Raw genomic sequence first — 51429 nt, 5'->3', positions numbered from 1 at the left:
ACCCGCAGGCCGCCAACGCAGTGCTGATGCGCGCCATCGGCCTGGTGGGCACGCCCTACCGTTACGGCGGCAACACCCCGGAATCCGGCTTCGACTGCAGCGGCCTGGTCGCCTATGTCTACCGCGAGATGCTTGATCTGCGCCTGCCGCGCACCTCGCGCGATCTGGCCGCCGTGCAGGGGCCGAAGATCGATCCCAAGCGCCTGGCGCCGGGCGATCTGGTGTTTTTCGGCACCAAGGGCAACGTGTTCCATGTCGGCATCTATGTCGGTGAAGGCCGCTTCGTGCACGCCCCCAGCACCGGCGGCACCGTCCGGCTGGACTCGCTCGGCGGTCCCTACTGGAAGGACCACTACACGGGGGCGAAACGCGTCCTTAACTAACCTGAACAGGGGTAAGGTCAAATTTTGTGACCAACATCACATAGTTGTAAACGAAAAATTAACGGAATTTGTACCTAATCACTGCGCTTACACGGCATCATCACCCATCGTTTTTATTCAGTGACCGCCGCGTGACGACAGACGACCTGACGTGCAAAGGCCAGCCCGCCGCCATCCGGCGACGCGCCCGCCCCGCTTTCCTCGCTGCAGCACTCTGCCTGGCCAGCCTTCCGGCCTGGGCGCAGTCCGCACCGACGACCGCTCCCGAGGTTGCTGCTTCCCCCGTCACTGTCACCCCCGATTCTTCCGCGCCGGCCAAGCCCAAGGCTGATGCGCCGGCCCGCAGCAAGGCCGATGCCGCTGCCAGCGCCACCCTCGCCGCCCTGCTTCCGCATCTGGCCGCCAACGACACCATCCCGCTCATGGACCGCTCGGCGATGTTCGCCGGTGATCTGAGCCGCCTGCTCGCCAACTACGACGCCAGCACCGGCGCCATTACCGTGGCCGGCGACGCCGCCGAAGACGGCAAGGTCCAGTCCCTGCTGCGCCGTGCGATGACCCTGCTCGGCACCCCGTACCGCTGGGGTGGCACCTCGCCGGACAGTGGTTTCGACTGCAGCGGCCTGGTCGGCTATGTATTCCGCACCGCGCTGGGCGTGGAACTGCCGCGCGTGTCGCGCGAAATGGCCCATGACGGCGCGGCCGAACTGATCAACGACCGCAACGCCCTGGCGGCGGGCGACCTGGTGTTCTTCGGCCGCAAGGGCCGGGTCGACCACGTCGGCATCTATGTCGGCGAAGGTCGCTTCCTGCATGCCCCGAGCACCGGCAAGGACGTCCGCGTCGACAGCCTGGTCAGCGGCTACTGGGGCGGCAAGTTCATGCAGGCCCGCCGCGTCGATCTCTGACGCGCCCTGCTGAACCGATGGATCGAAGGCCGCTGCCCCGCAGCGGCCTTTTTCGTTGGGCCCGGCGATGGCCGCTGACCGGCCCAACCCGCGTTCCTTTCTCTGTCACCGCCTGTTTTCCAGCGGGCGACACGCCCGGCGCACGCGCGCCGCGGCGGGGGACGGACCCGGACGTGGGGCGGCACGTCCTGGGCAACCGATCAGGCAGCAGACACCGCCCGTGATCCTCGTCGACAAGGTGACGCATGGCGGCTGTCCCCGATTTTCCTGCCCGGTGTGTGATCTGGTTTGGGCAACCCCTCGCGCTTGAACGGGCGACGCTGGCTGCGGCCGGCTGGCAGGTGCGCGGCGTCGCCCCCGAGCAGTGCGCCGGCATCGGCATGCGTGGCAGCGATCAGGTCGTCGGCCTGCTGGACCTGCGTACCGTGGTCCCGGCCAACCTGGCCCACCTGCAACAGCTGCTGGTCGACCACCGCCACATGAGCCTGCTGGCGTTGTTGCCGGCCGCTCCGCTGCGCGCCTCGCCGGTGCTGGATGCGCTGCTCGCCGCCTGTGTGGATACCTACACCGCCCCGATCGATCTGCCGCGCGTCGTGCAGCGGCTGCAGCAGCTGGCGGGCGCCGAACCCCTGCCCGCGCCCCATGGCCCGCAGTCCCTGATCGGCGACAGCGCGGTCCTGCAGGTCACCCGCGCGGCCATCCGCAAGTACGCACCGGTAGACCTGCCGGTACTGATCACCGGCGAAACCGGCACCGGCAAGGAACTCGCGGCACAGGCACTGCACGCGCTGTCCGCGCGCCACGCGCGTCCCTTCCTGGCGGTGAACTGCGGCGCCATCCCGGCCGCGCTGGTCCAGTCCGAGCTGTTCGGCCACGAGCGGGGCGCCTTCACCGGTGCGGCAACGCGGCGCCTGGGCCTGTTTGAATCGGCCAGTGGCGGCACCGTATTCCTGGACGAGATCGGCGACCTGCCGCTGGATGCGCAGACCAATCTGCTGCGTGTACTGCAGGAAGGCACCGTCGAACGCGTCGGCAGCAACCGGCCGCTGGCGGTGGATGTGCGTGTGTTGGCCGCCACCCACGTCGATCTTGAAGCCGCGGTCGAACAGGGCCACTTCCGGCGCGATCTGTTCTATCGGCTCAACGTGCTGCGCCTGCCCCTGCCACCGCTGCGCGAGCGCGGCAGCGATATCGCGATGCTGGCCCAGCATTTTCTCGCCAGCTTCCGGCATCGCCACGTCACCCGGGCGCGTGGCTTCACCGCCGATGCCGTCCAGGCGCTGGAGCGCTTTGCATGGCCGGGCAATGTGCGCGAGCTGCTCAACCGGGTGCAGCGTGCAGCGATCGTCAGCGATGCCGAACTGATCACCGCCGCGGATCTGGAGTTGAGCCAGCCGCTGCTGCCCATTACCGCGCACGGCCTGCACGGCGCAAAGCAGGTCGCCGAACGCGAGACCCTGCTGCATGCCCTGCGCCAGAACGACTTCAACATCGCCGCCTGCGCCCGCCACATGCAGGTCTCGCGGGTGACTGTCTACCGGCTGTGCCGCAAGCACCAGCTGGCGCTCCCCGAACTGCGCTGACCCCTGGACGGTGGCGTAGCACCCTGCGCAGCGCGCCTACAAGCTGTACGGCACCTTGAAGGCCAGGGTGAAGTCCGGTGCATCCGGGGTCAGGCCGATGCCCAGCAGGCTCACCAGCGTGGTTTTCTGGTTGAGGGCGTAGGTGATGCCCAGGTTGAGCGTGCCCGCGTTGGCGTCACTGCCGATCACCTTCAGCCACTGGCCGTTCTTGTAGCGCGTGGAGGCGCGCGCGCTCAGCTTGTCGCTGAAGGAGATGCTCAGGCTGGTGCGCTCGTTGAACGCGAACGCTACGCCGGCACCGAAGTAATACGAACCGCCCAGCTTCACATCCCCCGGGTTGGTGGTGTCCGGGTTCGCATCGATGTCATCGAAGCTGCGCGGGAAGGAATGGATGTAACCGATGTTGGCGAACAGGATCGCCGGATCGGCGGTCTTCACTGCGGACAGCCCGACGTTGGCCTGCCACACCCCGTTGCCGGTGGGCTGCTGCTCGGGCACGGCGAAGCGGATGAAGTCATCGTCGTCGCGCTCGAGCACCTTCCAGTCCAGCCCATACGGTGCACGCCCGGTCGGCGCGGTCGCGCCCACGGTCAGCACGGTTTCCGGCAGCCGCCCACGTTCGGCGAACAACCGATAGTTGGCGCTCACGCCAACATCGCCGATGCCGTTGCCGGTCGTCTCTTCCTGCGCGATGGCCGCCGCGGAACCGCCGGCGCCGCCCTTCTGGAACACGGTCTTGCGAGCCAGGTAGGGCACATCCAGGTTCAAGGTAAGGCGCGGACTGACACCCCAGCGCGCGGCCAGGTTGTAGGTCAGCGTGTCCGACTCGACGTTCTCGATGGCGATGTTGCCCAGGAAGATCGCATCCAACGCCAGGAAGCCGTTGAGGCTGAGCTGCTTGCGGTCATAGCGCGCGTAGGACAGGCTGTTTTCGATCGTGAAGCGGCGACTGAACAGCGCGGCCTGCTGCTGTTTGACGTCATCCACGCTGCGCCGCGATTCCTGTTTGGCCTGCTGCGCTTCGGCCGCCGAGCTGGCGTAACCATCGGCGCTGGCCGGTGCGGCGGGCGTGCCAGCCGGCAGGGCCTGTTGAGGTGGAGGTGCGGCACCGGCGACCGGCGCGGTCTTGCCGGTCAACCGCGCCTGCATGGCCTGCACCTGCATGTCCAGCTCGCGCAGGCGGCGTACTTCCTGCGCGTAGTTGGCCTTGAGGCTTTCCAGCTGCGCCATCAACGCCTTGACGTCGGCTGCGTCATCGGGCGCCGGCTGTTGTGCCTGTGCCTGGGCGGACGCAGCCGCCATGAGTGCCAGCGCCGCCAGCGCCAGCGGTGTTGCGCGGATCATCGTGTGCATTGCCTTGGCCCACTGTTGTGTTGTCGCTCCCCCTGCCGTGCCGCAAGATCACTGGCCCGGCCCCATGCCTACCCCGCGTACCAGCGTCATCGCCTGCGCCACGTTCTGATTGAGCGGAACGTTGTTGGCCAGCGACTGCCGGACAAGGTCGATCTGCAGCCGGTTGGTCACCGACTGTCCATCACTGCCCAACACGATGCTCTGCCCGACGCTGCCGTTGCGGATCCACTGCTGGACCGCACCCACGCCCTCGATCTGCAGCTGCACCTTGGCCGTGTTGCCCTCCAGCTGGGCCAGCGCGCTGACGCCGCCCTGCTGCACGCTGGCCAGGTTCACCCCTTCGCCGGTGGGCGCAGGTGCGGTGCCATCACGTACGGTGAGCTGGGTGGCGTTGCTGGCCAGGTTGCCGTCACCGGCCACCTGGATGCTCTGACTCAGGCCAGCCACGTTCTGCAGGCCGCTGGAATCCACGCTGCGCCCGGGTGTCACCGGCAGCGGTGCATCGGCAGCGGTCACACTCACGCTCGGTGCGAAGCTGATCTTCGGTGTGCTGCCGCCGTGGCTGAAGTCCATGCCCAGCTTCAGCGCGCTCTGTGCGGACTGCCCGCCGGCGGTCTGCCATTGCGAGACCATGGTGACGCCGAACCACGCCACGGTGTTGCCACCGACCGTGTAGCGGCCCCGCATGAGGTTCAATTCCGGATCGGGGATCTCGCTCAATCCCTTGCCGGGCCGGCTCTCGTCGGCATGCGCCGGCGCGATGCCCAGCAGGGCAAGCAGCACGATGCCGGGCGTCCAGGTTGCGATGTTCATGGTGCCTCCTTAAAACAGATCGGCATGGGTGAATCCGAAATCGACCAGTTCCGCATCGGTGATCGGCCCCTGCCTGGCGTACAGCGAACGGGCACTCGGCCGTTCACCGGGCTGCAGCAGCACCGTGTTGCGATCGAAGTCACTGCCGATCACGACAAACACGGCGCGCGACGGCCACGCCTGGAGAAATTCGCTGACGGGAATGCTGCGGTTGCCCAGGATCGGGTCGGCGACATCCACCAGATCGCCGCGGACCTGTTTGAGGACCACGAAGTGGCGGAAGCCCCGCACATCCATCAACACCAGCCCGGGCACGCGCAGTGAGCGCAGGCGCTCTTCATTGACGCGGTAGCCGCGCCCACGCATGCCCATCGATTCGACGTAACGCTTGATGTCCAGCAGCGAGAAACCGCGCTGGTGGACCAGTTGTGGATCCGAGACCCCCATCATCCCTTCGATCACCGTGCTCTCATCGGCCTCCAGGTGGTAGGCGTAGCGCAGGATCGTGGCCAGGGCAGCTGCGCCACAGCTGTAATCGGTGTGTTGCCGTACGACATTGCGGAAGCGCCGTTCCTGCATGCTCTCCACGCGCTGGGTGAGGACCGCCCCGTTGGGCAGCACACCACTGAAGCCGACGTCGCCGGCACGCACGATGCCCATCGGCATCATCAGCACCGACAAGGCCCACACCAGCACCCACGTGCGCATACGACTGGACATGTAGTACTCCGGCTCAGGAAGGAGCCCCTGCCCCAAGGGGGAGAAGGGACAGGGGCTCCCGGGGAGCCCGGTCATTGGCGGATGACCGGGTTTGTTGCGCTCAACGCGTACTGCTTGCGAAAACGGACAGACTTACTGTTCCGGACCGCCGCCACCACCGCCGCCGGTGGAGGGCTGTGCAACCGCCAGGGCCAGACTGTTGGCCTGCAGGTTGCCGGTACCGGAGGCCACGTTCACCCCGATGTTGCCGGAGGCGCCGGAGAACGCACTGCCGGACAGGGCCGCGGTGTTGGTCGCATCCACGTTCACCCAACGGGTGGTGGAGACGGTGCCGCTCAGGCTCGCGTAGAGATCGGCCACGCCCAGTTCAACGAACTGGCTGGTGCCGCGCTCATCGGTATCGAACGCAATGCCGCCCACGCCCGGACGATTCGGGTTGGCGGTGGCATTCTGGATATCGCTATCCATGTCGATATGACCGGTTTCGCTGCCGCTCGGGTGATCCAGCGCGCCGCTCCAGGTATCCAGGTAGTAGTTGTCTTTCTGGTAGGCACTACCCGTGCCGCTGTAACGGCCCGCACCGACGGCCAACGTGGCACCGGCAACGCGACCACTCAGGTTCACGTCCACGGTGTCGGTCATCGACTGCAGGTAGCCGGCGTTGCTGACGGTGTTGCCGGAGGACACCTGGTTGGAACTGATGCTCGAGGTCGCATAGGCGCTGGTGGCGACCGAGGCGGCGAGCGCGTTCTTCTGCTCGTTGTTGTTGCCCGAGGCGACGTTGGCACCAATGTTGCCGGACGCGCCGCTGAAGGCATTGCCACCCAGGCCCGCGGCGTTGGTCACGCCGGAATTGAGGGTGGTGTTGCCACCGCCGAACTGGTTGACGAAGACTTCCGCATCGGCCATGCCGAAGCTGAAGGACGCATCGGCCGCGGACAGCGAGGCCGCATTGTCCTGGGCATTGTTGTCGCCGGCGGCGACGTTGAAGCCCAGGTTGCCAGAGGCATCGGCACCGACGTCGTCGGCGATCGAGGCGCTGTTGGTCACCAGGCTGTTGCCGGCCAGGTTGTTGGTGACCGACTGGCGGTTGTCGATGACGGCGATGGCGGCCGAGTCGATATCGATCGAGCCGGTGATTTCCGGATCACCCGAGAAGCTGATGTCCGAGCTCAGGCGCAGGTCTTTTTCGATGTTGACATCAACGCCGTGGTTGTTCTTTTCCTGGCGTTCGTCGGCCTGGATGTTGCTGGTCTTGTTGACGTTCTCGGTGACGTTGCGGTTGCTGGTCACGTCGCGGTTGCTGGTGACATTGGTATTGCTCGTCACGTTGTCGTTGATGGTGGTGTTGGTGGTGCTGTTGTTGTTGCGGGTGTTGTTCCAGGTCCGGTTCCAGGTGCGCGAATCGGTATCGGTGTTGGTGGTGGTATTGGTTTCGGTGTTCGTATCGGTGTTGGTGTTGGTGCGCGTTTCAGCCACGTTGTGCAGGTGGTTGATGTTCGCGCTCTGGTTCTGGTTGTCGCGGTCATTGCCCCAGCCATTGGCGCCGGCGGAGGCGGATGCAGCGGCGACGGCGATGGCCAGTACGGTCCGTTTCATGTTGGTGTTCATGGTGCCCTCTCTCTCATCACAGACAATCGGGTGGATGTGACTACTCACGGGGTGGACTGCACCGAAATGCTCAGTTGGTTTGCGGTGGCGTTGCCGGATCCCGCGATCTGATTGAGTTGCAGGACGCCGTCGAATCCCTGCAGCGCGGAGGCTTCGACCGCCACCCTGCGAGTTCCGGCCGACCGACCGCTGTTGACGGCCCCCTGCCCCCCTGCTGACGCGAGTGCGCCCGACCCGGCCAAAGCCGCGTCGTTCGTTTCGCGTATGCCCTGTTGCGCCAGCGTGGCGGTGACGACGTTGAGCGTCGCGTTGCCATTGCCGCTGGCCTGGTTGATCGATGCGACGCCGCTGGCGCCGTTCAGTGCCTGGCCGCCGAGCGTGGCGCTGGCGTCCATGGCGGTGTCGCTGAGGCTGAGATTGTTGGACTGCTGTTGGCGTGCATCCACCTGGATGTGGGCGTTGCGGCCATTGGCGATGCCCATCAGGTTGGCCTGCTGGTTGAGGTCACCGGCCGCCATGTTGACGGTGATGGCGCCGTCGGCACCGGCCAGCGCGCGGCCATCGATGCGGCTCTGGTTGAGGTAGGAAAGCATCGCGGCGTAGTCGTTGCCCTGCTGGGCGTGTGCAGCCCAGGGAGCCAGCAACAGGCTGCTCAGCAGTGCTGTGCGCAGGACGGCGTTCATTTGCCGGGCCCGCCCGCAGGCTGGCCGAGCGGGAACTGGGCGAGTGCGCCACGCACCTGGTCGCCAATGCCGCGGGTCGCGTTGCCGACGGCGCCCATGGGGCCGCCGATGGTGTTGCTGAACTGGCCGCTGGAGAGCATGCCGCTGTCGGTGACTTTGCCGAGCGTGCCGTTGACCGTATGGCCGGTGACGCGTTCGATGGTGGTGGCGTTGCGGGGAATGCCGGCGCCGGTGTTGGAACCGAGCGAGGCGTAATCGTCGTCGCTGAGTTCATCCATGCCCGTGGAGGTGCCGAGGGCGTGGCCGATTTCGCGGCGCGGTGAGGGGTCTGCGATGAGGGCCATGCCGGGGGGCGCAGGGCGGTACGCAGGCCGTGCGGAGACGTCACGCAGCAGGACGATTTCGCCGGATTGTGCTTTGACGCCCTGGCGTGCGCCGGAGGCGTTGGCGGCGGCCGGCACGATGAGTGCGGCGGCAAGCAGCCAGAGTGTGGTGTGTCGTGTGCGGTGTGCGGCAACGCTGTCCATGGCGACCTCCGATGACATGCGAGGGGTTGGAGCAGCATTCGTGCCAAGTTGCGGACGCCTGTATTTCCGGGGTTTTTGTGGGAGTCCGGTTAATGGCGCGCAACATTGCTGTTACAGCGGCGTTAGCGTTTGTGCGTATGAATAGGTTTGGCGAAGGACGGCGTTGCGCTGAGAGGCAAGCGTGGTGCGGGTGTATCACGGGTGTTACACCGGGTGATACAGGGGGTTACGGTGCGGATTCAGGGTGGATTCCTGGCGAGCGTAGCGCGTCACTATTCACTGGCGGAGGCGGCCGGCGCGTCGAGCGCTGGGCCACGCTACGCTTGCCGGCGAATGTCCCCCGGCGCCGGCCTGCGGCCGTCCCCTCCTCCTTGATTTCGCCCACAAGCGCCGCGCGGCCCATCGTGTCCAGCCACTGGCGCCTCACGGCAAGCACCGGTTTGCAGTACGCCTACCACCGCGGACCAGCCCCGAAGCGGCCGGTAGGCGCCTGGGCAAAATAAAGGAGGAGGCCGTCGCCGCCAGGCGGCGGCCGGGGGACATTTGCCGAGGGGCCTGCCGGTCGCTTCGGGGCGTAACGCTCGCGGCGACCCCAAGCGGAAAAAAAAGACCGGCTCTCGCCGGTCTGTGGGTGGTGCGTTGGTGCCTGCATCAGGACGTTCGTTCTTCGCCTTCATCCACGCCGAGGTTGGTGGATGGGTTGTCGTAGATCTCACGGTCGAGCAGACCGGTTTCCTTGGCGACGATCACCGGGACCAGCATCTGGCCGGTGACGTTGGTCATGGTGCGCATCATGTCCAGGATGCGGTCGATGGCGTAAAGGTAGCCGATGGTTTCCAGCGGAAGGTTGGCGGCGCTGAGGACGACGGTGGCCATGACCACGGCGGTGCCGGGGACGCCCGCGGTGCCGAAGCTGCCCAGGACCGAGGCGATCAGGACGACGATGTACTGCTCGGGGGTGAGCGGCACGCCGGTGTACTGGGCGATGAAGACGGCGCACAGGGCCGGATAGATCGCGCCGCAGCCGTCCATCTTGATGCTGGCGCCGAGGGGGACGGCGAAGGAAGCGTAGTCCTTGTTGACGCCGAGGTTGTGGGTGATCGAGCGCATCGCGGCGGGCATGGCGGCGAAGCTGGAGGAGCTGACGAAGGCGACCTGCATGCCGGGGGCGGCGCCGCGGAAGAACTTGAGCGGGTTCAGGCCGTGCATGAGCAGCAGGCTGCCGTAGACCACCACGATGTGCAGGGCGCAGGCGATGTACAGGGCGAGCACGAAGTTGCCGAGCGGCAGCAGTTTTTCGAAGCCGTAGCTGCCGACCAGGCCGGCGATCAGGCCGAAGGTGCCCAGCGGGGTGATCTCCAGCACGAAGCGGGTCACCTGGATCATGATCTCGCTCATCTGCCCGGTCAGCTTGCGTGCCTCGCTGACCTTGTCGCCGAGCTTGACCATGGCAAAACCGAGCAGGCCGGCGAAGAAGATCACCGGCAGGATCGAGCCGCGCCCGGCGGCCAGGACGGTTTCACCGGCGCTGTTGATGCGGGTGCCGATGCCGGTCAGCGCGTAGAACACGTTGGAGGGCACGACATCCATCAGCACCTTGATCACGCTGGGTACTTCGCGCGGGGTGTAGCCGTGGTCCATGCTCAGGCTGAGCGCGCCGCTGCCGGGCTGCATGACGGTGCCGACGCCAAGGCCCACGCACACCGCCAGGGCGGCGGTGATGATGAACCACAGGAAAGTGCGCCCGCCCAGCGCCGCCACGGACTTCTGACCGTGCAGCGAGGAGATGGCGTTGATCACGGCGAAGAACACCAGCGGCACCGCGATCATCTTGATCAGGGTGACGTAGAGATCGCCCAGCGGGCCGAACCAGGTTTCGGCCGCCGGCCCGAGCAGCCAGCCGGCCAGTGCGCCGAGGACGAAGCCGCCGAGGACCCGTTGCCAGAAGGGGATCCGCAACCAGGCAGAGACCAGCTTCATGCGCGTTCCAGAGGTAATTTGACAGCTAGGCACCTTAGCCCAAGCGGGGCCGTGGAACGAGGCGTACACGGAAAATCAGCGTGTCATCGGCGTGCCTTGCGGCGTTCTGCATAATGAACGCCCGTTTCACATGTGAGATGCATTCATCCATGTCCCGTTTCACGCCTCTGGTGGCCGCCGTCACCACCCTGCTGCTCGGCGCCTGCGCCACTACCGCTCCCTCCTCCAGCGCTACTGCCGGCGCGGTCCAGGTCGATGTGCCGGCCATTGCCCACCCCGCCGGGGAGACCCCGCAGTGGTGGTACCGCAGCGGTGCGGCGCGCGCGGCCAGCACCGGTGCGATGGACGGCAAGGCCAAAAACGTCATCCTGTTCCTGGGTGACGGCATGAGCCTGACCACGGTGGCCGCGGCGCGCATCTTCGAGGGGCAGCGCAACGGGCATCCGGGCGAGGAGAACCTGCTGTCCTGGGAGCGCTTCCCGGCCACGGCGTTCAGCAAGACCTACAACACCGATTCGCAGACGCCGGATTCGGCCGGCACGATGACGGCAATCACCACCGGCGTGAAGACCCACATGGGCGCAATCGGGGTCAGCGCGGGCACCCGCAATGACTGCGCCGACAGCCTGAACAAGGGGCTGCTGACGTGGTTGCAGCTGGCTGACAGCGCCGGCATGGCGACCGGCGTGGTCTCCACCGCGCGCCTGACCCATGCCACCCCGGCGGCGACCTACGCGCACTCGCCGGAGCGCAACTGGGAAAACGACACCGACGTGCCGGACGAGGCCAAGGCCGCCGGCTGCCGCGATATCGCCCAGCAGCTGTTGTCGACCGCGCGCTTCGGGCGCGGCCCGCTGGTCGCCCTCGGCGGTGGCCGCGGTGAGTTCACCACGGTGGAAGAGCGCGATCCGGAATACGACGACAAGGTCGGCCAGCGCCTGGACGGGCGCAGCCTGGTGACCGAGTGGCAGCAGGCGCACCCGCAGGGTGCCTATGTGTGGAACGCCAAGCAGCTGCAGGCCGCCGCGAACGCACCGGCGATCCTGGGCCTGTTCGAGCCGGACCACATGCGCTACGAAGCCGAGCGCAAGGAGGATCCGGCCGGTGAGCCGAGCCTTGCCGAACTGACCCAGGCGGCGATCGCCAACCTGTCGCGCCACCAGGAAGGCTATGTGCTGATGGTGGAAGGCGCGCGCATCGATCACGCCAACCACAGCGGCAATGCCTACCGGGCACTGACCGATACCGTGGCACTGTCCGATGCGGTGCGCGCCGCCGTCGAGGCGACCTCGGATCAGGACACCCTGATCATCGTCACCGCCGACCATTCGCATACGCTGAACTTCGTCGGCTACCCGGCACGTGGCAACCCGATCCTGGGCAAGGTCAAGGACAAGGGTGGCGAAGACGGCGCCGGCAAGCTGGACCTGGCCCGCGATGGCCTGGGCCTGCCCTACACCACGCTGACCTACGCCAACGGCCCGGGCTACACCGGTGCCACCAACCAGCAGCCGGTCGGCCCGAAGCGCTACCCGCACAACCCGAGCAGCTTCGATCCGAGCACCGGCCGGCCGGACCTGACCGCGGTGGATACCGAGCATCCCGATTACATGCAGGAAGCGCTGGTGCCCGCCAAGAGCGAATCGCATGGCGGTGAAGACGTCGGCATCTGGGCACGTGGCCCGGGCAGCAAGGCGGTGCGCGGCACGATGGAGCAGAACGCGATCTACCACATGATCGTGCAGGCCACGCCGCGCCTGCGCCTGCGCCTGTGCGAGGCCGGCACCTGCGACGCCAAGGGCGTGCCGGTCGAGCTGCCCAAGCCGACCGCGTTCGAGCGCCAGGCCGGCGATAGCAAGTAATGCGTGGGCTTCGTCACAGCGCAACGAACAGGGGCCGCCTCGCGCGGCCCCTGCTGCTGGCAGCCAGCCTGCTCGCCTCCGGCATGGCCTGGGGCGCCGGCACCGGGTGCACCGCCTTCACCGAGGAAGACGGCCTGCAGCCCTTGGCCGGGTGCCAGTGGCTCAACGGCCGACTTGCGTTTGAGACCAACGCGTTGGCGTCGTTGTCCTACGATCAGGACGGGCTGGCCGCGGTCCACGCCGGCGGCGGATTCCACTATGTCCGTGCCGATGGCCGGCAGTTGCCGGTGATCACCTTCGACAACGGCCCGGACTACGTCGTGGAAGGGTTGGTGCGCGGCCGCGTCGGCGCGCGCATCGGCTACTTCGATACCCAGCTGCGCCAGGCGTTCCCGGCCACCTTCGATTTCGGCTGGGCGTTCGATGACGGGGTGGCCCGCGTCTGCCAAGGCTGCCGACCAGGCACGCCGGACGATCATGGCCACATCGCGATGGTCGGTGGCACCTGGTATCGCATCGATCGGCAGGGGCGTCCTGCGATGGATGCCGGCACGCCATGACGGCCCTGCGTGGCAACGTTGCTGCGCAGCGCCGATACTGCCGGTCTGCCTGAGATCGCGCCCCCATGACAGCCCCGCTTCCCCATCCCCCGTCCGTCGCCCATCCCGTGCTGGTGGGCTTCAGCGGTGGGCTGGATTCCACCGTCCTGCTGCACTGGCTGGCCACCTCGCCGGCGCAGCGCACCGCGGGCCTGCGCGCCGTACATATCCATCATGGCCTGCAGGAGCAGGCCGATGCCTGGACCGTGCACTGCACGCAGGTGTGCGCGCGGTGGAATATTCCGCTGCGGGTGCTCCGTGTCCAGGTGCAACGCAACCAGGGGCAAGGGCCGGAAGCCGCCGCGCGGCATGCACGCCGTGAGGCATTCGCCTCGCAGCTGCTGCCCGGCGAACAGTTGGCGCTGGCCCACCATCGCGACGACCAGGCCGAAACCTTCCTGCTGCGGGCGCTGCGTGGCTCCGGGGTGGATGGATTGGCGTCCATGCAGGTCACCAGCGCATTTGGCGCCGGCACCGTGTGGCGACCGTTGCTGGAGGTTCCGCGCAGCACCCTGCGTGCGCATGCCCAGGCCGAGGGCCTGGACTGGATCGAAGACCCCAGCAACGCCAGTGACGATGCCGACCGCAATTTCCTGCGCCTGCAGGTACTGCCGCAGCTTCGTCAGCGCTGGGCGCAGGCCGATGCCGCCTTCGCGCGCAGCGCCGCGTTGTGCGCGCAGTCCCAGCATCTGCTCGACAGTGCCGACCGCGACGCACTGGAACGCTGCAGCGTCGGCCCCGGTGTGATCGACTGCGCGCGGCTGATGCGCCAGCCGGTGGAACGACGTGCACGCCTGCTGCGGCATTGGGTACGTGGCAGTGGCCTGCCGCCACTGCCTGCCGCCGGGGTCGAGGCGGTCGAACGCGAGCTGCTCCCGGCCGCGCACCATGCCGATGCGCAGTTTGCCTGGCAGGGTGCGCGCATCCGCCGTTGGCGCGGGCAGTTGCACTTGCTGTCGGCCAGCCTCGCACTGCCGGCCGACTGGAGCGTGCACTGGGATGGCCGCGCGCCGCTGGCCCTGCCCGATGGGGGCGCGCTGCGCCTGCTCGGCACGGACGCCGGGTTCGACAGCCCCGTGCAGATCCGCGCGCGCCGCGGCGGCGAGCGCATCCAGCTGCCCGGGCGCACACATTCCCATGCGCTCAAGGATCTGCTGCAACAGCAGGGCCTGCCGCCGTGGCAGCGCCGTCAGCTGCCGCTGCTGTTTGATGAAGACACGCTGCTGGCCGCGGGCGACCGCGTGATCGGTGCGGCCCTGCAGCCGTGGTTGCAGGCCCATCATGCGCAGTTGCAGTGGACCCCGGGCGCGGCGTGAATTGACCCCGCCGGGCCAGCAGCCCACACTTGGCGCATGGCAAAGAAGTCCCCCAATGAAACCTCCCCGGTCGCCCACTTCGAGCAGTCGCTGGAAGAACTGGAGCAACTGGTGGAGAAGATGGAAACCGGCGAAATGAGCCTGGAACAATCGCTCAGCGCCTACGAACGTGGCGTCGGGCTGTACCGCCAGTGCCAGCAGGCGCTGGGACAGGCCGAACTGCGCGTGCGCCTGCTCAGCGATCCGGCCCAGCCCGACACCGCCGTGCCGTTCGACCCGCCCAGCCATGACGGTTGAGGCCACGTTCGCGCGGTGGCGCGACCGTATCGAAAGCCAGCTCGACGCCAGCCTGCCTTCCCCGTCCGATGCCCCCCGAGGGCTGCATCAGGCGATGCGTTATGCGGTGCTCGGGGGCGGCAAGCGCATGCGGCCGCTGCTGGTCTATGCCGGCGGCCGGGTCTTCAGCGCCGACGAAAACGCACTGGATGCGCCTGCGATGGCGGTGGAGCTGATCCATGCGTATTCGCTGGTGCACGACGATCTGCCGGCGATGGACGATGACGCCTTGCGGCGCGGCCGCCCGACCACGCATATCGCCTTCGATGAAGCCACCGCGATCCTCGCCGGCGATGCCCTGCAGACGCGCGCTTTCAGCCTGATCGCCGACGCGGCGTTGCCAGCGCAGCTGCGCGTGGAGTGCCTGCAGACCCTGGCGCACGCCTCCGGCGCGGCCGGCATGTGCGGCGGCCAGGCCTTGGATATCGACGCCACTGGCCATCAGCAGCCGTTGCAGGCTCTGGAACGCATGCATGCGCTCAAGACCGGTGCGCTGATCCGCGCTGCGGTGCGCATGGGCGCGCTGTGCGGCCAAGCACCTGCCGCGGATATGGCGACGCTGGATACGGTGGCCTCGGCGCTGGGCCTGGCCTTCCAGGTGCGCGATGACATCCTCGATGTCGAGGCCAGTTCCGAACAGCTCGGCAAGACCGCCGGCAAGGACGAGGCGCAGGCCAAATCGACCTTCCCGGCGCTGCTGGGCATGGACGGTGCCAAGGCGCATCTGCGCACGTTGAGCGAGCAGATGTTCGACGGTCTGGCCGGCTATGGTGAGTCGGCCGATGCCCTGCGTGCGCTGGCCAAGCTGGCGGTTGAGCGGGATCACTGAGCGATCGCGGAGGCCGCCACGCATGGCGTGGCCCTACAACGCCAGGACACAAAAAGACGCCCGGGATTCCCGGGCGTTTTTCGTTCCAGCGCAGCGGATCGATTACTTGATCAGGCGCAGGGTGAACGGATAGCGATAGGCTTCACCGTTGTTGGCCTTGACCGCCGCCAGGATGCACAGCACCAGGTTGGCGATCCATACCAGGGTCAGCAGCAGGCCGCCGATCAACACGACCAGCAGGATGGTGGAGATGACGTAGGCGATCAAGACGGTGATCTGGAAGTTCAGCGCTTCCTTGGCCTGGTCGGTCACGAAGCCCTTCTGCGGGTCATCCTTGTTCACCAGCCAGATGATCAGCGCACCGATGAAGCCGGTGAAAATACCCAGCAGGTGGGCTACCAGCGACAGCGTACGCTGGTCGGCCGGTGCAGCGCCGGCCGGCGGCGGCGGCGGGGTGGTGACGTTATCGAAATCGCTCACGTGAAACTCCTTGTTCGAGGTAATGGGTAGTGCACGCGGCAGGCTCCCCGCCTGCCAGGGCAGCCTCCATAGAATACGTCAATCGTTACCAGCAACGGTCATTCGTCCTACAAGGATCGACCCGGTGTGCACGTGCGAGCGCGGGTCGATGTCGGTGCCCACCGCTTCGATGCTGGCGAACATGTCCTTGAGGTTGCCGGCGATGGTGATGCCGTCCACCGGGTAGCTGATCTCGCCGTTCTCCACGCGGAAGCCGCCGGCACCACGCGAGTAGTCGCCGGTGATGCTGTTGACGCCCTGTCCCATCAGTTCGGTGACCAGCAGGCCATTGCCCATCTGCCGGGCAATGGAGACCAGATCACCCGCGTTGGCGGTGACCTTGAGGTTGTGTACGCCACCGGCGTTGGCGGTGGTCGGCAGGCCGAGCTTGCGTGCCGAATAGCTGCCCAGGATGTAGCGCTCCAGCACGCCATCACGGATCAGCGCTGAATTGCGGGTGGCCACGCCATCGCCATCGAAGGCGGCCGAGCGCAGCCCACGGCGCAGCAGCGGCAGCTCTTCGATGCCGAACCAGTCCGGGAACAGGCGCGTGCCGACGCTGTCGAGCAGGAAGCTGGCACGGCGGTACAGCGCGCCACCGGAGACGGCGCCGAGCAGATGGCCGATCAGCGAGCGGGCCACCTCCGGCGAATAGAGCACCGGCATCTGCGCCGTGGTCATCGAGCGCGGCTCCAGCCGGGCCACGGTACGCGCGGCGGCACGGCGGCCGATCGACGCCGCATCGTCCAGGTCTTCGCGGGCCAGCGCGCTGCTGTACCAACCGTCGCGCTGCATGCCATCGCCCTGCCCGGCGATCAGCGCGCAGCCGATCGAATGGTGGCTGCTGCGCTCGCGGCCGATGAAGCCATGCGAGTTGGCGTACACCGACAGGCTCTGCGCGGTCGCCGCCGAGGCACCGTCGGAATTGCTGATGCGGGTGTCGGCCTCACGGCCGGCCGCTTCGCAGGCCAGGGCCAGATCCAGCGCCGCATCGGCGCTGAGTTCCCAGGGGTGCCAGCCGTCCAGATCCGGGAATTCACGGGCCATCAGCGCCGCCTCGGCCAGGCCGGCGGCCTCGTCGTCCTCGGTGTGGCGGGCGATCGCGCAGGCCTGGGCCACGGTCGACTCCAGGCTGCTCTCACGCAGGTCGGCGGTGCTGGCGCTGCCCTTGCGCTGGCCGACGTAGACGGTCACGGCGATGCCGCGGTCACGGGTGGACTCGACCGTTTCGACCTCGCCCAGGCGCACGTTCACATCCAGGCCGCGCTCATCGCTGCAGCTGACCTCGGCCTGGGTGGCGCCCAGGGCCTTGGCCCGCTCCAGCAGGCGCTGGGAGATGTCGGCCAGCTGCTCCAGGCGCTGCAGGCTGTCGTCGGCCGGGGAGACTTCAGGGGAGATCACGTTCAATGCTTTATCCTGTACAGGTGAGTGCCCGGCGCGACGCCGGCACAGTTTACGGATGTGGAAATAAGACGATGCGCGGACGCGACGAAGAAACCGGTGAATTCCTTGATATCAGCCGCAGCCAGAACCGCCGGGCTGCGCTGGACGTGCTGGCCCTGGGCGAAAAGCTGGTCTCGCTGACCCCGGCCCAGCTGGCGCGCCTGCCGGTGCCCGAAGATCTGCTGCCGCACATCGCCGAGGCCAAGCGCATCACCGCGCATATCGCCCACAAGCGCCAGCTGGCGTTCCTGGCCAAGCACATGCGCCGCGAAGACGACGCCGTGCTGGATGCGATCCGCGATGCGCTGGATGCCAACAGCGAGACCTCGCGCCGTGAAGTGGCGACCATGCACCGCGTGGAAGACTGGCGCGAGCGCCTGCTCAAGGACGGCGACAAGGCGCTGGGTGCGCTGCTGGACGAATACCCGCATGCCGACCGCCAGCAGCTGCGTACGCTGGTCCGCAACGCCCAGGCCGAAAAGGCCAAGAACAAGCCGCCGCGCGCCTACCGCGAGATCTTCCAGCTGCTGCGTGCGCTGCTGCTGCCGGCCGCGCTCGGCCTGGAAGGCGTGAACGCCGGCTCCGAAGACGCGCTGGACGACGCGGTCGACACCGACAGCGACAGCGACGAGAACGCCGAGGACTGAGTCCCGGCGCTCACGCGGCGGCGCCAGCACCCCGCTGGCGGCCGCGTGATCAGGCAGCGCAGGCGAATGCATCCCGGCTCAGGCCTGGGTGCCGCCCACGGTGATGCCATCGATCAGCAGGGACGGCTGGCCCACGCCGACCGGCACACTCTGGCCATCCTTGCCGCAGATGCCCACGCCCTCGTCCAGGGCCAGATCGTTGCCGATCATGCGCACTTTCTGCATGGTTTCCGGCCCGTTGCCGATCAGGGTGGCGCCCTTCACTGGCGCGGTGATTTTTCCGTCTTCGATCAGGTAGGCCTCGGTGGCCGAGAACACGTACTTGCCGCTGGTGATGTCGACCTGGCCGCCACCGAAGTTGACGGCGTACAGGCCACGCTTGACCGAGCGGATCATTTCTTCCGGATCGTGCTGGCCGGCGCGCATGTAGGTGTTGGTCATGCGCGGCATGGTCATGTGCGCGAATGATTCACGGCGGCCGTTGCCGGTCGGGGCCACGCCCATCAGGCGCGCATTGAGCGAATCCTGCATGTAGCCGACCAGGATGCCGTCTTCGATCAGTGTGGTGCACTGGGTCGGATGGCCCTCGTCATCGATGTTCAGCGAGCCGCGGCGCCCGTCCAGGGTGCCGTCGTCAACGATGGTCACGCCCGGCGCGGCCACGCGCTCGCCGATCCGGCCGGCGTAGACGCTGGTGCCCTTGCGGTTGAAGTCGCCTTCCAGGCCGTGGCCGACCGCTTCGTGCAGCAGCACGCCGGGCCAGCCCGGGCCCAGCACCACGGTCATTACCCCGGCCGGGGCCGGAACCGCCTCCAGGTTCACCAGCGCCTGGCGCAGCGCCTCGCGGGCAAAACCTTCCGGGCGCCCATCGGCGAACAGGTCTTCATAGCTGTAACGGCCCCCGCCACCGGAGTAGCCCGACTCGCGCCGGCCGTGCTGCTCGACGATCACCTGTACGTTCAAGCGCACCAGCGGGCGGATATCCGCGGCGAGCACGCCATCGCTGCGCGCGATCAGGACCGTATCCACGCCGCCGGAAAGGCTGACCATCACCTGCTGCACGCGCGGGTCGGCGGCGCGCAGGTAGCGGTCCAGCCGCTTGAGCATCTCCACCTTGGCCTCGTTGCCCATGCCATCGATGGGGTCCAGCGCCGGGTACAGCGCGCGGCCACTGCCACGCACCAGCGAGCGGGCCGACTGTGCCCCGCCCTCGCGGGAGATGGCGCGGGCCGAGTTGGCCGCGGCCAGCAGCGCGTCGCTGTGGATGTCATCGGAGTAGGCGAAGCCGGTCTTCTCGCCGGCGATGGCGCGTACGCCCACGCCCTGCTCGATCGAATGCGCCCCGTCCTTGACGATGCCGTCCTCCACGCTCCAGCTCTCGCGGCGCGCGTGCTGGAAATAGAGATCCCCGAAATCGATGCCCGGGCCCAACAGGGTGCCGAACGTGCGTTCCAGACCGTTCGCATCCAGCCCGGCGGGCAGCAGCAGACGGTCGGTGGCCAGCGAAAGTGCGTTGTTGTTCATGCTCTTTGATCTGTGGGCGCCGGGCGCAATCGCAACCCGGGCGCGGGAAAGGGGTCAGCGCGCCGGCGGTGCGGCCGGGGCCGGCTTGGGCGCTGCGTCGCGGTCGATCACATCGACCTTGGGTTCGGCCCAGGGGCCGGTCACGCGGTACGTCTTGGCGCCGATCTCGCCCAGCGGCTTGGACAGCACCGCGTTGGCCGCCGCACCGACCGCCGCCCCCACCGGCCCGCCGGCGACCGCGCCGACCACGGTCAGCAGGTTGCCGGCGCGCGGGTTGACGTCGATGGTCTGATCGAAGCGTTGCTGGCGCAGGTCGGTCTGGCCGCGGATGGTGATGTTCGCCGCCGGGCCTTCGATCAGCACCTTGTCGGTCGTGGCCATGCCATCGGCGAACGCCACGCGGCCCTCGACCTGGTTGAAGGCGAAGCCCTTGGAGAAGAAATCGCGGAAATCGAACATCAACCGGCGCGGCAGCTGGGTCACGCTGAGCAGGCCGAGCACGCGCCCGGCACCGGGTTCGAGTTCCAGCAACTGGCCGTTGCGGGCCTGCACATCGAGCTGGCCCTGCAGCGCACCGAGCTGGAAGTCGGATGGGCCGCCCTGCCAACCGGCCGACATGCTCAGCTGGCCCTGGCCGCCACGTAGCTGGCCGCCGTAATCGAGATTCTGCATCAGCCCGCCGAGGTCCTCGCTCTTGACCTGCACGTTGAACTGGCTGCGCGCGGCCTCGCCCATGCCCATCCAGCGGCCATTGACGTCGATCTCCTGCTTGGGCGCGCGGAACTGCAGCTGGTCCACGCTCAGGCCGTTGGCCATCGGCCGCGTGCGCAATACCGCCTGGCCGAGCTTGGCCTTGCCGAACTGGAGGTCATCGATATCCAGCGACAGCGGCGGGATTTTGGCTGGATTGGTGTCATTGGCACTGGCCTGGACCCGCGCCGGCAGGGCCACGTCCGGTGGCAGCAGGATCGGAGCGCCATCGCTGGGCGCCTTGACCGGCGTCGGCAGCGATTGCCAGTGCACCCGGCTGAGCTTGCCGACGATAGTGCCGCCCTCGGCATTGGGCACGCTCAGGCCGCCCGCCAGCGAGGGACCGGCCAGGCGCACGTCCACGCTGCTGCTGGTCGGCCGCAGTTGCAGCCGGGTCTGTGGGAACACGCCACCGGCAAGCAGCAGCTGGCCGACCTGCACGTCCACCTGCCGCAGCGGCATCGGGTCCTTGCCGTCGCCGCCGTCCGGCGAGCGGGCCAGGGCGATCCACTCCAACGCATCCAGCGAGCCGCTGCGCCCGTTCACCACCAGCCCGCTGGCCGGCGGATCGCGATCCACGCGGTCGCTGCCGAGGGTGACCTGCACGCCGGTCTGGTTGTCATGCGTGCGCGCGGCCAAGGCCAGGCGCTGGCCGAAGGCGACATCCACACGGCCGCTGCCCATCGGCAGCTGTGCGGTGACGTCCGTCGCCAACGGCGTGGCGGCGGGCTTGTCCAGCGGCGCAGGCAGTTCCAGGGTGGTGCCGACCAGATCCGAATGCAGCTTGAGCACGGTGGGCGGCTCGACCTTGCTGCCGGCCGCGACCTTGGGCAGGGTCACCCCGATGGTCCAGCGTGAGGTGCCCTGGATGTAAGGTTTGAGCCAGTTCAATTCGGGCGCCCGGTCCAACAGCGCGCCGGCTTCCAGCGAGGCGGTCAGCTCGGATTCGAAGGCCTGTTGCGGATCCCGCACGAACTCCCCGGCGCGCAGGCTGAGCAGCCCGTCCTGGCCCTGGTGGCGCACGGCCAGGTGCTCCGCATCGAAGCCGCCGTGGCCATAGCGTGCCGTGCCGCGCATGTTCTCGAAGACCAGGTCGAAACGCTTCTCGGTGAGGGTCGCGCCATTGAGATCGACCGTGCCCTGCAGGTGACCGCCGCCGTCGTCGTGATGCAGTGGCTGCAGCAGGTCAAAGGTGACCGCGGCCGGCCCCTTCGCAGTGAGATTGTCCAGCGTCTCGCCATAGGTGGCCTGCAACGGACTCTGCTTGAGCATGGCCAGCAGTGCACCGGCATCGCTGCGGCTGGTGGCCTTGACGTACAGATCGGTCTCGCCGAAATCGGGAATGCCGGCATCGAAGTGGTCCACCGCCACCCCGGCCAGGTCGCCCTTGCCATGCAGTTCGAAGCCCGGGCCGATGAAGGCGATATCGGCATCGACCTTGTTCATCGCCGGCCAGTCGTGCTGGAAGCGGATGCTGCCGGCGTCGATGTGGCCGGTCGCCTCGAAGCGGCCGTTGTTCTTGTCGAACGGCCAGTCTTCCAGATCGCCGGTCACCAGGCCCACGCCGCCACGCACCTGGCCGGAGACCAGGGCGGCATCCAGCCAATCGGTGGCGGTCTTGCTCATCTTGGAATGGATCCAGAAACGCTTGGCCGCCGTCATCGGCACATCGTCGATCCTGGCCGCCAGTTCCAGCCAGGGGCGCGTGCCGTTGTTCTGGAACCAGATGCCGCCGCGCACATCGGCGGCGTAATCGGTGCCCTGCACGCGCAGCGCCGGGGTGCCGATCCGCCAGCCGCCGGCCTCGTCGCGCCAGCCCACCAACCGGCCGGCCAGGCGCACGTCGTGGCGCTCGCCAAAGCCGCTCGGCCAATCGAAATGCATCACCTGCTGCGGCTGCAGATCCAGGGTGAAGCCATCGGCATCGCCGTTGAAGCGCCCGCCCACACCGCTGAGCCCGGGCGAATGCCCGACCGCCGCGAAGCGGATGTCTTCCAGATCCCCGTCGACCGACAGCGGGCCGCCCTGCTCGCCTGCCACCCGTACGCGGGTCATGCGCACCTGCGGTGCGGCCTCGTGCAGCCACTCGCGCAGGCCGGGATCGATCCGGTCGGTCAGCGCGAGCCCCCGCAACAGCGCGGTGGCATCGATGTTGTCGCCGGCCAGCGCGAAGTGCTGCCCGCCGGCCAGCAGCAGCCCATCCAGTTGCTGGGTGCTGCCTTCCATGCCGATCCGCAACCGCGGCGCATCGGCGCGCCAGCCACCCTGCACCCAGCGCCAGCGTGCGCGCAGTTCCAGCGTGTCCAACGCGAGCTGCGGGTGGGTGCCGTCCGCCAGCTTCACGCCGCGCACCTGTACGTTCTGAAGGTCCGCATCGGTGGTGACCATCACCACCCGGTGATCGCGCAGGTCCACCCACGCATTGAACTCACCGGTACCCTGCTGCAGGCCGATGCCGCCGAACTGCAGCAGCGAGGACCACGCCCGGAAGTCGGCCGGGTCGGCCGAGAACCAGGCCTGACCATCGCCGCGCTTGCGCTCGAATTCCAGCACCGCCGTCAGCGGCTGTGCGGACGGGTCGGCCCACGCACGCGCCCCAACCCGCAGGCGCTGGCCGTTGACGCGCAGGCGCAGGTCGATCCGCGGCAGCACGGCGCTTATGCCCAGCGAGGGCGCGTCCACCTTCAAGCGGCCACCGATCACCTGCAGCTCGCCGAGGCGACGCAGTGTCTCCAGTGGATCGCCTGCACCGGACTGCGGCAGGCCCTGCACCGACCAGCGGCCGTCGTCGGCACGCTGCAGCACCAGCGCCAGGCCGCGCAGGCGCAGCTCGGTCAGCGAGTGGCCCGGCAGCAGGCCGGCATACATCGAGACCAGCACCTCGGCCTCGCCGATGCGCAGGCCCTGCCCTTCACCGATGCGCAGCCCTGTGAGCTGCAGCAGCGGGCCGCGCCGGGTCCAGGCGGTATCCAGCGCATCGAAGCGCACCGGTTGGCCCGCGCGCGCACTCAACCACGCCGCCACCTTGTCCGGGTGACGCTCGGCCAAGGGCAACAGCTGGCTGGCAGTGCCGACCAGCAGCGCCACGCCCACGAGCAGGACCGCCACCGCATACACAGCATGGCGGCGGATCCGGCGCAGGCGCAGGCGCAGCGGTGTGCTCATCGGAACGTGGGAATGCCGGACCGGCCGCGGTCAGAGCAGCACGACATCGAACTGCTCCTGCAGGTACTGCTCGTCCGCCTGGAAGCGGATGCTCTTGCCCAGGAACTCCTCCAGTTCGGCCACCGCCGAGGATTCCTCGTCGGTGATGCGTGCGACCACCTTCGAGGAAGCGATCACCAGCAGGCGCGCCGCATCGAACTGACGCACCGCCCGGGTGATCTCGCGGAAGATCTCGTAAGTGACCGTTTCGGCGGTCTTGATCGAGCCCCGCCCACTGCACTCCGGGCACGGCTCGGACAGTTGCCGCTCCAGGCTTTCCACGGTGCGCTTGCGGGTCATCTCGACCAGGCCCAGCGGCGAGAAATCGTAGACGGTGGTCTTGGCATGGTCGCGGGCCAGCGCCTTCTCCAGGGTGCGCAGCACCTGGCGGCGATGCTCGGCATCGTCCATATCGATGAAGTCGATGATGATGATGCCGCCCAGGTTGCGCAGCCTCAGTTGCCGCGCCACCGCCTGCGCGGCCTCCAGATTGGTGCGGAACACGGTCTCTTCGAGGTTGCGCTGGCCCAGGAACGAACCGGTGTTCACGTCGATGGTCGTCATCGCCTCGGTCTGGTCGATCACCAGATAGCCACCGGACTTCAGCGGGACCTGCTTGTCCAGCGCCCGGCCGATTTCATCCTCGACCCCGAACATGTCGAAGATCGGGCGATCACCGCTGTACAGCTCCAGTTTCTCGGCCAGCACCGGCATGTACTTGGCCACGAAGGCCTGCAGCTGGTTGAAGGTCTCCTTGGAATCGACCTTGACCTTGTCCACGTCCTTGCGGATCAGATCGCGCACCGAGCGCAGCGGCAGGCTCAGGTCTTCATAGATCACGCTGAGCGGCGCGGCATCGCGGCCACGGCGCTCCACCACGTTCCAGACCCGCGACAGGTAGGCCACGTCTTCGGCGATCGCCTCGGCCGGCTGGCCTTCGGCATTGGTGCGCACGATGTAGCCGTAGCCGCCGTGCTGGGCCGACAGTTCGGTCACCAGGCTCTTCAGGCGGGCCCGCTCGGCCTCGTCCTCGATCCGGGCCGACACGCCCACCACCTTGGACTGCGGCAGCAGCACCATGTAACGCGAGGGAATGCTGATCTGGGTGGTCAGGCGGGCACCCTTGGTCCCGATCGGGTCCTTGACCACCTGCACCACGATGTCCTGGCCGTCGCGCAGCAGTTCGACGATCGGCACCGAGGACGGCGGCGGCAACGTGGTGCCTTCGGTATCCGGGCTGGCCACCGGGGCCGGGCGGATCACATCGTTGGCGTGCAGGAACGCGGCGCGCTCCAGCCCGACCTCGACGAAGGCCGCCTGCATGCCCGGCATCACCCGCTGCACCTTGCCCTTGTAGATGTTGCCGACCACGCCGCGGCGCCAGCCACGTTCGATGTGCAGTTCCTGCAGCATGCCGTTCTCGATGACGGCGACGCGGGTTTCCCGCGGAGTGACATTGACCAGGATTTCTTCAGACATGGGCGACTCCCTTCAGTTCGAACGTCTGCAGCAACTGCTCGGTCTGTTGCAGGGGCAAACCCATCACACCCGAATAGCTTCCCGCCAGATGGCGGATATATCGTTCGGCGCCACCCTGGATCGCATAGGCACCAGCTTTGTCCATCGGCTCGCCACTGGCCACGTAGGCTGCGATCCGATCCTCCTCGATCGCCGCGAACGTCACCTCCGAGACCACCAGCACGCCCTGTTCCCGGCCGGCAGCGACCAGTGCCACGGCGGTCATCACCTGGTGGGTGCGCCCGGCCAACGCGCGCAGCATCGCGCAGGCGTCAGCAGCATCGGCCGGTTTACCGAACACGCGCCCGTCGAGCACGACCTCGGTGTCCGAGCCCAGCACCACCGCCTCGGGGTCATGCGCGACAAGCGCCAACCCGGCGCGCGCCTTGTCGGCGGCGACCCGCTGCACGTAATCGGCGGCGGACTCGTCGGGCGCGCGGACTTCGGGCACGTGAAGCTCAAGCGCCTGGAACGGTCGTTCCAGGCGCGCAAGCAGTTCGTTTCGTCGGGGGGATCGAGAGGCAAGATAAAGCATCGAGGAAGCATAACCTGAGCCTACTGTCTGAATCGCGAGCAACACGCTTGAATCGTGATCAACCCCCTCAAACCTCACGACGCGTTCATCGCCCCGACACCAACCTCAACGTCTTCACAAGGAGATGTACATGCGCCGCCCGTCCCTGTCCCCGTTGCTGCTCGCCCTGTCCCTTGCCCTGGGAGCTTCGATGACCGCCCACGCCCAGTCCCAGCCCACCATCGCCGTGCCGGCCGACGGCACCCTGCTCAACATCTCGGCCAATGCCGAGGCCAGGCGCGTGCCGGACGTGGCCACGCTCTCGGCCGGCGTGGTGACCCAGGCCGTGGACGGCAACACCGCCATGCGCCAGAACGCCGAGCAGATGACCAAGGTGCTCGCCGCGATCAAGGCCGCCGGCATCGCCGAGCGTGATGTGCAGACCAGCGGCGTCAACCTGAGCCCGCAGTATCGCTATGCCGACAACGAGGCACCGAAGATCACCGGGTACCAGGCCAGCAACACGGTGAGCCTGAAAGTGCGCGACATCGCCAAGCTCGGCAAAGTACTCGACGCACTGGCCGCCCAGGGCGCCAACCAGATCAACGGCCCGCAGTTCGAGATCGACCAGCCCGAACCGGTCTATGACGAGGCCCGCCTGGCCGCGCTGAAGAAAGCCCAGGCCCGTGCGGAGACCTACGCCAAGTCGCTGGGCCTGCGCGTGCGCCGGATCGTGAGCATCTCCGAGAGCGGCGGCGGCAACTTCCGCCCGGTGATGATGCGTGCGGCGGCGGCGCCGATGGCGGCCGACGTGTCCACCCCGGTCTCGCCGGGCGAATCGACCGTGTCGGTCAACCTGGACGTGGTGTTCGACCTGGGCCGGTAACACGTCAGAAGAGAGCGGACCAACGGTCCGCTCCTGCCTGGCATGACGGCGCCTGCGGGCGCCGTCATGCTGTCTGCGGCTGGATCCTGACTGCCAGCCAACTCGCCACCCTGCCCCTGACTTCCGGCCCGTGCCGGGCTCGGGTATTGCTGTCAGTGCGCGGCCCCGCCTGACCCCACGCGCCGCGCAGGCACGTTGATGTTCCCGCACATCTGGCAAGGAGAGTGGAGCATGGTCCGTACCCCGTCCCCGGTTGTCCCGCTGCCCATCGAAGCGTCCCGCGTGCTCGGGTGGAGCACCGCCATCGCGGTCCATGCGCTGGCCCTGATGCTGTTGTTGATTCCTGCCGCACAGCCGCTGATCACGGCCCCGCGCGAGCGCATGCGGGTGAGCTGGGTGCTGCCTCCGCCGCCGCAGCCGGAGATCATCCGTCACCCTCCAGCGGACCCGCAGCGGCTCCCCCCGACCGTGCCGGTGCCCACGCAACGCGCGCCGGCACCGCTGCCGACACCCACCGCCACCCTTGACGAGGCGCCCGCGGTGGCACCGATGCCCGCCAGCGAGACCGCCGCACCGGCGCTGGAACCGGCCCCCGCCGCGCCCTCGCCCGCCGCCGGAGCCCAACTGCAGTACCGCAGCGCGCCACCCCCGCCCTATCCCGTCGCGGCGATCCGCCTTGGCCAGGAGGGGACGGTCCTGCTGCGCATCCGGGTGGGCACCGATGGCAACCCGGTCGCGGTCAGCATCGAAAAGAGCAGCGGCTCTCGTGCTCTGGACCAGGCAGCGCGCCAGCAGGTAATGCGTCATTGGCGCTTCGTGCCCGCGACCGTCAATGGGCAGGTGGTCCAAGCCGATGGCCTGGTGCCGGTGGAGTTTTCGTTGCCGCACTGATGGGCTGGGAGGGCCCCGTCGGGGCTCTCCCCATTCACACAAGGCCCTCACACGATCTTTCGCGAATTAAGCAATTTTTCACACTTGCGTCACCTGCCGGAAACCTAGATTGGCGCCGTCGCCAGTGATTTCGATGACGACCCTCACACATGTAGGTTTTCCCAGTCAGGAGAGAAGCTGTGAAACACCCGATCCAACGCCGCGACGACAGCCGCCGCAATACCCTGGCCCATTCCATTTCCACGATCCTGACCAGCGGCGCGCTGCTGCTGGTGGGCACCATGGCGTCGTCCTCCGCGTTCGCGCAGGAGCAGGCGACCAACCTTGACCGGATCACGGTGACCGGCTCGAACATCCCCCGCACCAATACCGAGACTCCCTCCCCCGTCCAGGTGGTCACCCGCCAGGAGATTGACCGCACCGGCAAGACCACGGTCGCCGAGTACCTGCAGACCCTGACCGCGGATGGGTCCGGCTCCATTCCCAAGACCTTCGGCAACGGCTTTGCCGGCGGTGGCGCGGGCATCTCGCTGCGCGGCCTGGGCGCCGGCTCCACGCTGGTGCTGTTGAACGGCCGCCGCATGGCGACCTACGGCCTGGCCGATGACGGCCAGAAAGTCTTCACCGATCTGAGCACGATTCCGCTGGATGCGGTCGAGCGCATCGAAGTCCTCAAGGACGGCGCTTCTGCGATCTACGGTTCCGATGCCATCGCCGGCGTGGTCAACATCATCCTGCGCAGCGACTTCAACGGCGCCATCCTGCGCGCCTCCTACGGCCTGTCCGGTGACAGCGACGGCGATGCCAAGAAGGCCACCCTGACCGCCGGTACCGGCGACCTGGCCACCGATGGCTGGAATGCGTTCTTCAGTCTGGACGTGGGCAAGACCGACGCAATCAAGATCAGCGACCGCAAGAACCGCAAGTGGATCGGCACCGGCGATATCCGCCCGTGGGGCTACGGCAACAACGCCCAGTTCCTGGGTGGCGCCGCGTTGTCCGGCGGTACCCGTGGCGGTGTGGGTCCGACCGGTTCGGTCTTCGATGATCGCGCCGTGACCGCTGACAATCCGGCCTTCCTCGTTGCGCTCCCAGGCTGTGCGGGCCTTACCACCATTCCTGGCCAGAACGACGTCACCGCACAGCAGCAGGGCTGCCTGTGGGATCCGAACCAGCTGTACCGTGACCTGACCCCGGAAGAGAAGTACGTCAACGTGTTCGGTCGCGCCAGCTTCGCCTTCGGCGAGGGCGGTGAGATCTACACCGAAATCGGCTACTCCAAGAAGGAAACCACCTTCAGCAACACGCCCTCCGGCGTGTCCGGCGGCTGGGGCTATCCCGGCGGCCCGGTCAACGCCAACAGCGGCGATGGCGCCACCGTGCTCGGCCCTACCCATCCGGACAATCCCATTCCCGGCCAGGCCTCGCGCCTGCGCTACTCGGCCTGGGATGTCGGCCCGCGCGTGACGGAGAACACCAACGAGTTCAACCGCTTCCTGGTGGGCGTGAAGGGCAACTGGGGTGAGTGGAGCTACGACACCGCCTACCTGCATTCGGGGACGGATCTGGTCAACAAGCGCACCGGCTTCCTGCGCTACAGTGCCGTGCAGTGCGCGCTTGGGAACCCGGCCTGCCCAGGCGGGGTGTGGCGCATCGGCGACAACGCCGGGCTCAATTCGCAGGCGCTGTATGACTACATTTCGCCTGACATCAGCGCACGCGCCAAGTCCAGCCTGGACATGTTCGACTTCACCGTGTCGCGCAGCCTGATGGACCTCAAAGGCGGCCCGCTTGGCCTGGCGCTGGGTACCGAATGGCGCAAGACCAGCAACAGCTTGACCCCGCAGACCTATACCGACCAGGGCGACATCATCGGCCTGGGTTACTCGGCCTATGACGGCACGCAGAACGTTTACGCCGGTTACGTCGAACTGTCCGCCCCGGTGCTGGAGCAGTTGGAACTGTCCGGCGCGGTGCGCTATGACAAGTATGAAAGCGGCGAGGGCAAGGCGACGCCGAAGGTCGGCATCAAGTGGACCCCGGCCGACTGGATCGCGGTCCGCGGCAGCTATGCCGAAGGCTTCCGCGCGCCGAATCCGGCCGAGAACGGCGACGGTGGCCTGGCCGCGTTCTCCAACGCTGCCGATCCCGTGCGCTGCCCCGGCGGCAACCCGGCCCCGGGCGCGACCGATGACGATTGCGGCGCACTGCCGGTCGCCATCATCACCCGCCCGAACCAGGACCTGAAGCCGGAGGAATCCAAGAGTTATTCAGTCGGCCTGGTGCTGCAGCCGACCTCAAGCACCTCGATGACGGTCGACGCGTGGCAGATCAAGCGCACCAACGAAATCGCCCAGGGCAGTACTGCCGAAGCGATTGCCGCAGGCAACGTGCTGCGTGACAACAACCTGCTCAATGGTGTTCCCGGCACCGGCAGCATCCTGGCGGTCAATACGCAGTACATCAACGCTGCATCGACCCGCGTCCGCGGTATCGATACCGACATCCGCCAGACCTTCGACATCGGTCCGGGCCAGCTGGAGATGGACCTGCAGTGGAGCCATGTGCTCAAGTTCGAGCGTACCGATGCCGACGTGACCGTCGACTATGCCGGCACGCACGGCAACTGCGACGTCACCAACTGCATCGGCACCCCGAAGGATCGCATCAACTTCGGCACCACCTGGAAGCAGGGCCCGTGGAGCGTCAGCGGCGTGGCCAACTACATCTCCAAGATGGAGAACACCGACTTCCGCGGTCCGGACGGCTCGTATCAGTTCGCCTATGCCGACGGCACCGATGTTACCAAGATCTCTTCGTTCACCACCTTCGACCTGTCCGGTCGCTGGAACATCACCGAGGCCTTCGAGTTGAACGCATCGGTGCAGAACCTGTTCGACCGCATCGCTCCGCTGGATCCGACCACCTACGGTGGCGTGAACTACAACCCGCTGCACTTCAGCGGCGCGATCGGCCGTTACTTCACCGTCGGTGCCAAGTACACCTTCGAATGAGGTAAGCGCACTTGGGGAACAAGGAGCCCGGGCATTGCCCGGGCTTTTTGTTTGGATCGCGGCACGCGGGTAAATCGCGGACAAGAAAAAGCCCCGCATCGCTGCGAGGCTTTTCTTCAAATCTTGGCGCCCGAAGTTGGACTCGAACCAACGACCCCCTGATTAACAGTCAAGTGCTCTAACCGGCTGAGCTATTCGGGCGGGGTGCGCATTGTAGCCCGTTTTTCGCGAGATGTAACCCGTCTGGCGACAACTATTTCACGCGCGGTGATACGGATGGTTGGCCAGCATCGCCGCGGCGCGGTACAGCTGCTCGGCCACTACCAGGCGCACCAGCATGTGCGGCAGCGTCAGCGGGCCGATCGACCATTTCTCATCAGCCATTGCCGACACTTCCGCCGAATGCCCCTCCGGCCCGCCGATCAGGAAGGCCAGGTCCCTGCCCTGGCCGCGCCAATGCTCCAGGCGCTGCGCCAGCTGCTCGGAACTGAGCGGGCGTCCCGGTACATCAAGCGCGACCACATAGGCATTTTTTGGCAACGCGGCGATCACCCGCTTGCCTTCGTCATCGGTCGCGCGGCGCGCATCGCGGCCCTTGCCGCGCAGGCCGGGTTCGATCTCGACCAGCTCGAACGGCAACCAGTGCGAGAGCCGCTTCTGGTACTCGGCAAAGCCCTGCGCCACCCAGGATGGGGCGCGCTCGCCGGTGGCGATCAGCTTGGCTTTCATGTCTGTCCTCCGCAGCCACCACAGGCGGCGCCGCAAAAGACAACGGCGCCATCGGCGCCGTTGTCGTGACCGGGCACGCTGCGATCAGCGCGCGTCGTAGTCGTCGTCCGCATCGTCGAGCAGTTCGATCGGCGGCTGGTCGCCCACGGTCCACAGCCGCTCGAGCGCGTAGAACTCACGCACGCGCGGCAGCATCACGTGAACGATCACATCGCCCAGGTCGACCAGCACCCACTCGGCTTCGCGCTCGCCTTCCACACCCAGCGGCATCACGCCCAGCTTCTTGGCGAACTTCACCACTTCGTCGGCGATCGACTTGACGTGACGGCTGGAGGTGCCCGAGGCGATCACCATGTAATCGGCGACGCTGGAGCGGCCGATGACGTCGATCTCAACGAGATCCTTGGCCTTCAGTTCTTCGGTGGCCCCGCGCACGCACTCGAGCAGCTGCAGAACGGAGGGCGCCGGATTGGGCAGTTGGACCTTGATGGTCTGGGGCTGGGCTTGGTTGCTCAAAGCGGGTCAACTCGATAAATGTGGGGCCGATTATACGGGGCGGCGGGCCCGCGCGTATTCACGACGGTGTCGCGCCGTACAGGCGGTGGTCGATGATGTAGCCCGCCACCGCCTCAGGCAGCAGTTGCCGCCAGGGCCCGGCGGCGGCGATCTGCGCGCGCACCGCGGTGGCCGATTCCTCGCGCAACGGCGCCTGCAAGCGCATCAGGCGCCCGGCCGGCGCGCTGAACAGCTCACGCTCGTGGCTGGCCCAGCGCCCTTCCAGGGCCTGCGCCAGCACCGGGTCGCAGGCGGCGGCCAGGGGACTGCCGGGGCGGTCGGCGACGATGAAATGGGCCAGCTCGAACAGCGCTTCCCATTCGTGCCAGCTGGGCAGGGCCAACAGGCTGTCGGCACCGACCAGCCAGGCGATCGGCTGGCGCGGGCCCAGCTCGGCGCGCAGCTCGCGCAGCGTATCGACGGTGTAGGACGGCACACCGGGCTGGCGCTCGGCCCGGTCCAGCTCGCGCCGGTCCAGCAGCAGGCCGGGCTCATCGCCGATGGCCAGGGCCAGCATGGCCAGGCGCTGTGCGGCATCAGCGCCGGGGGCGGCACGGTGCGGTGGATCGGCGGCCGGCAGCAGGCGTACGGCTACCTGCAGCTGGTCGCGGGCGGCGCGGGCAATGGCCAGATGGCCCAGATGGACGGGATCGAAGGTCCCGCCGTAATAGATGCGCAGCCCCATGGGCTCAGGCCCGGGCGAGCAGGCGCACAGCGCGGGCTTCGGAGACGGCGATCAGCAGCCGCTCCAGCGCCAGCCAGGCGTCGCCATCGGCGCGCCCCTTGGCGATGCGGTCCACCAGCCCGGCTTCGGCCACGAAGCGCTCCCAGCGATTGACCTCGGGATGGCGCTGCAGCGCGCGCTTGAACGGCGCCTGCCGCGATTCCCAGATGCCGCGGCTCTTCATTTCCGCAGCCAGGTTGCCACCGCGCGCCTGCACCCGCGCCAGACCGGCGGTGGAGAGCAACTCGCGGATCACGATCGGCGTCAGCGCCGCCACCGCTTCACCTTCGGCACGCAGGCCGGCGATCATGCGCAGCACGGCCGCAGGCTGACCCGAGAAGGTCGCCTCGACCAGACGGAACACGTCATAACGGGCGGCATCGGCCACCAGCGATTCCATCGTGTCCACATCCAGGGTCTGGCCATCGGCCAGCAGCGCCAGCTTGTCGATTTCCTGGGCGGCGGCGAGCAGGTTGCCTTCCACCCGTTCGGCCAGGCGCTGCACCGCCTGCGGGTCGGCGCGCAGGCCCTTGCCACGCAGCCGGCGCTCGATCCACTCGGTGAGTTCATGCGGCTTGATCGCCCAGGCCACCGAGATCACCCCGGCGCGGCCAACGGCATCGGCCCACTTGGTCTGGTGGGCCTTGCTCCATTCATTGCAGGTGATCAGCAGGATCACGTCCGGCGCCGGGTTGGCACAGAACTGGCTGATCACTTCGGCGCCTTCCTTGCCCGGCTTGCCACTGGGCAGGCGCAGTTCCATCAGGCGACGTGCACTGAACAGACTGGGCGCGTTGAAACTGGCATCGAGCTGGTGCCAATCGAAGTCACGGCCATCGGCATCGAAGACTTCGCGCTCGTTGACGCCCTCGGCGCGTGCGCGCGCCCGCACCGCATCGGCCGCTTCCAGCACACGCAGCGTTTCCGGACCGGCGATCAGGTAGACCGGGGCCAACGGCTGGCTGGCCGGTTGGCTGGCAAGCTGTTCGGGGCGCAGTTCCATCCGGGCAGGCCGATCCGCAGGCGGACCGGATTCAGTGTCCCTGCGGGACGTCGGCGGGTACCGCCGGTGCCGGGGTCGGGGTGGTAGTGGGCGTCACGGCCGGAGTCGTGCCGGACTTGGCCGGGGCACGGCCATGCTCCAGTTCCGCGCGGACCACGCTGTCGATACGCCGCATGATCGAGGCGGACATCTCACGGCGCAGTTCGTCGGCGAGGATTTCGCGTTCGGTGGTGGTACCGGTGGCGTCGGTCGGCGGCGACACGTAGTCGCGTGAGAGTTCGATCACCTGCTGCGGCACCAGCTCGCTGCCGTCTTCGCGGCGGAAGATGAAGATCACCGCATAGCGCAGGCTGTACTCCTGGGCACGGCCCTGGGCATCGATCGCGATCGGCAGATCGCCCCAGCGCTCGGACAATACCTGCAGCTGCGAGGCCGGGCCGGTGCTGTCCGGATCCGCCAACTGCGCACCGGAGGCCTGCAGGCCACGGCGGAGCAACTTGACCAGCTCACTGTAAGGCGCGGTGGAGACCACCTGCACCGCGGCCGTATCGGCCGGCAGCATCAACTTGTTGCGCAGATGGAAGCCGCACCCGGCAAGGGTTGCGGTCAGGACAAGGGCAAGCAGGAATCGGGTCATGGATACAGTCTGTAGGAGCGCGGCGGTCGCGGCAACAAGCAGTGATCCTGCCGGATGCCGCGTGAACAGGACTTGATACCGGACGGTCTGCAGGATCTGCCTGCAACCGGCCCTTGGAGATCGGTACCACCGGAGGCGCAGGCCCCCGGTGGCACGACGGGATCAGCCCTGCGGGGCCGCCACGATGTTCACGATCTTGCCCGGCACGATGATGATCTTGCGCACGGTCAGCCCTTCCAGGAACTTGGCCGCATTCGGCTCGGCCAGGCCCAGTGCTTCGATCTGATCACGCGGCGCATCGGCAGCGACGTCGATGGTGCCGCGCAGTTTGCCGTTGACCTGCACCGCCAGGGTCACCGCATCGCGCACCAGCGCCGCCGGATCGGCGTCCGGGAACGCCTGGTCTTCCAGCAGTTCCTCGGCGTGGCCCAGCACCTGCCACAGCGCATGGCTGGCATGCGGCGTGATCGGGTTGAGCAGCAGCACGGTGGCGCGCAGTGCTTCCTGGCGCACCGCACGGCCCTGCTCGCTGACGTCATCGAACTTGGCCAGCGCGTTCATCAACTCCATCACCGCGGCGATCGCGGTGTTGAAGCTGTGGCGGCGGCCGTAGTCGTCGCCGACCTTGCCGATGGTTTCATGGGTCTTGCGGCGCAGCGCCTTCTGCTCGGCATTCAGCGCGGCCACGTCCAGCGCCGGGGCGGCGCCATCAGCGGCATGCTTCTGCACCTGGGCCCACAAGCGGCGCAGGAAACGGGCCATGCCATCCACGCCGGCTTCGTTCCACTCCAGCGACTGTTCCGGTGGCGCGGCGAACATCGAGAACAGGCGCACGGTGTCGGCGCCGTACTTGCCCACCATCACCTGCGGGTCCACGCCGTTGTTCTTGGACTTGGACATCTTCTCGGTGCCGCCGATCACCACCGGCTGGCCGTCGGCGATCAGGGTCGCCCCGACGATGCGGCCGCGCTCGTCGCGCTGCACATCCACATCGGCCGGGTTGATCCAGTCCTTGGAGCCGTCCGGGTTCGGGCGGTAGTAGGTTTCGGCGATCACCATGCCCTGGCACAGCAGATTCTGCGCCGGCTCGTTGCTGTCCACCATGCGCGCATCACGCAGCAGCTTGTGGAAGAAACGGAAGTACATCAGGTGCAGGATCGCGTGCTCGATGCCACCGATGTACTGATCCACCGGCAGCCAGTAGTTGCCCCGCTTGTCCACCGCATCGCGGGCACCCGGCGAGGTGTAACGCGCGTAGTACCAGCTCGATTCCATGAAGGTATCGAAGGTGTCGGTCTCGCGCTCGGCCGCGCCGCCGCAGTCCGGGCAGGTGGTCTTGCGCCATTCCGGATCGGCCTTGATCGGCGAGCCGGTGCCGACGAAGTTGACGTTCTCCGGCAGGACCACCGGCAGCTGCTCTTCCGGTACCGGCAAGGCGCCGCACTTCGGGCAGTAGATCACCGGGATGGGGCAGCCCCAGTAGCGCTGGCGGCTCACGCCCCAGTCGCGCAGACGATAGTTCACGCGGCGCTGGCCCTGGGCCTTGCGCTCGAAACGCTCGGCCAGTGCCTCGAAGGCGCCCTGGAAGTCCAGCCCATCGAACTCTTCGGAGTTGACCAGCTCGGTCTCGCGGGTCTTGTCGCCGTACCAGTCCTGCCAGCGCGTGGCGTCGTACGCGCTTTCTTCCTTGCGCAGCGACTTCAACGCGATGACCTGGCGGATCGGCAGGCCGTACTTGTTGGCAAATTCGTTATCGCGCTGATCATGGCCGGGGACGGCCATCACCGCGCCGGTGCCGTAACCCATCAGCACGAAGTTGGCGACCCACACCGGCACCTGGGCGCCGGTGACCGGATGGATGGCGCGCAGGCCGGTATCCATGCCGCGCTTTTCCTGGGTTTCCAGCTCAGCCTCAGACACGCCGCCCTGCTTCATCTCGGCCAGCAGCGCGGCCAGCGCCGGGTTGGACTTGGCCGCGTGCTGGGCCAGCGGATGTTCGCCGGCGATGGACACGAAGGTCACGCCCATCACGGTGTCCGGCCGGGTGGTGAACACGCGCAGCGGGTCCAGCGTGCTGCCGTCGGCGTCACGCACATCGAACTGGATCTCCAGCCCTTCCGAGCGGCCGATCCAGTTGCGCTGCATGGTCTTGACCGAGTCGGGCCAGCCCGGCAGTTCGTCCAGGCCGTCCAGCAGTTCCTGGGCGTAATCGGTGATGCGCAGGAACCACTGCGGGATCTCGCGCTTTTCCACCAGCGCGCCGGAACGCCAGCCGCGGCCATCGATGACCTGCTCGTTGGCCAGCACGGTCTGATCGATCGGGTCCCAGTTCACCACCGCGTTGCGGCGGTAGGCCAGGCCCTTGCGCATCAGGCGGGTGAACATGCGCTGCTCGTGCACGTAGTACTCGGGCGTGCAGGTGGCGAACTCGCGCGACCAATCGATCGCATAGCCCATGGCCTTGAACTGGCCACGCATGTGCTCGATGTTGGCGTAGGTCCACTTGGCCGGCGCGGTCTTGTTCTTGATCGCCGCGTTCTCGGCCGGCAGGCCGAAAGCATCCCAACCCATCGGCTGCAGCACGTTGTGGCCGGTCATCCGCTTGTAGCGGCTGATCACGTCACCGATGGTGTAGTTGCGCACGTGGCCCATGTGCAGCGCACCGGACGGATACGGCAGCATCGAGAGGCAGTAGAACTTCGGCTTCTCCGAAGTCTCGGTGACCTCGAAGGCACGGGTGGCATCCCAGTACTGCTGGGCGGCGGATTCAACCTGCTGCGGATCGTAAACGTTGGGTTCGACGCTGGTCATAAAAACGCTAGTGCGGCGGCAAAGCGGCACAGGGTACCGCAGTGCGGCAAAGGGCTCCAATCGACGTGGCCCACCGTCGCGGCCAAACCTGTCATCTCATTGAATTGACTGGGGATTGGCGAAACACCTCCGCCCTCGCCGCGCGCCACGGCGCGTGCCGGGGCGCAGCAACGGCTGCGGCTGTGCTCAGGTGCGCCGCGTGGAGGGCGCCAACGGCAGCACCGCCACCAGCCAGACCAGCCAGACCCCGAAGGCCACGCGCTGGGCCATCGGGGCCGGCAGCAGGGCCTGCAGCGCGAACGCGGCAAGCAGCACCCCCACCCCGCAGGCCAGGTGCAGGCCGCCCACGGCGCGCCACGCCGGCAGCCGCAGCGCGCCGATCCCGGACATCATCGCGCCCGGCACGAAGGCCAGCACCCACACCATCCAGGCACTGGCGTGGTACTGGCTGGCCGGGTTGTCCAGATCACGGGTATCCAGCGGCAGCACGCCCATCGCGGTGAAGCCGACGCCGGCCAGCATCAGCAACTGCGCACCCACCCGCATCGACCACGGCGCGGTGCGCGGCACCCGCAGCAGCAGGCGCAGCGCAACGAGGCTGGCGAGCAGGCCGGGCAGCGCGAAACCGAGCATGTTGAACGCCTGCGCATGCGGCACGTCCATCGCCCCGAGCAGCGCGACCGGATGGCCGACCGGATCGAACAGCGGCAGCGCCGCGCCGAAGCCCAGCACCGCGCCCACGAACAACACCGCGGCGGCAATGCCCAGGCCACCTTCCCAACGTTGGATTCCCTGCATGCGGCTCACCCGGCTGCGTCTGAAGGCCTGCATTGTCGCTGTTCCAAGCGGAATCCGCCCGGTGGGGTTGCGTCCGGCCGCGGGCGGCACCATACACTTCCTCTCCAGTTTCCCGTTGATTTGAAACCATGAGCGATCTGCCCCACGTCTTTGACGCCACCACCGAGACCTTCGAGACCGAGGTCCTGCAGAAATCCCTGCAGACCCCCGTGCTGGTCGATTTCTGGGCCACCTGGTGCGGCCCCTGCAAGACCCTGGGCCCGATGCTGGAAAAGCTGGCCGGCGACTATCACGGCGCCTTCGAGCTGGCCAAGGTCGATGTCGACAAGGAACAGCAGATCGCCGCGGCCTTCCAGATCCGCTCGGTGCCAACCGTGTTCCTGGTCAAGGGCGGTCAGATCGTGGACGGTTTCCCCGGTGCGGTGCCGGAAGGCCAGCTGCGCGAGTTCCTGACCCAGCACGGCGTGGTCCCGCTTGAAGCGGCCCCGGACGAGGCAGAAACCGTCGAAGCGCCGCCGCTCGACCCGCAGGCCCAGGTCGATGTACTGCGCGCGGCGATTGCCGCCGAGCCGGACAAGGAAGAGCTCAAGCTCGATCTGGCCCTGGCCCTGCTGCAGACCGGCGCCACCGCCGAGGCCACCGCCCTGATCGACGCGCTGCCGGCCAACCTCTCCACCGATGACCGCGCCGTGCGCGCCCGCGCCCGTCTGGAATTCGCCAGCGCCCTGCAGGAAGCCCCTGCTCCGGAGGTGCTGGAGGCGCGCATTGCGGCCAATGGCGACGATCTGCAGGCGCGCCACCTGCGCGGCGTGCAGTTGCTGCTGTCCGGGCAGGATGCTGCCGCGCTGGAGCAATTCCTGGACATGCTGCGCCGCGACCGCAGCTACGACGACGGTCGCCCGCGCAAGCTGCTGATCGATGCCTTCAAAGTGATCGAGGATGAAGACCTGGTCGGCCAGTACCGCCGCCGGATGGCCTCGCTGCTGTTCTGATCGGCCACGGCCAGCGCCTTTCGGGGGCGCTGGCCCAACGAAGCCGCCTATCCAGACCGGCAACTTCGATGTGTGACGTGAATCACGTTCAGAAACCCTGCACGACTCCCGGGCAATAATGCCGCCGCGGCCCACTGGAGGCTGCGATCCATCGGGGAGGATGAGGTCTGGGCCATGGCGGCCTACTTGGCTGCGCCCCGCCTTGCAGGGCCGTGAATGACCGTGAGATTGACCCGATTCCTCCGTTTCCCGATGGCCGCCCGCCTGTTGGTGCTGGCCGCCATGATGCTGTCTGCCGCGCCGGTCCTGGCGCAGGACTGGACCTACCGGGTCCGCCCCGGCGACACGATCTGGGACCTCAGTGCCCGCTACCTGAAGCCGTCCATCGCCTGGGAGCAACTGCAGTCGCACAACGGCATCGCCGATCCCTACCGCCTGCCGCCCGGCAGCCAGCTGCGTTTCCCCGTCGCCTGGCTGCAGGTGCAGCCCGCCCCGGCGCGGGTACTGGCCGTGCGTGGCCCGGTGCAGAGCCAGGCCGACGGCCAGCCCCATCGCGAGGTGATCGAAGGCGACCTGCTGCGGATCGGGCAGGAACTGGTCACCGGCGAGGATGCCAGCGTCACCGTGGTGTTTGCCGATGATTCGCGGCTGCAGCTGCGCGAGCGTTCGCGCCTGCGCTTCGACCAGCTCTCCCGCTACGGCCGCACCGGCATGGTCGATACCCGCCTGCGCCTGGAACAGGGGCGCGCCAGCAACCGGGTGACCCCGGCCAACGGCCCCGCCTCGCGCTACATCATCGATGCGCCGACGGCGACCAGCAGCGTGCGTGGCACCGTCTTCCGGGTCAGCGCCGGCCAGGACGGCCGCGGCGCGGCCACCGAAGTGCTGGAAGGCCGCGTGCAGGTCGGCAACCCCCGCGGCCAGCGCCTGGTCAGCCGCGGCCAGGCCACCCGCAGCCCCTCGCTCGACGCACGCCCGGCCGGCGTGGAGGCGCTGCTGCCCGCACCGGTGCTGTCGAGCGAACCGCAGCGGCTGGCCACCCTGCCCGCGGCGCTGGCCTGGCAGCCGGTAACAGATGCCGCCGGGTACCGGGTGGAGGTCGTCCGCGCCGACCAGCCGGAGGTCCTGCTGTTCGCGCGCGATACCGACGCCACCACGCTCACCCTGCCCGATCTGCCGCCGGGCGAGCTGCGTCTGCTGGTCCGCGCGGTCAGCGCCGAGCAGGTGGAAGGACTGGATGCCGAGCAGGATTTCCAGGTGCGTGACCAGCCGGTCGCGCCGCTGACGGTGCGGCCGCTGCATGGCCAGACCATCAACAGCGCGCGGCCGCGCTTCGAATGGACCCGGGTGGCCGAGGCCGAGCGCACGGTGCTGCAGATCGCCCGCGATCCGCTGTTCCTCCCTCTCCTGCTCGAACAGGACACCCGCGCCACCCACCTGCGTCCCGTCCTGGACCTCCCCCCGGGCGAGTATGTCTGGCGCGTGGCATCGGTGGATCGCAACGGCGACCGCGGGCGTTTCGGGCAGCCGCTGCCACTGACCATCACCGACGAACCGGTCGACCCGGCGCTGCAGCCGCCGGAGGCCGCCAAAGGCCAACTGACGCTGCGCTGGCAGGCCGGCGAACCCGGTCAGCGCTATCGCGTGCAGTTGGACCGTCGTGGCGACTTCCGTGCCCCGCTGCTCGATCAGGAACTGGACCAGCCGGAGGTCTCGATCAAGCGCCCGTGGCACGGCACGCTGCACGTGCGCGTGCAGTACATCGATGAGGACGGTTACGCCGGTCCGTTCTCGCCGGCCCAGCAGATCGCCCTGCCGTGCCGGACCTGTTACGCCACCGGCGGCGGTGCGCTGTTGTTGTTGCTGCTGCTGTGACGCCCCTGCACCTGCCCTGGCCGCAACGCATCGCGCTGGCCGCACTGGTCGGCGCCCTGGCGGTCGCGGCCAGTCATTGGCAGTGGTTCTGGAAACAGGATGAGGTGGTCTACGACGCCTACGTCGGTGGCTGGGAATACACGCCCGACGCGCGCCTGCTGATCGTGGCCATCGACGACAACAGCCTGCAGCAGCTGGGCCAGTGGCCGTGGCCGCGCGGTACCCACGCGCGCCTGCTGGACCGGCTGACCGACGCCCGCGCCGCGCGCGTCGTGCTGGATCTGATGCTGTCCGAACCGGACCGCCAGGACAGTACCCAGGATGCCGAACTGGCGGCGGCGATCCGGCGCAACGGGCATGTGGTGCTGCCGGTGCTGGCCGCGCCCGCCAGTGGCCCGCGCATGGCCGAAGAACTGCTGCCGATTCCGCTGATCGCCGCCAATGCGGCCAGCCTGGGTCACAGCGACATCGAAGTCGACGGCGATGGCGTCGCCCGCGGCCTGTACCTCACGGCCGGTATCGGCTCACCGCACTGGCCGGCCCTTGGCTTGGCGCTGGCGGACACCCACGGCCCGCTGCCCGGGCTGCACGATGATCAGCCGGACCTGGTGTCGCCGTACCAGTGGCGCCGCGACCACTACGTACGCGTGCGCTACGCCGGTCCGCCCGAACGCTTCCCGCAGGTCTCCTACGCCGATGTGCTCAACGGCGAAGTCGATCCGGCGCTGCTGCGCGGCCGCCTGGTGCTGGTCGGCATGACGGCCAGCGGGATCGCGCCGCGCCTGCTGACCCCAACCACCCGCGAGCGCTGGATGAGTGGCAGCGAGTACCAGGCCAACGTCGCTTCGATGCTGCTCGCCGACAAGGTGATCAATCCCCTACCGCCAGCGTGGCAGAGCGCCCTCAGCGGGCTGCTGGTGGCCCTGTGCTGCCTGTTGTTGACCCTGCCGCGGGCGTGGCTGAGCGGCGTGCTCGCCCTGCCGTTGACGTTGCTGGCGAGCTTCGTGCTGCTGCGCGCCGGCAACCTGTGGTTCGCACCGGCCGCCGCCTTGATCGGCATGCTGGCGGTGATCCTGGCCTGGACGCTGTGGCGGGTCAGCGCCTGGCGCCGCCAGGCCAACAGCGATGCACTCACCGGGCTGGGCAACCGGCTGCGCTTCGAGCAGACCCTGCAGGCCGAGCACGATGCCGGCCGCCGCAGCGGACGGCCGCTGAGCCTGGTGCTGATCGACGTGGATCACTTCAAGCGCCACAACGACGATTTCGGCCATCAGGCCGGCGACACCGTGCTGCGCCGGATCGCGCAGGAGATCCGGGCGCACGCGCGCCGGCCCCGCGACATGGCCGCGCGCTTTGGCGGCGACGAGTTCGCGCTGATCCTGCCCGACACCACGCCGGAAGGCGCAGTACAGGTGGTGCAGGATCTGGTCGCACGGGCGCAGGCGCTGGAAATCCCCGCCGGCCACGGCACGACCACGCACATCACGGTAACCGTCGGCGTGTTCACCCGGGTGCCGACGCCCGGCACCGAGCCGCGGCACTTCTTCGAAGGCGCCGATGCCGCGCTGTACCGGGCCAAGGGAGCCGGACGGAATGGGTATGCGGTCGATGACGGCGGGTCGGGCTGACACCCCAAGGCACCCATACGCAGGCGAATGGTAGACTCCGGTCACCCTCAGCACCGAGATGCGATCCAAATGAAGGCCTCCGTCTTCCGCCTTGGCCTCAACCTGTGGCCGCCGTTCCTGTTCACGGGCATCCACGTGACCACGGTCAGCCCGGACTACCGCCATGTACGCGTCGAACTGCGCATGCGCCCGTGGAACCGCAACTACGTGGGCACCCACTTCGGTGGCAGCCTGTTCGCGATGACCGATCCGTTCTGGATGCTCACCGTGATGCAGAACCTGGGGCGCGATTACTACGTCTGGGACCGCGCGGGGGAGATCGAATTCCTCAAGCCGGGCCGCGGGACGGTGGTTGCCGAGTTCCGGCTGGACGAGGCGCTGCTGGATCAACTGCGTGCGGCCACTGCCAGCGGGGAAAAGTACCTGCACTGGTTCAGCAATGACATTGTCGATGCGAAAGGCGAAGTGATCGCCCGCGTGCGCAAGCAGGTCTACCTGCGCCTCAAGCCCGAGGCGCGCCAGCGCGCGGGATGAGTCATCGCGCGCTTGCTATGCTCGCGCGCCCGCTTCACCCCACGGACGACCATGCGCCTGCCCCTGCTCGCTGCCCTGCTGCTCACTGCCCTGCCCGCGTTCGCGCAGGAACTGCGGATCCCACCGGTCGACTATCCGGTATTGCCCGCCCACGCCACCCGGGCCGAAGGTTTCGTGCCGTCAGGATGGCGCATCGAGCAGCAGCTTCGCGGCGATCTCAACGGCGACAAGCGCGATGATCTCGTTCTGGTGCTGCGCCAGCAGGACCCGCGCAACATCGTCGAACACGATGGCTTCGGCATCAGCCCGCTGGACAGCAATCCACGCATCCTCGCCATCGCCTGGGGCACGCCGGCCGGCTACACGCTCGCTGCGCAGAACCACACATTGATCACCCGCCACGAGGCCCCGAACCTGTCCGATGTGTTCGACGACGGCGACGGCGTATCGATCGTGGGCGGCACGCTGCGCACCACGCTGTTCTTCTTCTCCAACGCCGGCAGCTGGTCGACCGGCTCGGCCAGCTACACCTTCCGCTGGCAGAACGGTGCCTTCGCGTTGATCGGCTATGACCGCAACACGATGATGCGCAACTCCGGGCAGACCGAAAGCCTGAGCATCAATTACTCGACCCGCCGCGTGCGCCATGTCGCGGGCAGCATCGAATCGGACCAGGACAGCGTGCGCTGGGAGACCCTCGCCTCGCCACGCCGCTGGACGCTGGAGACGGTAGGCGATGGCAGCGACTTCGACCCCTTCGGTCCGGCGCAGGATCGGTAAGCACTGCGTCGCCGCACGCCTCTTATCGTGCGGGCGCGCGCATCGGCACCTGCACTGTCGGCCCGGCCTCGTCCATCTCCACACGCCGATCGACCTGCAGCCACTGGCCATCGTCGCTGAGTACCGGTGCGCGCGTGGGCGAACGCAGTGCCTCGGGCAAGCGCTTCAGCGTCTGCGATGACGCCGTGGGCTGCTGCCGCAGCCAGCGCTGCGCGGCGACCAGGCGCAGCATCGCGGCGGCATCCTGCGGGCGGCCGGCATACTGCCGCATGTCCGGCCCGCCGATGTTGGCCACGGCACAGCCCAGCGGATTGGCGATGCAGGCAAAGCGATCCTGCGCGGGCCCGGGAATGGGCGTGGGCGCGTCGCGCGCTGCTACCCGTTCTGCACTGGCGGCGCACGCCCACGCATAGCGGGGCGCCATGCGCGCCAGAGTGCGCGGCACATCCAGCAACAGGCGATGGCCGTCAGGGTTCCCAGTGGACGGCCGCACGCCCGCCCGGGCCAACGCGAACTCACCGCGCATCGCCGTGCACAGGCTCTGCTCGCCGGCCGTCATCGGCGCCAGTGCCGCCGCGCAGACCGCAGGCAGTGCAGCGTCGGCGGGCAGTTCAACCAGCATGTCCGCCAGCAGCCGCGCGTTGCTCTCCACCATCGCCGGGCCGACCATGCTGGTGATCAGCGTATCGCCCTGCCCCGTCATCGCCCGACCACTGAGGATGTCCGCGCAGGCACCGGCAAGTGCGGTGCCACTGTCGCCCCGTACATGCGCCAGCGCGTGGGCTGACAGCGGATCAAGCAGCGGCTGAAAGACGGGCAGCGGCGCCATCGGGTCCGTGCCGAATGGCTCGAACGGGGAGACGAAGTGACCGTAGCCGGCCAGCGCGGCCACGCGCTGGTGAAGCGCATCGTGGCCGGCATGCGTGGCGGCGAACCCCTCGGGGTCTGCACGCACCGCTGCAAGACAGCCGACACCCCGGCGGCCACAACGCGCCAGCGCCGACAGCGGGACCGCGGGGAACCGCCCTTCCGCGCTGGACGCTAGCGGCCGCTGGCCAGGCATGCCGTTGCGCCAGCGCTCGACATCCTGTGCGATCAGGGTCTCGCGCCCGCGGGCATCCAAGCCGTCGTAGCGCAGGGTCCACAACGCGGTGAAGCCGTTCTCACCAGGCCTGGGCAGCGGCGCCTGCAGCAGCCGCATCGCCTCACGCTGCTCGGCCGGCAGCGGCCAGAAGCGCGAGGCCGCCCAGAGCCCCGCCACGGCCAGCACCAGGCTCAGGATCGAGATGCCCACCCATTTCAGTCCATTCCTCACCACAGCATTCTCCCCAGACCCCGCGTCCTGCGGGGATGGGCAGCGTAAACCGGGCATCGCCGCCGCTACAATGCGCAGATGTCGCCCGAAGCCCCCCAACTCGTTCCGCGTCCCTCCCTGCAGCGCCTGTTCCTGACCGGCCTGCTGACCCTGCTGCCGATCTGGCTGACCTGGGTGGTGGTCAAATTCGTGTTCGTGCTGCTTTCGGGCATTTCCAGCCCGCTGGTGGTGCCGCTCTCCGAGCAGATCGCCGCCTCGTTCCCGCATTACCTGGGCTGGATCAAGGTCGAGTGGATGCAGGACATCATCGCCCTGGCCGCCACGCTGCTGGTGATTCTCTCGGTGGGCGTACTCAGCCGCCGCGTGATCGGCCAGCGCCTGCTGCGCTGGTTCGGTGCGGTGATCAAGCGCATCCCGTTGGCCAGCATCATCTACGACAGCGCCAAGAAACTGCTGGACATGCTGCAGACCGAACCGGGCAGCACGCAGCGTGTGGTGCTGATCGACTTTCCGCATCGCGACATGAAGTCGGTCGGCCTGGTGACGCGGGTGATGAAGGAAGAAGGCAGCGGCCGCGAGCTGGCCGCCGTATACGTACCCACCACCCCCAATCCGACCTCGGGCTATCTGGAAATCGTGCCGGTGGAGCTGCTCACGCCCACCGACTGGACCGTGGACCAGGCGATGAGCTTCATCATCTCCGGCGGCGCGGTCGCCCCGGAAACCATGCCGTTCACCCGCGCCGGCGATCGTTGAGCATCGCGGCAGCAGCATGCTGCCGCAGCTGACTGGCCGCCGTACATGACAAACCTGACCGGGGGCCGATGCTGGCCGTACGCAGGCGAATCGGGCAAGCTCCCGTGTCTGTGCGTTTACGGAAACAGCCGATGCCCCACCCCGCCCGCGCCCTGGCGCTTGCCATTGCCGTACTGATGGCCTTCAGCGCTGCCGCTCCGGCCGAAGCTGCCAAGAAGAAGGCCACCCGGCCCGCAGCGGCCCAGTCCCGGCCCGCTGCCAAGCCCAAGGCCAAGCCGCGTGCACGCCCAGCCGCCGCCCCTGCCCGCCAGCCGCTGGTGCGCCAGCAGACCAAGGCCGCGCAGCTGGACCGGATCTACGATGAGTACTGGGATGCCTCGATGCGGCTCAATCCGCTGCAGGCCACCTTCCAGGGCGACAGCCGCCACAACGATCAGCTGCCCAACATTCTTTCCGCCGCCTACCGGCAGCAGTCGCATGACTTCACCGTGGAGTGGCTGGGCAAGGTCGAGAAGATCGGGCCGGACGGCCTGACCGGCCAGGACCTGCTCAGCTACGAAATCTTCGTGCGCGACGCGCGCATGTCGCTGGCCGCCGAGCAGTTCCCCGGCTGGATGCTGCCGGTGAGCCAGTACTACAACCTCGGCAGCATCATGGCCATTCTCGGCTCCGGCTCCGGTGCGCAGCCGTTCAACACGGTGCAGGATTACGATGGCTGGTCGCGCCGCTCGCTGGGCATTCCGGCCCTGTTCGAGCAGGCCATCGCCAACATGCGCCAAGGCATGGCCGCCGGTGTGGTGCAACCGCGTGACCTGATGGAAAAAGTACTGCCGCAGCTGGATGCGGTGATCAAGCCGACCGCGGAAGAGAGCATCTTCTGGGGGCCGGTGCGCAATCTGCCCGACGATTTCCCGGCGGCCGACAAGGCGCGCATCACGGCCGAATACAAGCGCATGATCGAGTTCCGCATCATGCCGTCCTATCGCGCCCTGCGCGGCTTCATCGCCACCGAGTACCTGCCGGCCGCGCGCAGCACCGATGGCCTGGCCGGCCTGCCCGGCGGCAAGGCCTGGTATGCGCAGACCATCGTGCAGAGCACCGCCTCCACGCTGACGCCCGAACAGATCCATGCCCTGGCCGAACAACGCGTGGCCACACTGCAGGCGCAGATCGCCACGATCATGAAAGACAACAAGATCCGTGGCTCGCAGCAGAAACTGCTGCGCACCATGCGCACCGACCGCGATTTCCAGTACGCCAACGCCGATGCGCTGCTCAACCGCTACAAGCAGCTGCAGAGCCAGGTCAACGCGCGCCTGCCGACGCTGCTCGGCACGCTGCCCAAGGCCCCGATGGAGATCCGCGCGGTCGAGCCCGAACGCGCGGCCACCGCCGGGGCGGTGAGCTACCAGCAACCATTGCCGGACGGGATGCGCCCGGGCGTGCTGTACATCAACACCGGCGATCTGCCGAGCCGCCGCCGCTGGTCCGCACCGATGCAGTTCCTGCATGAGGGCATTCCCGGCCATCACGTGCAGCTGGGCCTGCAACAGGAGCTGGACAAGCTGCCACGCTTCCGTCGTCTGGGCGGCGATATCGCCTTCGTGGAGGGCTGGGGCCTGTATGCCGAATCGCTGGGTGAGCAACTGGGCGTCTATCAGGATCCCTACGAGCGGATCGGCTATCTGCAGGCCGCGCTGACCCGTGCCGCGCGCATGTCCGCCGATACCGGCGTGCACGCGCAGGGCTGGAGCAAGCGCCAGGCCGTGGACTATCTGGTCAAGACCGCGGACATGAGCGCCAGCGATGCCACCGCGGAAGTGGAGCGCTTCATGGCCCTGCCCGGGCAGACCCTGGCCAATGGCCTGGGCGAGCTGAAGATGATGGAGCTGCGCGACAAGGCCAAGGCCTCACTGGGGGCACGTTTCGACGCGCGTCGCTTCCATGAGGAAGTGCTGCGCGACGGCTCGATGCCGCTGGATATTCTGGACGCCAAGATCGCCCGCTGGATTGCCAGCCAGAGTGGCGCGGCCACGCCCGCGCCCTGAACCCTGAAGGAAACCGAGCATGCACATCGTCGGGCATCTGCGTGTGTGGATCAGCGCGATGTGCATCGCCGGCAGCGGCACCGTCATCGCAGCGCCGGTGCTGACGCCACCGGATCCGGGCATCGATGCGCTGATGCAGCGCTACGATGGTCAGGTCCCCGGCGCGGCGGTACTGGTGCTGCACGACGGCCAGCCGGTGTTCCGGCGCGGCTACGGGCTGGCGGTTCTGGAAGATCGCACCGCGGTGACCGCGCAGACCAATTTCCGCCTGGCCTCGGTCAGCAAGCAGTTCACCGCCGCGGCGATCCTGCTGCTGGCCGAGGATGGTGCGCTGGGCCTGGATGACCCACTCAAGCGCTGGCTGCCCTCGTTGCCGGCGGCCGCCGATGCCATCACCCTGCGCCAGCTGCTCAGCCACACCAGCGGCCTGATCGATTACGAAGACCTGATGGCCACCGACGCGTCCGCGCAGGTGCGTGACCCGGATGTGCTGCACCTGCTGGAAGGCCAGGATCGGACGTACTTTGCACCGGGCACAGCCTACCGTTACAGCAACAGCGGCTACGCGCTGCTGGCGCTGGTGGTCGGCAAGGCCTCCGGCACCGATTTCGCCAGCTTCCTGCGCCAGCGGATTTTCCTGCCGCTGGGCATGCGCGACAGCGTGGCGCATCAGGACGGCGTGGACGATATCGCGCGCCGCGCCTATGGATACAGCGAGCGCGACGGGCGCTGGCAGCGCACCGATCAAAGCCCGACCAGCGCAGTGCTCGGCGATGGTGGCGTGTATTCCTCGCTGGATGACCTGGCGCGCTGGGATGCGGCGCTGTATGACCAGCGCCTGTTGAAGGCGACATCGTTGAAGCAGATGTTCTCCCCTGCCACCCCCACCGCCGAGACGGACGTGCCGTTCTACGGTTTCGGCTGGCGGCTCAACGGTGGCGCGCAGTGGCACAGCGGCGAGAGCATCGGCTTCCGCAACGTGATCCTGCGCTATCCGGCGCAGCGCCTCACCGTGATCGTCCTCAGCAACCGCAATGCCCCCGAACCCTATCCGCTGGCGCTGCAGATCGCCCGGCGCTGGCTGGATACTCTGCAATGAACGCTTCTGACACTTCCCCACTGATCGGCATCCACCACGTGGCCCTGATCTGCGCCGATTACGCCCGCTCCAGAGACTTCTACACCCGGGTGCTCGGCCTGCAGGTGATCGCCGAAAACCACCGCGCGGCGCGCGACTCCTGGAAGCTCGATCTGGCCCTGCCCGATGGCAGCCAGCTGGAGCTGTTCTCGTTCCCGGGCGCGCCCACACGGCCCAGCCGCCCCGAGGCGCAGGGCCTGCGCCACCTGGCCTTCCGCGTGCACACGCTGGAGCCCATGATCGCCCGCCTGACCGCGGCCGGGGTGGCCTGCGAACCGATCCGGGTGGACGAGTACACCGGCCGCCGCTTCACCTTCTTCGCCGACCCGGACGACCTGCCGCTGGAGCTGTACGAGATCCCGGCCGACGCGGGCTGAAGCGTGCACCCGGCACGTTCCGTACCGGAGCGAATGGGTATACAGTCGGCCCTGTACCGGCCACCTGCGCCGGCGTTCACGGACATCCCTGGGAGGGGAACATGCGCAAGACCTTCAAGACCCTGTTGCTGGCGCTGCCGCTGATGATGGCCGCGATGTCGGCCAGCGCCGCCGACGGCGCCGTCGGCCGCTGGAAGACCATCGACGACAAGACCGGCAAGGTGAAGTCGATCGTGGAGATCACCCAGGCCACCAACGGCACCCTGACCGGCAAGGTCGTGGACATCCTGCACTCGGACAAGGGCCCGAATCCGGTCTGCGACGGCTGCGAAGGCGCCAACAAGAACAAGCCGGTCAAGGGCATGACCATCCTGTGGAACCTCAAGGCCGACGGCACCAACGCCTGGTCCGGCGGCACCATCCTGGATCCGGGCAACGGCAAGACCTACAAGTCCAAGATGAAGCTGCAGACCGGCGGCGCCAAGCTGGACGTGTCCGGCTGCGTGGCCTTCATCTGCCGCGCCCAGACCTGGGTGCGCGAGTAAGCCCGGCGCTGCTGTTGAGCCCCCGTAACCCGGCTTCGGCCGGGTTACTGCGTTTTGGCGTGCGATAATCCCCGGTTCCCCTGGCAACAGCGCTCATCATGACCCGCACCGCTCTCGTCACCACCGCCCTGCCCTACGCCAACGGCCCGCTGCACCTGGGCCACCTGGTCGGCTACATCCAGGCTGACATCTGGGTGCGCGCGCGTCGAATGAGCGGCGGCAAGACCTGGTTCGTCTGCGCCGATGACACCCACGGCACCCCGATCATGCTCGCGGCCGAAAAGGCCGGCGTGACCCCGGAGGCCTTCATCGCCAACATCCAGGCCAGCCATGAGCGCGATTTCGCCGCGTTCGGCGTGGCGTTCGATCATTACGACTCGACCAACTCGGCGGCCAACAAGGCACTGACCGAAGCCTTCTACCTCAAGCTCGAGGCCGAAGGCCACATCGCGCGCCGCTCCGTGGCCCAGTTCTACGACCCGGCCAAGGGCATGTTCCTGCCCGACCGCTACATCAAGGGCATCTGCCCGAACTGTGGCACGCCGGATCAGTACGGTGACAACTGCGAGGTCTGCGGCGCCACCTACAGCCCGACCGACCTGAAGGACCCCAAATCGGTGATCTCCGGCGCCACGCCGGAAATCCGCGATTCGGAGCATTTCTTCTTCGAGGTCGGCCGCTTCGAAGGTTTCCTGCGCGAGTGGCTGGCCGGCGACGTCGCCCTGCCGGGCGTGAAGGCCAAGCTGGGTGAGTGGCTCAATGCCGAAGGTGGCCTGCGCGCGTGGGACATCTCGCGCGATGCGCCGTACTTCGGCTTCCAGATTCCCGGCCACCCGGGCAAGTACTTCTACGTGTGGCTGGATGCGCCGATCGGCTATCTCTCCAGCTTCAAGGCGCTGTGCGCGAAGACCGGCGAAGATTTCGACGCCCACCTGCGCGCGGGCACCAGCACCGAGCTGCACCACTTCATCGGCAAGGACATCGTGAACTTCCACGGCCTGTTCTGGCCGGCGGTGCTGCACGGCACCGGCCACCGCGCGCCGACCCGCCTGCACGTCAACGGCTACCTGACCGTGGATGGCGCCAAGATGTCCAAGTCGCGCGGCACCTTCGTGATGGCCCGCACCTTCCTGGATGCCGGGCTGGAACCGGAAGCGTTGCGCTATTACTTCGCGGCCAAGTCCTCCGGCGGCGTGGACGATCTCGACCTGAACCTGGGTGACTTCATCGCGCGCGTCAACGCGGATCTGGTCGGCAAGTTCGTCAACCTGGCCAGCCGCTGCGCCGGCTTCATCAGCAAGCGCTTCGAGGGCCGCCTGGCCGCCGCGCTGCCCGATGCCGCCCAGTACGACCGTTTCGTCGCCGCGCTGGCGCCGATCCGCGAGGCGTACGAGCGCAACGATCCGGCCAGCGCACTGCGCCAGACCATGGCGCTGGCCGACGAAGCCAACCGCTATATCGACGATGAAAAGCCGTGGGTGATCGCCAAGCAGGACGGCGCCGACGCGCAGCTGCAATCGGTCTGCACCCAGGGCCTGAACCTGTTCCGCGTGCTGGTCACCGCGCTCAAGCCGGTGCTGCCGGCCACCGCCGCGCAGGCCGAGGCCTTCCTGGCCGCGCCGGTGCAGGCCTGGACCGACATCGCCACCCCGCTGACCGCGCACACCATCGCGGTGTACGCGCCCCTGTTCACCCGTATCGACCCGAAAAAAATCGACGCCATGACCGACGCATCCAAGGACACCCTGCAGGCCGCCACCCCTGTCTCTTA

Annotated in this window: 44 protein-coding genes and 1 tRNA gene; 23 read left to right on the top strand and 22 right to left on the bottom strand. The window is 67.8% G+C overall.

Going from position 1 to position 51429, the window contains the following annotated elements; genetic code table 11:
• The 3 genes from ACW6W5_RS15925 to ACW6W5_RS15915 form a co-directional block, all read left to right on the top strand.
• Positions 1 to 383: C40 family peptidase (locus ACW6W5_RS15925; RefSeq protein WP_458233660.1), on the top strand; the 383-nt coding region annotated here is incomplete at its 5' end.
• Positions 384 to 514: 131 nt separating this feature from the next.
• The gene (locus ACW6W5_RS15920; protein WP_152154172.1) at positions 515 to 1291 is read left to right on the top strand and encodes a C40 family peptidase; all 777 of its coding nucleotides are present in this window, start codon (positions 515 to 517) and stop codon (positions 1289 to 1291) included.
• A 245-nt stretch (positions 1292 to 1536) separates the two neighbouring features.
• On the top strand, positions 1537 to 2874 hold the full coding sequence (locus ACW6W5_RS15915) for a sigma-54 interaction domain-containing protein (RefSeq protein WP_152154174.1): 1338 nt from the start codon (positions 1537 to 1539) through the stop codon (positions 2872 to 2874).
• Positions 2875 to 2910: 36 nt separating this feature from the next.
• On the opposite strand, the gene ACW6W5_RS15910 is transcribed toward ACW6W5_RS15915, so the two are convergent.
• The 7 genes from ACW6W5_RS15910 to ACW6W5_RS15880 all read right to left on the bottom strand — a co-directional run bounded on the left by ACW6W5_RS15910 (position 2911) and on the right by ACW6W5_RS15880 (position 10561).
• On the bottom strand, positions 2911 to 4227 hold the full coding sequence (locus ACW6W5_RS15910) for a hypothetical protein (RefSeq protein WP_121038531.1): 1317 nt from the start codon (positions 4225 to 4227) through the stop codon (positions 2911 to 2913).
• 48 nt (positions 4228 to 4275) lie between these two features.
• Complete coding sequence (locus tag ACW6W5_RS15905) at positions 4276 to 5040, bottom strand: hypothetical protein (protein WP_121038534.1); 765 nt, start codon at positions 5038 to 5040, stop codon at positions 4276 to 4278.
• Between the two features lie 9 nt (positions 5041 to 5049).
• On the bottom strand, positions 5050 to 5709 hold the full coding sequence (locus ACW6W5_RS15900; RefSeq protein ID WP_226956711.1) for a C39 family peptidase: 660 nt from the start codon (positions 5707 to 5709) through the stop codon (positions 5050 to 5052).
• Positions 5710 to 5892: 183 nt separating this feature from the next.
• Positions 5893 to 7371, bottom strand: a complete 1479-nt coding sequence (locus ACW6W5_RS15895; protein ID WP_152154177.1) for an adhesin — start codon at positions 7369 to 7371, stop codon at positions 5893 to 5895.
• Between the two features lie 44 nt (positions 7372 to 7415).
• Positions 7416 to 8054: a hypothetical protein gene (locus ACW6W5_RS15890; RefSeq protein ID WP_152154179.1), complete on the bottom strand. Its 639-nt coding sequence runs from the start codon at positions 8052 to 8054 to the stop codon at positions 7416 to 7418.
• The gene (locus ACW6W5_RS15885) at positions 8051 to 8581 is read right to left on the bottom strand and encodes a hypothetical protein (protein ID WP_152154181.1); all 531 of its coding nucleotides are present in this window, start codon (positions 8579 to 8581) and stop codon (positions 8051 to 8053) included. Before ACW6W5_RS15885 ends, ACW6W5_RS15890 begins: the two co-directional genes overlap by 4 nt.
• A gap of 651 nt (positions 8582 to 9232) precedes the next feature.
• Positions 9233 to 10561, bottom strand: a complete 1329-nt coding sequence (locus tag ACW6W5_RS15880; protein ID WP_152154182.1) for a dicarboxylate/amino acid:cation symporter — start codon at positions 10559 to 10561, stop codon at positions 9233 to 9235.
• 149 nt (positions 10562 to 10710) lie between these two features.
• Here ACW6W5_RS15880 and ACW6W5_RS15875 point away from each other — a divergent pair, with 149 nt between their 5' ends.
• The 5 genes from ACW6W5_RS15875 to ACW6W5_RS15855 all read left to right on the top strand — a co-directional run bounded on the left by ACW6W5_RS15875 (position 10711) and on the right by ACW6W5_RS15855 (position 15503).
• Positions 10711 to 12423 (top strand): alkaline phosphatase, encoded by a 1713-nt coding sequence (locus tag ACW6W5_RS15875; RefSeq protein ID WP_152154184.1) that lies wholly within the window; start codon positions 10711 to 10713, stop codon positions 12421 to 12423.
• Positions 12423 to 12983, top strand: a complete 561-nt coding sequence (locus ACW6W5_RS15870) for a WG repeat-containing protein (RefSeq protein WP_152154186.1) — start codon at positions 12423 to 12425, stop codon at positions 12981 to 12983. The genes ACW6W5_RS15875 and ACW6W5_RS15870 overlap by 1 nt, the downstream gene beginning before the upstream one ends.
• Before the next feature lie 65 nt (positions 12984 to 13048).
• Entirely contained in the window at positions 13049 to 14338 is a 1290-nt protein-coding gene (tilS, locus tag ACW6W5_RS15865) for a tRNA lysidine(34) synthetase TilS (protein WP_152154188.1), read from the top strand.
• A gap of 36 nt (positions 14339 to 14374) precedes the next feature.
• Complete coding sequence (locus ACW6W5_RS15860) at positions 14375 to 14635, top strand: exodeoxyribonuclease VII small subunit (RefSeq protein WP_152154190.1); 261 nt, start codon at positions 14375 to 14377, stop codon at positions 14633 to 14635.
• Positions 14625 to 15503, top strand: coding sequence for a polyprenyl synthetase family protein (locus ACW6W5_RS15855; protein ID WP_152154192.1), 879 nt, complete (start codon positions 14625 to 14627; stop codon positions 15501 to 15503). Before ACW6W5_RS15860 ends, ACW6W5_RS15855 begins: the two co-directional genes overlap by 11 nt.
• 102 nt (positions 15504 to 15605) lie before the next feature.
• On the opposite strand, the gene ACW6W5_RS15850 is transcribed toward ACW6W5_RS15855, so the two are convergent.
• Positions 15606 to 15983, bottom strand: a complete 378-nt coding sequence (locus tag ACW6W5_RS15850) for a DUF4870 domain-containing protein (protein ID WP_121038561.1) — start codon at positions 15981 to 15983, stop codon at positions 15606 to 15608.
• Positions 15984 to 16061: 78 nt separating this feature from the next.
• On the bottom strand, positions 16062 to 17429 hold the full coding sequence (gene pmbA, locus ACW6W5_RS15845; protein ID WP_121038564.1) for a metalloprotease PmbA: 1368 nt from the start codon (positions 17427 to 17429) through the stop codon (positions 16062 to 16064).
• Positions 17430 to 17497: 68 nt separating this feature from the next.
• On the opposite strand from pmbA, the gene yjgA reads away from it, so the two are divergent.
• Positions 17498 to 18112 carry a ribosome biogenesis factor YjgA gene (gene yjgA, locus ACW6W5_RS15840; protein WP_152154194.1) on the top strand — a complete coding sequence of 205 codons (615 nt, stop codon included), beginning with the start codon at positions 17498 to 17500 and terminating at the stop codon, positions 18110 to 18112.
• 78 nt (positions 18113 to 18190) lie between these two features.
• Here the strand turns inward: yjgA and tldD are convergent, their stop codons facing one another.
• Genes tldD through ACW6W5_RS15820 form a run of 4 tightly spaced genes read right to left on the bottom strand, consistent with a single transcriptional unit; the run spans position 18191 to position 25643 of the window.
• The gene (gene tldD / locus ACW6W5_RS15835; protein WP_121038570.1) at positions 18191 to 19636 is read right to left on the bottom strand and encodes a metalloprotease TldD; all 1446 of its coding nucleotides are present in this window, start codon (positions 19634 to 19636) and stop codon (positions 18191 to 18193) included.
• Between the two features lie 54 nt (positions 19637 to 19690).
• The gene (locus tag ACW6W5_RS15830; protein ID WP_152154196.1) at positions 19691 to 23551 is read right to left on the bottom strand and encodes a YhdP family protein; all 3861 of its coding nucleotides are present in this window, start codon (positions 23549 to 23551) and stop codon (positions 19691 to 19693) included.
• Between the two features lie 30 nt (positions 23552 to 23581).
• Positions 23582 to 25069 carry a ribonuclease G gene (gene rng, locus ACW6W5_RS15825; RefSeq protein WP_121038576.1) on the bottom strand — a complete coding sequence of 496 codons (1488 nt, stop codon included), beginning with the start codon at positions 25067 to 25069 and terminating at the stop codon, positions 23582 to 23584.
• Positions 25062 to 25643 (bottom strand): Maf-like protein, encoded by a 582-nt coding sequence (locus ACW6W5_RS15820; RefSeq protein ID WP_152154219.1) that lies wholly within the window; start codon positions 25641 to 25643, stop codon positions 25062 to 25064. The genes rng and ACW6W5_RS15820 overlap by 8 nt, the downstream gene beginning before the upstream one ends.
• A 130-nt stretch (positions 25644 to 25773) precedes the next feature.
• On the opposite strand from ACW6W5_RS15820, the gene ACW6W5_RS15815 reads away from it, so the two are divergent.
• The 3 genes from ACW6W5_RS15815 (at position 25774) to ACW6W5_RS15805 (ending at position 30413) form a co-directional block, all read left to right on the top strand.
• The gene (locus ACW6W5_RS15815; protein ID WP_088434541.1) at positions 25774 to 26508 is read left to right on the top strand and encodes an SIMPL domain-containing protein; all 735 of its coding nucleotides are present in this window, start codon (positions 25774 to 25776) and stop codon (positions 26506 to 26508) included.
• A gap of 231 nt (positions 26509 to 26739) precedes the next feature.
• Positions 26740 to 27399, top strand: a complete 660-nt coding sequence (locus ACW6W5_RS15810) for an energy transducer TonB (protein ID WP_152154198.1) — start codon at positions 26740 to 26742, stop codon at positions 27397 to 27399.
• 179 nt (positions 27400 to 27578) lie between these two features.
• Positions 27579 to 30413 carry a TonB-dependent receptor gene (locus ACW6W5_RS15805; protein WP_152154200.1) on the top strand — a complete coding sequence of 945 codons (2835 nt, stop codon included), beginning with the start codon at positions 27579 to 27581 and terminating at the stop codon, positions 30411 to 30413.
• A gap of 124 nt (positions 30414 to 30537) precedes the next feature.
• Here ACW6W5_RS15805 and ACW6W5_RS15800 read toward each other — a convergent pair.
• From ACW6W5_RS15800 to ACW6W5_RS15765, 8 genes are all read right to left on the bottom strand, one after another.
• Positions 30538 to 30614 (bottom strand) — tRNA-Asn (locus ACW6W5_RS15800).
• Positions 30615 to 30671: 57 nt separating this feature from the next.
• Complete coding sequence (rlmH, locus tag ACW6W5_RS15795; protein ID WP_088434465.1) at positions 30672 to 31142, bottom strand: 23S rRNA (pseudouridine(1915)-N(3))-methyltransferase RlmH; 471 nt, start codon at positions 31140 to 31142, stop codon at positions 30672 to 30674.
• Positions 31143 to 31226: 84 nt separating this feature from the next.
• Positions 31227 to 31658, bottom strand: coding sequence for a ribosome silencing factor (rsfS, locus tag ACW6W5_RS15790; protein WP_121038588.1), 432 nt, complete (start codon positions 31656 to 31658; stop codon positions 31227 to 31229).
• Between the two features lie 58 nt (positions 31659 to 31716).
• On the bottom strand, positions 31717 to 32382 hold the full coding sequence (gene nadD / locus ACW6W5_RS15785; RefSeq protein WP_152154202.1) for a nicotinate-nucleotide adenylyltransferase: 666 nt from the start codon (positions 32380 to 32382) through the stop codon (positions 31717 to 31719).
• A gap of 4 nt (positions 32383 to 32386) precedes the next feature.
• Complete coding sequence (holA, locus tag ACW6W5_RS15780) at positions 32387 to 33424, bottom strand: DNA polymerase III subunit delta (RefSeq protein WP_152154204.1); 1038 nt, start codon at positions 33422 to 33424, stop codon at positions 32387 to 32389.
• A gap of 31 nt (positions 33425 to 33455) precedes the next feature.
• Positions 33456 to 34061 carry an LPS-assembly lipoprotein LptE gene (locus ACW6W5_RS15775; protein ID WP_152154206.1) on the bottom strand — a complete coding sequence of 202 codons (606 nt, stop codon included), beginning with the start codon at positions 34059 to 34061 and terminating at the stop codon, positions 33456 to 33458.
• A gap of 162 nt (positions 34062 to 34223) precedes the next feature.
• On the bottom strand, positions 34224 to 36872 hold the full coding sequence (gene leuS, locus ACW6W5_RS15770; RefSeq protein WP_121038600.1) for a leucine--tRNA ligase: 2649 nt from the start codon (positions 36870 to 36872) through the stop codon (positions 34224 to 34226).
• A 186-nt stretch (positions 36873 to 37058) separates the two neighbouring features.
• Positions 37059 to 37670: a DUF998 domain-containing protein gene (locus ACW6W5_RS15765; protein WP_152154207.1), complete on the bottom strand. Its 612-nt coding sequence runs from the start codon at positions 37668 to 37670 to the stop codon at positions 37059 to 37061.
• Between the two features lie 128 nt (positions 37671 to 37798).
• Here ACW6W5_RS15765 and trxA point away from each other — a divergent pair, with 128 nt between their 5' ends.
• From trxA to ACW6W5_RS15740, 5 genes are all read left to right on the top strand, one after another.
• A complete protein-coding gene (trxA, locus tag ACW6W5_RS15760) occupies positions 37799 to 38662 on the top strand; it encodes a thioredoxin (RefSeq protein ID WP_121038603.1) in 864 nt (287 codons plus the stop codon).
• A 252-nt stretch (positions 38663 to 38914) separates the two neighbouring features.
• Positions 38915 to 40537 (top strand): FecR family protein, encoded by a 1623-nt coding sequence (locus ACW6W5_RS15755; RefSeq protein WP_152154221.1) that lies wholly within the window; start codon positions 38915 to 38917, stop codon positions 40535 to 40537.
• Positions 40534 to 42165 (top strand): CHASE2 domain-containing protein, encoded by a 1632-nt coding sequence (locus ACW6W5_RS15750; RefSeq protein WP_121038609.1) that lies wholly within the window; start codon positions 40534 to 40536, stop codon positions 42163 to 42165. The genes ACW6W5_RS15755 and ACW6W5_RS15750 overlap by 4 nt, the downstream gene beginning before the upstream one ends.
• 69 nt (positions 42166 to 42234) lie before the next feature.
• Complete coding sequence (locus ACW6W5_RS15745; protein ID WP_121038612.1) at positions 42235 to 42699, top strand: DUF4442 domain-containing protein; 465 nt, start codon at positions 42235 to 42237, stop codon at positions 42697 to 42699.
• A gap of 51 nt (positions 42700 to 42750) precedes the next feature.
• Positions 42751 to 43479 (top strand): hypothetical protein, encoded by a 729-nt coding sequence (locus ACW6W5_RS15740; protein ID WP_152154209.1) that lies wholly within the window; start codon positions 42751 to 42753, stop codon positions 43477 to 43479.
• A 22-nt stretch (positions 43480 to 43501) separates the two neighbouring features.
• Here the strand turns inward: ACW6W5_RS15740 and ACW6W5_RS15735 are convergent, their stop codons facing one another.
• Positions 43502 to 44773: a hypothetical protein gene (locus ACW6W5_RS15735; protein ID WP_152154211.1), complete on the bottom strand. Its 1272-nt coding sequence runs from the start codon at positions 44771 to 44773 to the stop codon at positions 43502 to 43504.
• A gap of 99 nt (positions 44774 to 44872) precedes the next feature.
• Here ACW6W5_RS15735 and ACW6W5_RS15730 point away from each other — a divergent pair, with 99 nt between their 5' ends.
• The 6 genes from ACW6W5_RS15730 to metG all read left to right on the top strand — a co-directional run.
• Positions 44873 to 45550 carry a DUF502 domain-containing protein gene (locus ACW6W5_RS15730; protein WP_070425632.1) on the top strand — a complete coding sequence of 226 codons (678 nt, stop codon included), beginning with the start codon at positions 44873 to 44875 and terminating at the stop codon, positions 45548 to 45550.
• 131 nt (positions 45551 to 45681) lie between these two features.
• Positions 45682 to 47598 (top strand): DUF885 domain-containing protein, encoded by a 1917-nt coding sequence (locus tag ACW6W5_RS15725; protein ID WP_152154213.1) that lies wholly within the window; start codon positions 45682 to 45684, stop codon positions 47596 to 47598.
• Between the two features lie 58 nt (positions 47599 to 47656).
• Positions 47657 to 48697, top strand: coding sequence for a serine hydrolase domain-containing protein (locus ACW6W5_RS15720; protein ID WP_428999848.1), 1041 nt, complete (start codon positions 47657 to 47659; stop codon positions 48695 to 48697).
• Positions 48694 to 49113, top strand: coding sequence for an SMU1112c/YaeR family gloxylase I-like metalloprotein (gene gloA2 / locus ACW6W5_RS15715; RefSeq protein ID WP_121038627.1), 420 nt, complete (start codon positions 48694 to 48696; stop codon positions 49111 to 49113). The genes ACW6W5_RS15720 and gloA2 overlap by 4 nt, the downstream gene beginning before the upstream one ends.
• Before the next feature lie 101 nt (positions 49114 to 49214).
• Positions 49215 to 49658, top strand: coding sequence for a DUF2147 domain-containing protein (locus ACW6W5_RS15710; protein ID WP_121038630.1), 444 nt, complete (start codon positions 49215 to 49217; stop codon positions 49656 to 49658).
• 98 nt (positions 49659 to 49756) lie between these two features.
• On the top strand, positions 49757 to 51429 hold a 1673-nt coding region (gene metG, locus ACW6W5_RS15705; protein ID WP_458233659.1), incomplete at its 3' end, for a methionine--tRNA ligase.

The sequence above is a fragment of the Stenotrophomonas sp. IS26 genome, assembly GCF_054188265.1.
The sequence above is the reverse complement of the archived record's forward strand: the minus strand, read 5'-3'. Positions and strand labels throughout refer to the sequence as shown.

Excerpts from the sequence above, each read along its gene's own strand:
- gloA2 (WP_121038627.1), top strand. The coding sequence starts at position 48,694 with ATGAACGCTTCTGACACTTCCCCACTGATCGGCATCCACCACGTGGCC.
- ACW6W5_RS15855 (WP_152154192.1), top strand. The coding sequence starts at position 14,625 with ATGACGGTTGAGGCCACGTTCGCGCGGTGGCGCGACCGTATCGAAAGC.
- ACW6W5_RS15915 (WP_152154174.1), top strand. The coding sequence starts at position 1,537 with ATGGCGGCTGTCCCCGATTTTCCTGCCCGGTGTGTGATCTGGTTTGGG.
- ACW6W5_RS15910 (WP_121038531.1), bottom strand. The coding sequence starts at position 4,227 with ATGCACACGATGATCCGCGCAACACCGCTGGCGCTGGCGGCGCTGGCA.
- ACW6W5_RS15875 (WP_152154184.1), top strand. The coding sequence starts at position 10,711 with ATGTCCCGTTTCACGCCTCTGGTGGCCGCCGTCACCACCCTGCTGCTC.
- ACW6W5_RS15765 (WP_152154207.1), bottom strand. The coding sequence starts at position 37,670 with ATGCAGGGAATCCAACGTTGGGAAGGTGGCCTGGGCATTGCCGCCGCG.
- ACW6W5_RS15820 (WP_152154219.1), bottom strand. The coding sequence starts at position 25,643 with ATGCTTTATCTTGCCTCTCGATCCCCCCGACGAAACGAACTGCTTGCG.
- ACW6W5_RS15890 (WP_152154179.1), bottom strand. The coding sequence starts at position 8,054 with ATGAACGCCGTCCTGCGCACAGCACTGCTGAGCAGCCTGTTGCTGGCT.
- ACW6W5_RS15895 (WP_152154177.1), bottom strand. The coding sequence starts at position 7,371 with ATGAACACCAACATGAAACGGACCGTACTGGCCATCGCCGTCGCCGCT.
- ACW6W5_RS15745 (WP_121038612.1), top strand. The coding sequence starts at position 42,235 with ATGAAGGCCTCCGTCTTCCGCCTTGGCCTCAACCTGTGGCCGCCGTTC.
- ACW6W5_RS15775 (WP_152154206.1), bottom strand. The coding sequence starts at position 34,061 with ATGACCCGATTCCTGCTTGCCCTTGTCCTGACCGCAACCCTTGCCGGG.
- ACW6W5_RS15860 (WP_152154190.1), top strand. The coding sequence starts at position 14,375 with ATGGCAAAGAAGTCCCCCAATGAAACCTCCCCGGTCGCCCACTTCGAG.
- holA (WP_152154204.1), bottom strand. The coding sequence starts at position 33,424 with ATGGAACTGCGCCCCGAACAGCTTGCCAGCCAACCGGCCAGCCAGCCG.
- leuS (WP_121038600.1), bottom strand. The coding sequence starts at position 36,872 with ATGACCAGCGTCGAACCCAACGTTTACGATCCGCAGCAGGTTGAATCC.
- ACW6W5_RS15815 (WP_088434541.1), top strand. The coding sequence starts at position 25,774 with ATGCGCCGCCCGTCCCTGTCCCCGTTGCTGCTCGCCCTGTCCCTTGCC.
- ACW6W5_RS15740 (WP_152154209.1), top strand. The coding sequence starts at position 42,751 with ATGCGCCTGCCCCTGCTCGCTGCCCTGCTGCTCACTGCCCTGCCCGCG.
- nadD (WP_152154202.1), bottom strand. The coding sequence starts at position 32,382 with ATGGGGCTGCGCATCTATTACGGCGGGACCTTCGATCCCGTCCATCTG.
- ACW6W5_RS15710 (WP_121038630.1), top strand. The coding sequence starts at position 49,215 with ATGCGCAAGACCTTCAAGACCCTGTTGCTGGCGCTGCCGCTGATGATG.
- ACW6W5_RS15810 (WP_152154198.1), top strand. The coding sequence starts at position 26,740 with ATGGTCCGTACCCCGTCCCCGGTTGTCCCGCTGCCCATCGAAGCGTCC.
- ACW6W5_RS15905 (WP_121038534.1), bottom strand. The coding sequence starts at position 5,040 with ATGAACATCGCAACCTGGACGCCCGGCATCGTGCTGCTTGCCCTGCTG.
- ACW6W5_RS15830 (WP_152154196.1), bottom strand. The coding sequence starts at position 23,551 with ATGAGCACACCGCTGCGCCTGCGCCTGCGCCGGATCCGCCGCCATGCT.
- ACW6W5_RS15885 (WP_152154181.1), bottom strand. The coding sequence starts at position 8,581 with ATGGACAGCGTTGCCGCACACCGCACACGACACACCACACTCTGGCTG.
- tldD (WP_121038570.1), bottom strand. The coding sequence starts at position 19,636 with ATGAACAACAACGCACTTTCGCTGGCCACCGACCGTCTGCTGCTGCCC.
- ACW6W5_RS15880 (WP_152154182.1), bottom strand. The coding sequence starts at position 10,561 with ATGAAGCTGGTCTCTGCCTGGTTGCGGATCCCCTTCTGGCAACGGGTC.
- ACW6W5_RS15900 (WP_226956711.1), bottom strand. The coding sequence starts at position 5,709 with ATGATGCCGATGGGCATCGTGCGTGCCGGCGACGTCGGCTTCAGTGGT.
- rlmH (WP_088434465.1), bottom strand. The coding sequence starts at position 31,142 with ATGAAAGCCAAGCTGATCGCCACCGGCGAGCGCGCCCCATCCTGGGTG.
- ACW6W5_RS15730 (WP_070425632.1), top strand. The coding sequence starts at position 44,873 with ATGTCGCCCGAAGCCCCCCAACTCGTTCCGCGTCCCTCCCTGCAGCGC.
- ACW6W5_RS15720 (WP_428999848.1), top strand. The coding sequence starts at position 47,657 with ATGTGCATCGCCGGCAGCGGCACCGTCATCGCAGCGCCGGTGCTGACG.
- trxA (WP_121038603.1), top strand. The coding sequence starts at position 37,799 with ATGAGCGATCTGCCCCACGTCTTTGACGCCACCACCGAGACCTTCGAG.
- ACW6W5_RS15870 (WP_152154186.1), top strand. The coding sequence starts at position 12,423 with ATGCGTGGGCTTCGTCACAGCGCAACGAACAGGGGCCGCCTCGCGCGG.
- ACW6W5_RS15755 (WP_152154221.1), top strand. The coding sequence starts at position 38,915 with ATGGCCGCCCGCCTGTTGGTGCTGGCCGCCATGATGCTGTCTGCCGCG.
- yjgA (WP_152154194.1), top strand. The coding sequence starts at position 17,498 with ATGCGCGGACGCGACGAAGAAACCGGTGAATTCCTTGATATCAGCCGC.
- tilS (WP_152154188.1), top strand. The coding sequence starts at position 13,049 with ATGACAGCCCCGCTTCCCCATCCCCCGTCCGTCGCCCATCCCGTGCTG.
- ACW6W5_RS15725 (WP_152154213.1), top strand. The coding sequence starts at position 45,682 with ATGCCCCACCCCGCCCGCGCCCTGGCGCTTGCCATTGCCGTACTGATG.
- rng (WP_121038576.1), bottom strand. The coding sequence starts at position 25,069 with ATGTCTGAAGAAATCCTGGTCAATGTCACTCCGCGGGAAACCCGCGTC.